The 56,039-nt window shown below is 63.4% G+C and carries 56 protein-coding genes; 17 read left to right on the forward strand and 39 right to left on the reverse strand.

Going from position 1 to position 56,039, the window contains the following annotated elements; translation table 11 throughout:
- Positions 1-23 precede the first annotated feature (23 nt).
- The 5 genes from X751_RS143910 to tesB form a co-directional block, all read right to left on the reverse strand.
- Positions 24-704, reverse strand: a complete 681-nt coding sequence (locus X751_RS143910) for an outer membrane lipoprotein carrier protein LolA (protein ID WP_023670496.1) — start codon at positions 702-704, stop codon at positions 24-26.
- A gap of 138 nt (positions 705-842) precedes the next feature.
- A complete protein-coding gene (locus tag X751_RS143905) occupies positions 843-3,512 on the reverse strand; it encodes a DNA translocase FtsK (RefSeq protein ID WP_023670497.1) in 2,670 nt (889 codons plus the stop codon).
- A 346-nt stretch (positions 3,513-3,858) separates the two neighbouring features.
- Positions 3,859-5,289: an ammonium transporter gene (locus tag X751_RS143900; protein WP_023670498.1), complete on the reverse strand. Its 1,431-nt coding sequence runs from the start codon at positions 5,287-5,289 to the stop codon at positions 3,859-3,861.
- 31 nt (positions 5,290-5,320) lie between these two features.
- On the reverse strand, positions 5,321-5,659 hold the full coding sequence (locus X751_RS143895; protein ID WP_023670499.1) for a P-II family nitrogen regulator: 339 nt from the start codon (positions 5,657-5,659) through the stop codon (positions 5,321-5,323).
- Between the two features lie 218 nt (positions 5,660-5,877).
- The gene (gene tesB / locus X751_RS143890) at positions 5,878-6,753 is read right to left on the reverse strand and encodes an acyl-CoA thioesterase II (protein WP_023687727.1); all 876 of its coding nucleotides are present in this window, start codon (positions 6,751-6,753) and stop codon (positions 5,878-5,880) included.
- A 112-nt stretch (positions 6,754-6,865) separates the two neighbouring features.
- Between tesB and X751_RS143885 the strand changes: the two genes are divergently transcribed.
- Positions 6,866-8,122, forward strand: coding sequence for a ubiquinone biosynthesis hydroxylase (locus X751_RS143885; protein WP_023726060.1), 1,257 nt, complete (start codon positions 6,866-6,868; stop codon positions 8,120-8,122).
- Positions 8,123-8,144: 22 nt separating this feature from the next.
- On the opposite strand, the gene plsY is transcribed toward X751_RS143885, so the two are convergent.
- Both plsY and X751_RS143875 read right to left on the reverse strand, forming a co-directional pair.
- On the reverse strand, positions 8,145-8,783 hold the full coding sequence (gene plsY / locus X751_RS143880; RefSeq protein ID WP_023670502.1) for a glycerol-3-phosphate 1-O-acyltransferase PlsY: 639 nt from the start codon (positions 8,781-8,783) through the stop codon (positions 8,145-8,147).
- A 16-nt stretch (positions 8,784-8,799) separates the two neighbouring features.
- Entirely contained in the window at positions 8,800-9,330 is a 531-nt protein-coding gene (locus X751_RS143875) for a hypothetical protein (protein ID WP_023698376.1), read from the reverse strand.
- 402 nt (positions 9,331-9,732) lie between these two features.
- On the opposite strand from X751_RS143875, the gene X751_RS143870 reads away from it, so the two are divergent.
- The 9 genes from X751_RS143870 to X751_RS143830 all read left to right on the forward strand — a co-directional run bounded on the left by X751_RS143870 (position 9,733) and on the right by X751_RS143830 (position 21,047).
- Positions 9,733-10,704: a substrate-binding domain-containing protein gene (locus X751_RS143870; RefSeq protein ID WP_050587426.1), complete on the forward strand. Its 972-nt coding sequence runs from the start codon at positions 9,733-9,735 to the stop codon at positions 10,702-10,704.
- Between the two features lie 70 nt (positions 10,705-10,774).
- On the forward strand, positions 10,775-12,301 hold the full coding sequence (locus tag X751_RS143865) for a sugar ABC transporter ATP-binding protein (RefSeq protein WP_023745398.1): 1,527 nt from the start codon (positions 10,775-10,777) through the stop codon (positions 12,299-12,301).
- 17 nt (positions 12,302-12,318) lie between these two features.
- Complete coding sequence (locus X751_RS143860) at positions 12,319-13,305, forward strand: ABC transporter permease (RefSeq protein WP_031204466.1); 987 nt, start codon at positions 12,319-12,321, stop codon at positions 13,303-13,305.
- Position 13,306: 1 nt separating this feature from the next.
- Positions 13,307-14,287: a sugar-binding transcriptional regulator gene (locus X751_RS143855; protein WP_023736785.1), complete on the forward strand. Its 981-nt coding sequence runs from the start codon at positions 13,307-13,309 to the stop codon at positions 14,285-14,287.
- A complete protein-coding gene (locus X751_RS143850; RefSeq protein WP_023745400.1) occupies positions 14,277-15,272 on the forward strand; it encodes an aldo/keto reductase in 996 nt (331 codons plus the stop codon). The genes X751_RS143855 and X751_RS143850 overlap by 11 nt, the downstream gene beginning before the upstream one ends.
- A gap of 77 nt (positions 15,273-15,349) precedes the next feature.
- On the forward strand, positions 15,350-17,158 hold the full coding sequence (locus X751_RS143845; RefSeq protein WP_023745401.1) for a glycerol-3-phosphate dehydrogenase/oxidase: 1,809 nt from the start codon (positions 15,350-15,352) through the stop codon (positions 17,156-17,158).
- Positions 17,070-17,912 carry a class I fructose-bisphosphate aldolase gene (locus X751_RS143840; RefSeq protein WP_023687718.1) on the forward strand — a complete coding sequence of 281 codons (843 nt, stop codon included), beginning with the start codon at positions 17,070-17,072 and terminating at the stop codon, positions 17,910-17,912. The genes X751_RS143845 and X751_RS143840 overlap by 89 nt, the downstream gene beginning before the upstream one ends.
- Entirely contained in the window at positions 17,905-19,443 is a 1,539-nt protein-coding gene (locus X751_RS143835; RefSeq protein ID WP_023745402.1) for an FGGY-family carbohydrate kinase, read from the forward strand. Before X751_RS143840 ends, X751_RS143835 begins: the two co-directional genes overlap by 8 nt.
- Positions 19,440-21,047, forward strand: coding sequence for a GMC family oxidoreductase N-terminal domain-containing protein (locus X751_RS143830; protein WP_023745403.1), 1,608 nt, complete (start codon positions 19,440-19,442; stop codon positions 21,045-21,047). Before X751_RS143835 ends, X751_RS143830 begins: the two co-directional genes overlap by 4 nt.
- Positions 21,048-21,059: 12 nt before the next feature.
- Here X751_RS143830 and X751_RS143825 read toward each other — a convergent pair whose 3' ends face one another.
- Both X751_RS143825 and X751_RS143820 read right to left on the reverse strand, forming a co-directional pair.
- The gene (locus X751_RS143825; protein ID WP_023698373.1) at positions 21,060-21,416 is read right to left on the reverse strand and encodes a YciI family protein; all 357 of its coding nucleotides are present in this window, start codon (positions 21,414-21,416) and stop codon (positions 21,060-21,062) included.
- The gene (locus X751_RS143820; RefSeq protein ID WP_023698372.1) at positions 21,413-21,628 is read right to left on the reverse strand and encodes a hypothetical protein; all 216 of its coding nucleotides are present in this window, start codon (positions 21,626-21,628) and stop codon (positions 21,413-21,415) included. Before X751_RS143820 ends, X751_RS143825 begins: the two co-directional genes overlap by 4 nt.
- 219 nt (positions 21,629-21,847) lie before the next feature.
- On the opposite strand from X751_RS143820, the gene X751_RS143815 reads away from it, so the two are divergent.
- A complete protein-coding gene (locus tag X751_RS143815; RefSeq protein WP_023745404.1) occupies positions 21,848-22,273 on the forward strand; it encodes an OsmC family protein in 426 nt (141 codons plus the stop codon).
- A gap of 209 nt (positions 22,274-22,482) precedes the next feature.
- On the opposite strand, the gene X751_RS143810 is transcribed toward X751_RS143815, so the two are convergent.
- From X751_RS143810 to X751_RS143785, 6 genes are all read right to left on the reverse strand, one after another.
- Positions 22,483-23,112, reverse strand: coding sequence for a YceH family protein (locus X751_RS143810; protein ID WP_023745405.1), 630 nt, complete (start codon positions 23,110-23,112; stop codon positions 22,483-22,485).
- A gap of 241 nt (positions 23,113-23,353) precedes the next feature.
- Entirely contained in the window at positions 23,354-24,133 is a 780-nt protein-coding gene (locus X751_RS143805) for a succinate dehydrogenase iron-sulfur subunit (RefSeq protein ID WP_023670510.1), read from the reverse strand.
- A 40-nt stretch (positions 24,134-24,173) separates the two neighbouring features.
- Positions 24,174-26,003, reverse strand: coding sequence for a succinate dehydrogenase flavoprotein subunit (gene sdhA, locus X751_RS143800; RefSeq protein ID WP_023745406.1), 1,830 nt, complete (start codon positions 26,001-26,003; stop codon positions 24,174-24,176).
- A gap of 1 nt (position 26,004) precedes the next feature.
- Entirely contained in the window at positions 26,005-26,403 is a 399-nt protein-coding gene (gene sdhD / locus X751_RS143795; RefSeq protein WP_023670512.1) for a succinate dehydrogenase, hydrophobic membrane anchor protein, read from the reverse strand.
- Positions 26,403-26,822 carry a succinate dehydrogenase, cytochrome b556 subunit gene (gene sdhC, locus X751_RS143790; protein WP_023683884.1) on the reverse strand — a complete coding sequence of 140 codons (420 nt, stop codon included), beginning with the start codon at positions 26,820-26,822 and terminating at the stop codon, positions 26,403-26,405. The genes sdhD and sdhC overlap by 1 nt, the downstream gene beginning before the upstream one ends.
- Before the next feature lie 240 nt (positions 26,823-27,062).
- Positions 27,063-27,533: a hypothetical protein gene (locus X751_RS143785; protein ID WP_023745407.1), complete on the reverse strand. Its 471-nt coding sequence runs from the start codon at positions 27,531-27,533 to the stop codon at positions 27,063-27,065.
- A 253-nt stretch (positions 27,534-27,786) separates the two neighbouring features.
- Here X751_RS143785 and X751_RS143780 point away from each other — a divergent pair, with 253 nt between their 5' ends.
- Complete coding sequence (locus X751_RS143780) at positions 27,787-28,158, forward strand: hypothetical protein (RefSeq protein WP_023687709.1); 372 nt, start codon at positions 27,787-27,789, stop codon at positions 28,156-28,158.
- Positions 28,159-28,195: 37 nt separating this feature from the next.
- On the opposite strand, the gene X751_RS143775 is transcribed toward X751_RS143780, so the two are convergent.
- Positions 28,196-29,392, reverse strand: a complete 1,197-nt coding sequence (locus X751_RS143775) for a GGDEF domain-containing protein (protein WP_023698369.1) — start codon at positions 29,390-29,392, stop codon at positions 28,196-28,198.
- Positions 29,393-29,554: 162 nt separating this feature from the next.
- On the opposite strand from X751_RS143775, the gene X751_RS143770 reads away from it, so the two are divergent.
- Positions 29,555-29,866 carry a hypothetical protein gene (locus X751_RS143770; RefSeq protein WP_023745408.1) on the forward strand — a complete coding sequence of 104 codons (312 nt, stop codon included), beginning with the start codon at positions 29,555-29,557 and terminating at the stop codon, positions 29,864-29,866.
- 107 nt (positions 29,867-29,973) lie between these two features.
- Here the strand turns inward: X751_RS143770 and leuC are convergent, their stop codons facing one another.
- The 8 genes from leuC to rplS form a co-directional block, all read right to left on the reverse strand.
- Positions 29,974-31,383, reverse strand: a complete 1,410-nt coding sequence (gene leuC / locus X751_RS143765) for a 3-isopropylmalate dehydratase large subunit (RefSeq protein WP_023698368.1) — start codon at positions 31,381-31,383, stop codon at positions 29,974-29,976.
- Between the two features lie 72 nt (positions 31,384-31,455).
- On the reverse strand, positions 31,456-31,668 hold the full coding sequence (locus tag X751_RS1000000167540; protein WP_198022458.1) for a hypothetical protein: 213 nt from the start codon (positions 31,666-31,668) through the stop codon (positions 31,456-31,458).
- Entirely contained in the window at positions 31,665-32,300 is a 636-nt protein-coding gene (locus X751_RS143760; protein WP_023745409.1) for a class I SAM-dependent methyltransferase, read from the reverse strand. The genes X751_RS1000000167540 and X751_RS143760 overlap by 4 nt, the downstream gene beginning before the upstream one ends.
- Before the next feature lie 58 nt (positions 32,301-32,358).
- Complete coding sequence (locus X751_RS143755) at positions 32,359-33,174, reverse strand: amino acid ABC transporter permease (RefSeq protein ID WP_023745410.1); 816 nt, start codon at positions 33,172-33,174, stop codon at positions 32,359-32,361.
- 169 nt (positions 33,175-33,343) lie between these two features.
- Complete coding sequence (locus tag X751_RS143750) at positions 33,344-34,144, reverse strand: transporter substrate-binding domain-containing protein (RefSeq protein WP_023745411.1); 801 nt, start codon at positions 34,142-34,144, stop codon at positions 33,344-33,346.
- A gap of 236 nt (positions 34,145-34,380) precedes the next feature.
- Entirely contained in the window at positions 34,381-34,878 is a 498-nt protein-coding gene (locus X751_RS143745; RefSeq protein ID WP_023683877.1) for a MarR family transcriptional regulator, read from the reverse strand.
- Positions 34,875-35,303, reverse strand: a complete 429-nt coding sequence (locus tag X751_RS143740) for an organic hydroperoxide resistance protein (protein WP_023670524.1) — start codon at positions 35,301-35,303, stop codon at positions 34,875-34,877. The genes X751_RS143745 and X751_RS143740 overlap by 4 nt, the downstream gene beginning before the upstream one ends.
- Before the next feature lie 153 nt (positions 35,304-35,456).
- Positions 35,457-36,017, reverse strand: a complete 561-nt coding sequence (rplS, locus tag X751_RS143735; RefSeq protein ID WP_023687704.1) for a 50S ribosomal protein L19 — start codon at positions 36,015-36,017, stop codon at positions 35,457-35,459.
- 324 nt (positions 36,018-36,341) lie between these two features.
- Here rplS and X751_RS143730 point away from each other — a divergent pair, with 324 nt between their 5' ends.
- Entirely contained in the window at positions 36,342-37,094 is a 753-nt protein-coding gene (locus X751_RS143730; protein WP_023745412.1) for a sulfite exporter TauE/SafE family protein, read from the forward strand.
- On the opposite strand, the gene trmD is transcribed toward X751_RS143730, so the two are convergent.
- Both trmD and rimM read right to left on the reverse strand, forming a co-directional pair.
- The gene (gene trmD / locus X751_RS143725) at positions 37,076-37,774 is read right to left on the reverse strand and encodes a tRNA (guanosine(37)-N1)-methyltransferase TrmD (protein WP_023745413.1); all 699 of its coding nucleotides are present in this window, start codon (positions 37,772-37,774) and stop codon (positions 37,076-37,078) included. The genes X751_RS143730 and trmD overlap by 19 nt on opposite strands.
- Positions 37,771-38,370, reverse strand: coding sequence for a ribosome maturation factor RimM (gene rimM / locus X751_RS143720; RefSeq protein ID WP_023745414.1), 600 nt, complete (start codon positions 38,368-38,370; stop codon positions 37,771-37,773). The genes trmD and rimM overlap by 4 nt, the downstream gene beginning before the upstream one ends.
- A 118-nt stretch (positions 38,371-38,488) precedes the next feature.
- Between rimM and X751_RS143715 the strand changes: the two genes are divergently transcribed.
- Both X751_RS143715 and X751_RS143710 read left to right on the forward strand, forming a co-directional pair.
- Entirely contained in the window at positions 38,489-39,427 is a 939-nt protein-coding gene (locus X751_RS143715; RefSeq protein ID WP_023670529.1) for a tyrosine recombinase XerC, read from the forward strand.
- Positions 39,428-39,500: 73 nt separating this feature from the next.
- Complete coding sequence (locus X751_RS143710) at positions 39,501-40,565, forward strand: TraB/GumN family protein (protein ID WP_023745415.1); 1,065 nt, start codon at positions 39,501-39,503, stop codon at positions 40,563-40,565.
- Between the two features lie 845 nt (positions 40,566-41,410).
- Here the strand turns inward: X751_RS143710 and lpdA are convergent.
- The 12 genes from lpdA to mdh all read right to left on the reverse strand — a co-directional run bounded on the left by lpdA (position 41,411) and on the right by mdh (position 53,959).
- Positions 41,411-42,817 carry a dihydrolipoyl dehydrogenase gene (lpdA, locus tag X751_RS143705; RefSeq protein WP_023745416.1) on the reverse strand — a complete coding sequence of 469 codons (1,407 nt, stop codon included), beginning with the start codon at positions 42,815-42,817 and terminating at the stop codon, positions 41,411-41,413.
- 23 nt (positions 42,818-42,840) lie between these two features.
- The gene (locus tag X751_RS143700) at positions 42,841-43,596 is read right to left on the reverse strand and encodes an SDR family oxidoreductase (RefSeq protein ID WP_023706734.1); all 756 of its coding nucleotides are present in this window, start codon (positions 43,594-43,596) and stop codon (positions 42,841-42,843) included.
- Positions 43,593-44,099 (reverse strand): hypothetical protein, encoded by a 507-nt coding sequence (locus tag X751_RS143695; RefSeq protein ID WP_023745417.1) that lies wholly within the window; start codon positions 44,097-44,099, stop codon positions 43,593-43,595. The genes X751_RS143700 and X751_RS143695 overlap by 4 nt, the downstream gene beginning before the upstream one ends.
- Positions 44,096-44,833, reverse strand: a complete 738-nt coding sequence (locus X751_RS143690; protein ID WP_031195599.1) for a DUF4241 domain-containing protein — start codon at positions 44,831-44,833, stop codon at positions 44,096-44,098. The genes X751_RS143695 and X751_RS143690 overlap by 4 nt, the downstream gene beginning before the upstream one ends.
- A 16-nt stretch (positions 44,834-44,849) precedes the next feature.
- Positions 44,850-46,142, reverse strand: coding sequence for a 2-oxoglutarate dehydrogenase complex dihydrolipoyllysine-residue succinyltransferase (gene odhB / locus X751_RS143685; RefSeq protein WP_023745418.1), 1,293 nt, complete (start codon positions 46,140-46,142; stop codon positions 44,850-44,852).
- A 47-nt stretch (positions 46,143-46,189) separates the two neighbouring features.
- The gene (locus tag X751_RS143680) at positions 46,190-49,177 is read right to left on the reverse strand and encodes a 2-oxoglutarate dehydrogenase E1 component (protein ID WP_023706737.1); all 2,988 of its coding nucleotides are present in this window, start codon (positions 49,175-49,177) and stop codon (positions 46,190-46,192) included.
- Between the two features lie 203 nt (positions 49,178-49,380).
- Entirely contained in the window at positions 49,381-50,286 is a 906-nt protein-coding gene (sucD, locus tag X751_RS143675; RefSeq protein WP_023745419.1) for a succinate--CoA ligase subunit alpha, read from the reverse strand.
- Between the two features lie 12 nt (positions 50,287-50,298).
- Complete coding sequence (locus X751_RS143670) at positions 50,299-50,790, reverse strand: DUF1579 family protein (protein WP_023745420.1); 492 nt, start codon at positions 50,788-50,790, stop codon at positions 50,299-50,301.
- A 3-nt stretch (positions 50,791-50,793) separates the two neighbouring features.
- Positions 50,794-51,165, reverse strand: a complete 372-nt coding sequence (locus X751_RS143665; protein ID WP_023694516.1) for a cupin domain-containing protein — start codon at positions 51,163-51,165, stop codon at positions 50,794-50,796.
- 33 nt (positions 51,166-51,198) lie between these two features.
- Positions 51,199-51,759, reverse strand: a complete 561-nt coding sequence (locus X751_RS1000000167060; RefSeq protein ID WP_156936397.1) for a hypothetical protein — start codon at positions 51,757-51,759, stop codon at positions 51,199-51,201.
- 4 nt (positions 51,760-51,763) lie between these two features.
- Positions 51,764-52,957, reverse strand: coding sequence for an ADP-forming succinate--CoA ligase subunit beta (sucC, locus tag X751_RS143660; RefSeq protein ID WP_023745421.1), 1,194 nt, complete (start codon positions 52,955-52,957; stop codon positions 51,764-51,766).
- Between the two features lie 33 nt (positions 52,958-52,990).
- Positions 52,991-53,959: a malate dehydrogenase gene (gene mdh / locus X751_RS143655; protein WP_023670541.1), complete on the reverse strand. Its 969-nt coding sequence runs from the start codon at positions 53,957-53,959 to the stop codon at positions 52,991-52,993.
- A 370-nt stretch (positions 53,960-54,329) separates the two neighbouring features.
- Here mdh and X751_RS1000000168030 point away from each other — a divergent pair, with 370 nt between their 5' ends.
- Entirely contained in the window at positions 54,330-54,554 is a 225-nt protein-coding gene (locus X751_RS1000000168030; protein ID WP_245265803.1) for a GNAT family N-acetyltransferase, read from the forward strand.
- A 271-nt stretch (positions 54,555-54,825) separates the two neighbouring features.
- Here the strand turns inward: X751_RS1000000168030 and zapE are convergent, their stop codons facing one another.
- Complete coding sequence (zapE, locus tag X751_RS143650) at positions 54,826-56,010, reverse strand: cell division protein ZapE (RefSeq protein WP_023745422.1); 1,185 nt, start codon at positions 56,008-56,010, stop codon at positions 54,826-54,828.
- Positions 56,011-56,039: the final 29 nt, after the last annotated feature.

Genomic DNA, 56,039 nt, shown 5'->3' on the forward strand with positions numbered 1-56,039 from the left:
TTGGCAGGCCGGCCTCACCGCATCTAGCGCTGGTTGGTGTTCAGCTCGCGGTTCGCCGCATAGTCGATGGCAAAGGTGTCCGCAGGGAAGCTGACGCCTTCCTTGGTGTTGTAGATCATCACCGTGGTGTCCTTGCCCTGCGCGTCGGTGATGGTCCACTGGCGCAGATCATAGGATTTCGGATCGAACATCATAGTGATCTTCGAATTGCCGAACACCGACTTGTCGGCAAGCTGGATGGTGGTGAGGTCGCTCTCTTCCTTGATCGATTTCACGCGGCCCCCCGAGAGGTCGATCTTGGTGTCGAGCAACAGCTTCAGCGGCGTCTTCGACAACGGATAGAGATCGGACGTTTTCAGCCGCTTGTTGAGGATGACCACCGACTTGCCGTCGGAAATCACCCGGAAATTCGACTTGCCGTCATAGTTGAAGCGAATCTTGCCTGGCCGCTCAAGGAAGAACTTGCCGCCGGTCTGCTGGTTGTTGGGGCCGAACTGGACGAACTCGCCGCTCATCGATTTGACCGAGGAGAAATGGTCGGCGATCTTTTGCGCCGTCGGCGGCACCGCCGCCTGCGCCGAGGCCAGGAGCTGGAACCCCGGCACGACGTTGATGGCCGCGGCGCCGGCAAGCATCAGGCCAAGGCCGAGCAACTGGCGACGGTTTGGAGCGAAATCGCTGATCGCGGAAAGATCGTTTTTCATGCCGGTCACTCTCGTGTGGTGTGTGTCTCGTTGCAGTCCGTGGACCCCCAGTTAGACTTAAGTTTGGCGGGCCGGACAGCGCTCAGTCGCTGTAACGCGCCAAAAGGTTCAAGGTTGCCGCCGGGCCGTATCGGCTGATCAGAACTTGTCGTCCTCGGTCGGCACCAGGATTTCGCGTTTGCCGGCATGGTTGGCCGGGCCGACAATGCCTTCCTTCTCCATCTTCTCGATGATCGAGGCGGCGCGGTTGTAGCCGATGCCGAGCCGGCGCTGGATATAGCTGGTCGACGCCTTGCCGTCGCGCAGCACGACCGAGACCGCCTGGTCGTAGGGATCGTCGGAATCCTCGAAATTGCTGTTGCCGCCACCGCCAGCGCCGCCCTTGCCCGACGGCTCGTCATCGTCCTCGCCGTCATCCTCGGTGATGGCGTCGAGATATTCGGGCACGCCCTGCAGCTTCAGATGGGCGACGATCTTCTCGACCTCGTCGTCGGCGACGAACGGGCCGTGCACGCGCTGGATGCGGCCGCCTCCGGCCATGTACAGCATGTCGCCCATGCCGAGCAGCTGCTCGGCGCCCTGCTCGCCCAGAATGGTGCGGCTGTCGATCTTCGACGTCACCTGGAAGGAGATACGGGTCGGGAAATTGGCCTTGATGGTGCCGGTGATGACGTCGACCGACGGACGCTGCGTCGCCATGATGACATGGATGCCGGCCGCGCGCGCCATTTGTGCCAGGCGCTGCACCGCGCCTTCGATGTCCTTGCCGGCGACCATCATCAAATCGGCCATCTCGTCGATGATGACCACTATGTAGGGCATTGGCTCGAGATCGAGGTTCTCGGTCTCGTAGATCGCCTCGCCGGTCTGGCGGTCGAAGCCGGTCTGCACGGTGCGCGAGATTTTTTCGCCCTTCTTTTCAGCCAACTGCACGCGCGCGTTGAAGCCGTCGATGTTGCGCACGCCGACCTTGGACATCTTGCGGTAGCGGTCCTCCATCTCGCGCACGGTCCATTTCAACGCCACCACCGCCTTCTTCGGGTCGGTGACCACCGGCGTCAGAAGGTGCGGGATGCCGTCATAGACCGAAAGTTCCAGCATCTTCGGGTCGATCATGATCAGCCGGCAGTCCTGCGGCGTCAGCTTGTAGAGCAGCGACAGGATCATGGTGTTGATGGCGACGGACTTGCCGGAGCCGGTGGTGCCGGCGACCAGCACATGCGGCATCTTGGCGATGTCGACGATCACCGCCTCGCCATTGATGGTCTTGCCCAGCGCCAGCGCCAGCTTGGACTTGGTCGTCTCGAAATCGCGGCTGGCCAGGATCTCCCGGAGATAGACGGTCTCGCGCTTGGCATTCGGCAATTCGATGCCGATGGCGTTGCGGCCGGGCACCACGGCGACGCGGCAGGCAATGGCGCTCATCGAGCGGGCGATGTCGTCGGACAGGCCGATGACGCGCGACGATTTGATGCCGGGCGCCGGTTCCAGTTCATAGAGCGTGACCACCGGGCCGGGCCGTACCGCGATAATCTCGCCCTTGACGCCGAAATCCTCCAGAACGCCTTCGAGCAGGCGCGCATTCTGCTCCAGCGCGTCCTTGGACAGGCTGGCGTCGCGCACCACGTTCTTCGGCTCCGACAGGAAATGCAGCGACGGCATTTCGAATGTTTCCGAGCCGATCAGCGAGGTCTGCGCCTCGCGCTGGACGCGCGCGCCGGGAGCGGGACGCGGCGCAGGTGCGGCGACGCGGGTCGCCGCATCTGACCGGAAGTTTTGCACCTTGGCGTTCGGCGCGGCACGGCGCTGGACCGGCTCGTCGTCGAGTTCGACCTCCTCGTCGCCATTGTCGAAACCGGCATCGAGGACGTCGTCATCGTCCGGATCGACGGAAACGCTGCGGTCATTGACCATGGCGGCGAAGAATTCCGGCTCGACGCGGGCGCGGCCATCCGGGCTCATCCGCGCTTCGGCGAATTCCGCCGATTCGACCCGTTCGGCGGCGCGGCGCCATGCGGTGGAGCGCTGCTCCATCTCCGGCTCGAACTCGTCGCGCTCCTGCTGGCGGCGCACAGCCCGGCGATGCATCCAGGCGCGGAAAGACAGCCACCAGTGGGTAACGGCGCCGAGCGCCAGTATCCCCTCGTCGCCCTCGTCCTCGTCTTCGTCGAAGAGCAGATCGTCCTCTCGGGGATCGGGCTCCGCGGTGCGCTCCATGACGGCAAAGCCGTTCTTGCGCGCAATCAGCGCCGAGCCATAGGCAAACAGCCACAGCGCCGGCGCAATGAGCACCATGGCAATGATGCTGGCAACGATGCCGGTCGGGTAGCCGCCAATGACCACGCCCGGAATATTGAGCACCATGTCGCCGAACACACCGCCGAGGCCGGTCGGCAACGGCCACGTCTTGGGCGGCACCACGCAGCCGGCCATCGCCGCCGCGAGCAGCGCGAAGCCGAACCACGCAAGGCCGCGCTTCGGCAGCCTGTCGACGCCGCGCGCCGAAAACAGGAGAAAGCCCCAGATCACCGCCGGCACCAGGGCGGCGACCGCGGCAAGGCCGAAGAACTGCATGGCGAGGTCGGAGAATACCGCGCCCGCATAACCCATGGCGTTGGTGACGATGTTGGCGGTGGCGTGCGAGAAGCTGGGATCGGCGACGTTCCAGGTCGCCAGCGCCGCGACGCCAAAGGCGACCAGCGCAAACAGGCCGGCGCCGACCAGCCGCCCGACCTGGCGCCGCGCGAATGCCTGGATGCCGTGCCCCGTATCGGTCAGCGCGAGCGGTGCTGAAGCCCCTGAACGCATGCTTCGTTCCCCGTCTGTCATGGACTGGCCGGGCGCATGACGCACTCCGGCAGATTCGGATGTCAGACTATCGGGGGGAAGGTTAAGGCCGCATTAACTATACGCACCCAGAGCCACGGATCTTGCTCACTCCACTGTAGGCAGTCTCAACAGTTCAGAACCAATCCGGTCGACGTCTCCCCGCCGGCGGCCATCACTAGAACGTGATTGCGCAGGGACCGAGGCCTGCCAGCACGGTTGCCAAAAAGAGAGGCCCGGAATGACCCGGGCCTCAAAGCGTGAACTCCTTTCGGGAGCGTCACGACGGGATGGGAGAATGCGGGGCGGCCGAGCCGCCCCGCAAGGCTTACGAGTGGTAGGCCGCTTCGCCATGCGAAGTCAGGTCGAGGCCTTCGCGCTCGGCGTCGGCTGTCGGACGCAGACCGATGATCAAGTCGACGACCTTGTAGAGGATTGCGCTGCCGATGCCCGACCACAGCAGGGTTACCAGGACGCCTTTGCCCTGCGCCAGGAGCTGCGTGGCCGTGCCGGCATAGCCGGCGGCGAAGTCGGCCGTCGAATAGTCGACGATGCCGGCGCCGCCGAGGGCGGGATTGACCAGAATGCCAGTGCCTAGCGCACCGATGATGCCACCGACGCAGTGGACGCCGAAGACATCGAGGCTGTCATCATAGTCGAACGTGTTCTTCACCACCGAGACGAAGAAGTAGCAGACGAAGGTGGCAACGATGCCAAGCACGATAGCGCCCATCGGGCCGGCAAAACCTGCAGCCGGCGTAATCGCGACGAGGCCGGTGACCGCGCCCGAAACAGCGCCGAGCATGGAGGCTTTGCCGCGCAGCAGCGATTCAAGCACGATCCAGGCCACTGCCGCCGCCGCCGTGGCGACGAAGGTGTTGATCATCGCCAGCACCGCATAGGCGTTCGCTTCGAGGTTCGAACCGGCGTTGAAGCCGAACCAGCCGACCCACAGCAATGAAGCGCCGACCATGGTCAGCGTCATCGAGTGCGGCGCCATGATGTCCTTCTTGTAGCCGATGCGCTTGCCGATCATCAGCGCGCCGACGAGACCGGCAATGCCCGCATTGATGTGAACGACCGTGCCGCCGGCGAAGTCGATGGCGCCGAAGCTGAAGATCAGGCCGGACGGGTCGGCATAGGCGCTCGGGCCGCCCCAGAACCAGACCATGTGCGCGATCGGGAAGTAGATTAACGTCACCCATAGGATAACGAAAAGGATCAAGGCGGAGAATTTGACGCGTTCGGCGAATGCGCCGACGATCAGGGCGGGCGTGATGCAGGCGAAGGTCATCTGGAAGACGACGAACACCAGTTCAGGAATGGCGACGCCCTTGCTGAAGGTTTCCGAAAGCGTTGATACGTTGACGCCGGAGAGAAACATCTTCGAAAGGCCGCCGACGAAGGCGTTGCCCGGGGTGAAGGCGAGGCTGTAGCCGTAGAAGACCCAGATGATCATGACCACGCTGGTGATGGTGAAGACCTGCATCAGCACCGACAGCATGTTCTTGGTACGAACCAGGCCGCCGTAGAAAAGCGCAAGGCCGGGAATGGTCATCAACAGCACCAGCACGGTGGAAATCATCATCCACGTGGTGTCGCCCTTGTCGACGGTAAAAGCCGGCGCTGCTGGCGCTGCCGCCGCGACGGCGGGAGCCGCCTCCTGCGCGAAGGCAGCAACCGTGCCCAATGCTCCGAGCGCTAAGGAGCCCAGCAGCGCGGAGCGCGCCACTGACTTCAAGGTGGAAGGTATATTCATTGAACTCTCCATTGGAATACGTGTTCGCCGCTCAAAGTGCGTCGGTGTCTGTTTCGCCGGTACGGATGCGCACCGCCTGATCGATGCCGAAGACGAAGATCTTGCCGTCGCCGATCTGGCCGGTCTTGGCCGCCGCCGTGATGGCTTCGACGGCCTTGTCGACCAGGTCTGTGCTAACCGCGACTTCGATCTTGATTTTCGGCAGGAAACTGACCGCGTATTCCGCCCCGCGATAGATTTCCGTGTGTCCCTTCTGACGCCCGTAGCCTTTGACTTCGGTGACGGTCAGGCCCTGGATGCCGACGGCGGTGAGCGCTTCGCGCACCTCGTCGAGCTTGAACGGCTTGATGATTGCCATCACGATTTTCATAAGGTTTCACCCTTTGCTGTTGCGGTCCCCCGCGTTTGCACACCTTCACCGATCCCAAAAAGCCCGGAGAGTGCCCAACAGGATTCAAGCTCCGTGCCAGTTGCGGAAGCAGGGTGTTAACTCATTGTAAATAAACGGATCGCTCGAGTCCCGGCGCCACGGTGCGCACTGTCAACGGACAGTCACTGATTAAAAAGTAGGCAATTTTTCGAAAATGCCTATTCCGCAGGCGGCCGCTTCAGCCGGATCAGGCCTTCCTGGGCAACCGAGGCGATCAGGGTGCCGTCGCGGGCAAACAGCGAGCCGCGGGTGAAGCCGCGCGACCCCTGCGTCGACGGGCTGTCCTGCGTGTACAGGATCCAGTCATCGAGCGGATGGCTGCGATGGAACCACATCGCATGGTCGAGGCTCGCCGCCTGGATGTCGCGGTCGAAAATGGCGCGGCCGTGCGCAAAGGTCGAGGTGTCGAGCAGCGTCATGTCGGAGAGGTAAGCAAGCACCGCCGCCTGGATGCCGCGGTCGGCCGGCACCGGGCCGGTGGTGCGGATCCAGATGTTCTGCTGCGGCTCCAGCTTTTCGCGGCTGGTGTAATGCTTCAGCATCACCGGCTTCATCTCGATCGGCCGGTCACGCTCCCAGTAGCGCTTGATGCCGTCCGGCACCGCCTCGCCGAACTTGCCCAGCAATTCGCGCTGCGACAACAGGCTGTCGGGCGGCGGCACGTCGCGCGGCATCGGCAGCTGATGCTCAAGGCCAACCTCGTCCTGCTGGAACGAGGCTTCCAGCGAAAAGATCGCCTGGCCGTGCTGGATCGCCACCACGCGCCGCGTGGTGAAGGAGCCGCCATCGCGGATGCGGTCGACCTCGTAGACGATCGGCACCTTGGTGTCGCCGGGCCGCATGAAATAGCCGTGCAGCGAATGCACGTGGCGCTCGGGCTCGACGGTGCGCTGCGCGGCGACCAGCGCCTGGGCGATGGTCTGGCCGCCGAAAACGCGCTGCCAGTCGAGCTTGGGGCTGCGACCACGGTACAGATTGTGTTCCAGCTGCTCGAGGTCGAGAATGCTGAGAAGCTCGTCCATGGCCGCCGTCATGCTTCGTGACCTCGCCGTAAGATGCTATGGCGGTTTCCGACAGGAATGGCGGGCAGTCAAGGCCGGAATGCCCCAGTGGGCGGGGATGGTCGAGACTTCGAAAGGAATTGACATGGCGAACCGCAACCCGGACGCAAAAACCCCGCTCGACGTGCTGGTCGCTGGCGCCGGCTATGTCGGCCTCGCCGCCGCCGTGTCGCTGAAACAGGCGCGGCCGGGCCTCGCCGTGGCGGTCGTTGATGCTGCCCCCGCCGGCGTCTGGCAGAAGGACCGCCGCGCCTCGGCGATCGCCGCCGCCGCCTGCCGCATGCTCGACCAGCTCGGCGTCTGGCAGGAAATCGTCGGGCAATCGCAGGCGATCACCGAGATGATCGTCACCGATTCGCGCACCGCCGATCCGGTGCGTCCGGTGTTTCTCACCTTCGATGGCGAGGTCGCGCCGGGCGAACCGTTCGCCCACATGGTCGCCAACAAGGACCTGAACAGCGCCTTGCGCCGCCGCGCGCAAAAGCTCGGCATCGACATCATCGAAGGTGTCGCGGTCGCATCGTTCGACGGCAATGGCGCCGGCATCACCGTGCATCTGGCCGACGGCGCGGCGATTGAGGCGCGGCTGCTGGTCGCCGCCGACGGCGTCAATTCCAAATTGCGCGACATGGCCGGCATCAAGACGGTGAAATGGGAATATGGCCAGTCCGGCATCGTCTGCACGGTGGCGCATGAGCGCCCGCACAATGGCCGCGCCGAAGAGCATTTTCTGCCGGCCGGCCCGTTTGCAACGCTGCCGCTCAAGCCGACCGAGGACGGCACCAACCGTTCGTCGCTGGTCTGGGTCGAACGTTCCGAGGATGCCGAAAAGCTGGTCTCGGGCGACGACCTCGTCTTCGAGCAGGAGCTTGAATTGCGCTTCGGCCTGAAGCTCGGCGAAATCCGCGTCACCGACAAGCCGCGCGCCTGGCCGCTCGGCCTGACCATCGCGCGCGCCTTTGTCGCCCCGCGCATCGCGCTTGCCGGCGACGCCGCGCACGGCATCCACCCGATCGCCGGCCAGGGCCTCAATCTCGGCTTCAAGGATGTGGCGGCCCTTGCTGAAGTGGTGGTCGAGGCCGATCGCTTGGGACAGGATATCGGCGCGCTCGACGTGCTCGAGCGCTACCAGCAATGGCGCCGCTTCGACACGGTGCAGATGGGCGTCACCACAGATGTGCTGAACCGGCTGTTTTCCAACGACATCGGCCCGCTGCGCCAGCTCCGCGACATAGGCCTCGGCCTTGTCGAACGGATGCCCAGGCTGAAGGAGTTCTTCATCCGCCAGGCGTCGGGGTTGTCCAACGGCACACCACGGCTGCTCAAGGGTGAGGCGATTTAGGCCGGGAATGAGTGCCGCTTTGTCATAGACGCGGCTCGGCTCCTGACATCAGCCGCGCAATGTTGGCGCGGTGGCGCACGATCACGTAGATGCCGCCGGCGATGACCAGCAACCGGTAGGGCAATGGTTGTTCCATGCCGCCGACGAGGGCGATCGCGGTGAGCGCCGCCAGCATCGAACTCAGGGACACAATTCGGGAAACTGCCAACACCACGGCAAATGCCGTCGCCGCGCCTAGACCCACAGGCCAGGACATCGCCAACAAAACACCCAACCCCGTCGCAGCCGATTTGCCGCCGGTGAAATTCAGCCAGATCGAACGGCTATGCCCAAGCAAAACAGCGAGTCCGGCCAGGCATACAACCCAAGGAGCCCAAACGGGCATATCAGATATTGCCGACGGCGGCGTTGCGGAAGACCAGAAACAAAACCAACGGGCAAAGATGACCGCTGCCGCCCCTTTCAGCACGTCCACCAGAAGCACCACCAATGCTGGCCATTTCCCGAGTGTGCGCAATACATTTGTCGCACCGGTGGACTTGGAGCCGTGCTCCCGGATATCGATGCCCTTAAGCAGTTTCCCCGCCAGGTAGCCGGCAGGCGTAGAGCCGATAAGGTAAGCGGCAGCCGATCCTACCACGCTCGCTATCCAGAATGACATGCGCCCGGGCTGTTTCTCAGTTGACCTCAAACCCCAGCTTCTGCCGCAGTCGCAGCATGCGTTGGTCGGCGACCTTGAAACTCTGCTCGCCGCTCTTGGCAACACGATCCAGCATCTGCAGCAGGTCTTCGCGCTCATGCGGATCGAGGCGCTCGCGCAGGAAGGGCGCCAGCTTGTCGATGACGATCGTCGTGTCGTCGATCTGCGCCGCGGCCCATTTGGCGTAGACGACGGCTTCATCGGTCTTCTTCTGGTTGTCCGCAATCTGCGAGATCACCTCGCGGATAACCGTTTCGCGCTTCGGCAGGATCGGACCATGCTCCGCCGCGATTGCCATGATCAGCGTTGCTGCCGCCACCACCGGATCGTCGATCGCCGTCAGCGGCGACAGCGCCGCCTGCTTGCGCAGCTTCTTGCGCCTTATGTTGCCCTGGACGCGGCCGACGACGTCGGCGACCTCGCGCGCGGCTTCGTTCATAGCCTTCATGCGATACCACCAGAACGCCCCGGCTCCCAGCACGCCGAGAATAGCAATCAGGAAAGGCATGTCGAATTCCCCCGAAAATTGCGGCGACGATAGGAGAACTCCGGCGTTGCTTCAACACGCAAGAATTGTATCTGATGAGAAAACAGAGCTGGCCCCCTAATCATCCAGACGCCGAGATCGGACGTCCTGTGTTCAGGTCGCTCGTCACGGGCGCTAATGATGCAACCGCTTGGCGATAACGCCGACTTCGCATCCACCCCACTCCACCTGCAAGATATTTCACATACTGATATTTCGTTCGCCATCATTGACATGCCACAAATCCCGCCGTATTCAACCCCGCCAGAGATTTCATCTTATGAAATTTCTTGCAAAGCTGATGCGACGAGGCTTTCATCGTCGGGGAACCCGGAGGAGAGAATGAACAGGATTGGGCTGGTGGGCGCGCTGAGCGCCGCCGTGATGACGTTGACCCTGGCGATGCCAGCGTCGGCAGAGAGCAAGTTTCAGTGCAAGCCGGATGAGACCTACGTAATGAACGTCATGGTCTCCGCGCATCCCTATTGGGTGCCGGTCTATCAGGGCTTCAAGCAGGCGGCTGCGGCGATGGGCTGCAAGACAGTGTTTTCGGGCACGCCGGACTATGACATCGCCAAGCAGATCGCTTCCTTCGAACAGGATCTGATCAAGAAGCCGGCCGGCGTGCTGCTTCACCCGATGCAGGCCGATCCGTTCATCGAGCCGATCAACCGCGCCATCGAGAACGGCACCACCGTCGTCACCTTCGCCGCCGACTCGCCAAAATCCAAGCGCGTCTCCTACATCACCTCGGACAATCTGGCGGAAGCCAAGTTTGCCGCCGAGGAGATCGTCAAGCAGGTCGGCGACGATGCCGAATATGGCGTGCTTGAGAACCCCGGCCAGAGCAACCACGATCTGCGCGTCACCGCCTTCATCGACTATCTCGCCAAGAACTATCCGAAGATGAAGCTGGTCGGACGCCAGGCCTCCAATCAGGACGCCAATGTCGCCAACAAGGCGGTGGCCTCGATGCTGCAAGCCAACCCGAACCTCAAGGCGCTTTGGATTCCGGAAGCCGGTTCGGCCGAAGGCGCGGTCGCGGCCGTTCTCGAAGCCAAGGCCAAGGTGCTGATCATGCACGCCGACATCACCCCGGCGACGCTGGAGCAGATCAAGGCCGGCAACATCCACATGGCGCTGAGCCCGAACCAGGGCATGCAGGGTTATCTCGGCTTCGTCGCCACCTTCATGGCGGCGCATCCGGAGCTGATCGACCCGTTCAACGACTACAAGACGTCGGGCCACAACCCGATGAGCATCCCCTTCGCCGATAACGGCTTTGCCGTCATCACCAAGGAGAATGCCGACTCGTTCGACCTGAACAAGTACATGCAGGGCCGCGATCCCAGCTAATCGCGTCCATCAGGCAATCGCGCCATCCGGCGCGGTTGCCTTATCCCTCCCTGAGCAGGTGAGCACACAAGTGGAAATCCCGGCCCTCCTCAAAATATCCGGCCTCAGCAAATCGTTCGGCCCTGTCCGTGCGTTGCGCGATGTCGGGTTCGAGCTGCGCGCCGGCGAAATTCACGCCATTGCCGGCGAGAACGGCGCCGGCAAGTCGACGTTGATGAAGGTGATCGACGGCATACTGCCGCCCGACAGCGGCGACATCCAGATCGACGGCCGCTCCGTTTCGGTCCCCTCGCCGCTGGCGGCGCAAAAGCTCGGCATCGGCTTCGTGCATCAGGAGATCGCGCTCTGCCCCGATGTCTCGGTGGCGGAAAACATCTTCATGTCGATCACCAACGCCAGCAAGGCTTTGCTGATGAATTACCGTGACCTCGAGAAACGCGCGACAGCCATCCTGGCGCGACTTGGCAACCTCGATCCGACCGCGATGGCGCGGAGCCTGTCGATCTCCCAGCAGCAGCTGGTCGAAATCGCCAAGGCGCTGACGCTCGATTGCCGCATCCTCATCTTCGACGAGCCGACGGCAGCGCTGACCGAGCGCGAGGCCAAGAAACTGTTCGAGATCATCCACCAGCTTGCCGGCGAAGGCATCGGCGTCATCTACATCTCGCACCGCATGGCCGAAATCTTCGAATACTGCGATCGCGTCACGGTGCTGCGCGACGGCCGGTACATCACCACGCTCGACATATCGGCGACGACGCCCGAACAGGTGGTGGCGTCCATGGTCGGCCGCGTCATCGACAGCCTCTATCCCGAGAAGCTGCGCGACGACGAGCGGTCTGAGGAGATCCTGCTCGAGGTTAACAAGCTCTCGGAAGCAACCACCTTCCGCGACATCAGCTTCCAGTTGCGCAAGGGCGAAATCCTCGGCATTGGCGGCCTGATCGGCGCCGGTCGCAGCGAGATCGTTCGGGGTATCTGCCGGCTGGAGGGTCAGGTGACCGGCAATGTCAGCCTGCATGGCAAGCCGCTGTCGCTGACCCATTATGGCGACAGCATCGCCGCCGGCATCGTCTACCTCTCCGAGGACCGCAAGGGTGACGGGCTGTTCCTCGACATGTCGATCGCCGCCAACATCTCGGCGCTGGCGGTGGATCGGATCTCGACGCGCTTCGGCCTCATCAACGACCGCCGCGAGAAGCAGCGGGCGGAAACCATCGGCAGGCAGCTGTCGCTGAAATGCGGCCATGTCGGCCAGCCGGTTTCGACGCTCTCGGGTGGCAACCAGCAGAAGGTGGCGATCGCCAAGATGCTGTCGGTCGACCCGAAAGTGATCTTCCTCGACGAGCCGACGCGCGGCGTCGATGTCGGCGCCAAGGCCGAAATCCACCGGATCCTGCGCAAGCTGGCGCGCGACGGCGTCGGCATCGTGGTCATCTCGTCGGAACTGCCGGAACTGATCGGTGTCTGCGACCGGGTGCTGATCATACGCGAGGGACGCATCACCGGCGAGGTCACCGGCGCGGAAATGACCGAAGAAAACATCATGGTCCTGGCATCGCTTGCCGATGACGGCCGGCAACGGAGCGCCGCATGAGCATCGTGGGGGAAAGCATGGACAGCGTGACGCCGCCGGCCCGCATCGGGTTCGGTGAAAGGCTCGGCGGCCTGATCAGGATGCGCGAGACCGGCCTGATCCTCATCATCGCCGTGCTGTTTATCATTATGTCGTTCGCATCGCCCTATTTCCTGACCTGGGACAATATGCGGGCGATGGCGATGGCCTTCGCGGTCGAAGGCATTGTCGTGGTCGGCATGACGATCCTGCTGATCTCCGGCGGCATCGACCTCTCGGTCGGCTCGGTCACCGCACTCGCCATGGTCATTGCCGGCCTGCTCTTCCTCGGCGGCGTCGACCCCTGGCTGGCATCATTGATTGCAATAGCGGCCTGTGCAGGCATCGGCGCCTTCATGGGCTTCTTCGTCACCCGAGTGGGACTGCACCACTTCATCGTCTCGCTGGCGGTAATGGTGATCGCGCGCGGGCTCTGCTTGCTTGGCACCGGCGGCCGGCCGCTCGGGCTCTACACACTGCCGCCCGAGTTCAAATTCATCGGCCAGGGCGCCATTGGCGGCATTCCGGTCGTCATCATCATCTTCATCGTCTTCGTCATCCTGTCCGACTTCATGCTGCGCCGCACGACGATGTTCCGCAAAGTCTTCTACACCGGCAGCAATGAGAAGGCGGCCGCCTATTCCGGCATCCGTACCAAGAAGGTCGTGTTCCTGACGACGACGCTCTGCTCGACCCTGTGCGGCTTTGCCGGCGTGATCTACATGGCCCGTTTCGGCTCGGCCCAGCCGACCTTCGGCTCCGGCATGGAACTAAACGTCATCGCCGCCGCGGTGATCGGCGGCGCCAGCCTGACCGGCGGCTCCGGCACCATTCTCGGCGCCATCCTCGGCACCATCCTGCTCTCCGTCGTTTCAAGCTCGCTCGCTCTGCTCGACGTGTCCGTCTATTGGCAGGACATCATCCGCGGGTCCATTCTGCTGACGGCGGTCACCGCCGATTACTACTTCAACAAGCCGCGGGGCTGAGATGGCGGACGGCAGGGAAGATTTCGAGGCGATCCGGCAGATCCACACCGTTCTGGTGCTGCACTTCGTCGACGGCATGAAGCAGAACGACATTGCGGCGGCGCTCAACCTTTCGGCGTCGAAAGTCAATCGGCTGATCGCGCAAGGGCGCAAGCTCGGCATGCTGAGGATCGCGGTCGAGAGCCCGTTCCAGCGCCTCGTCGACATCGAAAAGCAGCTGATCGAGGTCGCGCAACTGGCAGCCGCGATCGTGACGCCGACCGTGGCCGGCAGTCCCGACAGCACGCTGCAGCAGGTGGGGCGCGCGGCGGCCAACCAGTTGCTCGAGACTTTGCGCGACGGCGACGTCATCGCCATTACCGGCGGCAAGGCGATCAGCGCGCTGGTCGAAAACCTGCAGCCCGAGCGCGCCTTCGACGTCACCGTCGTGCCGCTGACCGGCGGCGTCCAGGGCAAGCACTATACCGACGTCAACCATCTGGCGACGCGGCTGGCCGAACGCCTCGGCGGCACCAGCATGCTCTTGCATGCGCCGCTCTTTGCCGAAAGCCGCGAGCAGCGCGATCTCCTGCTGGACATGGCCTCGGTGCGCGAAATCTTCGATCTGGCGCGCAAGGCGGCGATCGCGCTGGTCGGCGTCGGCTCGATCCAGACGCCGGGGTCGAGCTATTACGACCTCCACCCGGGCCTCGATCCCGACCGCGAAAAACTCGCCGCCAGCGGCGCAGTCGGCGAGTTCCTTGCGCATCTGATCCGCGACGACGGCACGCTGGCCGACTATCCGCCCAACGACCGCCTGGTGGCGCTGGCGCCTTCGGAGCTCGGTCGTTGCCGGTCGGTGATGGGCGTCGCTAGCGGCGCCGAAAAGGTCTGGCCGATCCGCGCAGCGCTTCGCGGCAACTATCTCAAATCACTGGTCGTCGACGAAGAGACGGCCAATGCAGTCCTGAGCAATGCGGGGAGCATACGCAATGTCGCCTGAAATGTTGACGCGCACCATTGGCGCGTCGGGAATATCCGCCTCCGCAATCGGCCTTGGCACCTGGGCCATTGGCGGCTGGATGTGGGGCGGCACCGACGAGGCGCAGTCGATCGACACCATCCGCGCCTCGATCGACGAAGGCGTTTCGCTGATCGACACCGCGCCGGCCTACGGCAAGGGGCTGTCCGAGGAAATCGTCGGCAAGGCGATAAAGGGTCGCCGTGACAAGGTCGTCCTTGCCACCAAGCTTGGGCTGGTCTGGCATACCAAGAAGGGCAACCACTTCTTCGACTATGACGGCGCGCCGGTGCATCGCTATCTCGGTGCCGACTCTGTCGTCTACGAAGTCGAGCAGAGCCTGCGCCGCCTCGGCACCGACCATATCGACCACTACATCACCCACTGGCAGGATCCGACCACGCCGGTCACTGAAACGATGGAAGCGCTCGACCGCCTCAAGACCCAGGGCAAGATCCGCTCCATCGGCGCCAGCAATGTCAGCGTCGCCGATGTGAAGGCCTATCTCGCGGCCGGCCAACTCGATGCGGTCCAGCAGGAATACAGCATGGTTGCGCGTGACATGGAACAGGATCTCTTGCCCTTCTGCGCCGGGAACAACGTGTCGGTGCTCAGCTATTCCTCCCTGGCGCTCGGTCTGCTCTCGAGCAAGATCGGTCCCGACCGCGTCTTTACCGGCGACGACCAGCGCAAGGACAATCCGCGCTTCTCGCTCGCCAACCGCCGCAAGGTGGCAGCGCTGATGGAAGCGATCAGGCCGAGTGCCGAGGCGCACGGCGCCAGCGAGGCGCAGGTGGTCATCGCCTGGACGCTGCAGCAGCCCGGCATCACCTTCTCACTCTGCGGCGCGCGCAGCCCGCAGCAAGCCAGGGAAAACGCGCAGGCCGGCCGCATCAAATTGTCGGGACAGGAGATCAACCAGATCAGTGAGGCCGCCAGCCGCCATCTGACCAATCTCGACGCCTGACCGCCACCAGTAACCCGAACCAAGTTGAGCTGCCGTCCACCGGACGGCAGAACGGCCCAACCTTGCCCGGCAAAGCCATGCCTGATCAGAGAACCGTCATCCTCGACACGATCCGCCGCAACGGCGCGTTCGATGTCGTCGTCATGGGCGGCGGCATAAACGGCATCGGCGTTTTCCGCGAACTGGCGCTGCAGGGTCTCCGAGTTCTGCTGGTCGAACGCAACGATTTCTGTTCGGGCTGCAGTGCGGCACCCTCGCGCATGATCCATGGCGGCCTGCGCTATCTCGAGAATGGCGAGTTCGGCCTGGTGCAGGAATCGTTGCGCGAACGCGACGCGCTGCTGGCCAATGCGCCGCATATGGTGCGGCCGCTGCCGACGACAATTCCGATCCGCTCCGTCTTCTCCGGGCTGATGAACGGCGCGGCAGGCTTTCTCGGCTTTTCGGAAACGCCTTCCAGCCGCGGCGCGCTGGCGATCAAGGCAGGCCTCGCGCTCTACGACTGGACGACGCGCAAGCGCCGGGTGCTGCCGCGCCACAGTTTCCGTGGCGCCAGGGCGACCTTCGCGCAATGGCCGGCGCTCGATCCCAAACTGCGCTTTTCCGCTACCTATTACGACGCCTGGATCAGCTACCCCGAACGGCTCGGCATCGAATTGCTGCTCGATACCGCACGCCTGGCGCCCGACAGCCTCGCGCTCAATCGCGCCGAGATCGCGCGCGCGGGCTCCTCCTTCGAGCTCACCGATACGGTGGGTGGTGAAGGCTTCACCGTGACCGCCAAGGCGATCGTCAATGCGACCGGCGCATGGCTGGATTCGGCGATCGCCCGGCTCGACGCCTCCGAAAAGCCCGCGGCGCCCCTGGTCGAGGGCACCAAGGGCTCGCACCTCATCCTCGACAACGAGCCGCTGTACCAGGCGCTCAGTGGCCACATGATTTTCTTCGAGAATGCCGACGGCCGCGTCTGCATCATGTTTCCCTATCTCGGCAAGGTGCTGGTCGGCTCGACGGACATCCGCGTCAGCGAGGCCGGGCGCGTGCGCTGCGAACCGGCCGAGACCGACTACATATTGGCGGCGGCGCGGTTGGTATTCCCGTCCATTCCGGTCCATGCCGCCGACGTCGTCTTCACCTATAGCGGCATCCGGCCACTGCCGAAGAGCGACCATGCCTTCACCGGCCGAATATCGCGCGGCCATTCCGTACACCGCATTGCCGGCGACATCCCGCAATTCTGCATGATCGGCGGCAAGTGGACGACCTTCCGCGCCTTCGCCGAACAGGCGGCCGATGACGTGCTGGCCGAGCTTGGCCGCGAGCGCATCCGCGGCACGCTGGCGCTACCGATCGGCGGCGGCCTTGGATTCCCCACGGCCCCGGCATCGTTGGCGGCCGAGCTGGCGGGTGAGTTCGCGATCAGCGCCAACCGCGCCGCCTATCTCGCCGATCGCTACGGCAACGGCGCGCGCGCCATCATCCTGTTCTGCCTCGGGCGTCCCGACGATATCAGGCTCGATGACAGGACCGAGACCACGGCGGCCGAGATCGTCTATCTCGCCCGGCATGAGTTCGTGACCTGCCTCTCGGATGTTGTCTTGCGCCGCACGTCGCTTGCCATTGCCGGCGACATCTCGATGGTATCAATCGAAGGGATCGCCGATGCGCTGGCCGCCGAGCGCGGCTGGAGCGATCCGCACCGCGACGAGGAGATAAAAAGTCTCATCGCCGAACTCGACACCTATCACGGCGTCTCGCAAGAGATGCTCGACCAACGCACGATACCAGGAGCAGAACATGAAAGTCAGCACCAAGGCCCGGATGAACCGGATGTTCACCAACGGCAATTGCCTCGACGTGGCGCTCGATCACGGCGTCTGCAATGAACCGGGGTTTCTCGTTGGCCTGGAGGACATGGCGAAGGTCATCGACACACTGATCGCGGCAGGGCCCGACGCGTTGCAGCTGACCTATGGCCAGGCCGACCTCTTGCAGTCGCGGAAAGACAAGGACAAGCCGGCGCTGGTCATGCGCATCGACATGGGCAACCCCTACAATGCCCAGCGCCACCGGGTGATGTGGTCGATGCTGCAGAATTATGACGAGCCGATCATCGGCGCGCTGGAGATGGATGCGGCCTGCGTCGTCGTCAATCTGTTCATGCTGCCCGACGAGCCGGAACTGTTTCGCCAATGCGTCGAAAACATCGCCAAGGTCCGCGCCGCCTGCCAGCGATACGGCATGCCCTTGATGATCGAGCCGCTGGTTATGCTGCCCAACGATATCAGAGGCGGCTATCAGGTCGACGGCGATGCGGAAAAGATCGTGACGCTGGTGCGGCTCGCCGCCGAAATGGGCGCCGACATCATCAAGGCCGACCCCACCGAGCACGCGGAAGATTTCCACCGCGTCGTCGAGGCGGCACGCGTGCCGGTGCTGGTGCGTGGCGGCGGCAAGGACGATCTCAAGACGGTGCTGGCAAAATCGTCAGCCCTGCTCAGACAAGGCGCCAAGGGGCTGGTCTATGGCCGCAACATCTATCAGCATGCCAATCCGAAGGCGGTAGTGAGTGCGTTGATGGCGATGATCCACAACGACGCCGGCGGCGAAGAGGCTTGGGACATCTACAACAATGGCTGATCAAGCCGCCTATCTGCTCGGCCTCGACGCCGGCAACACCATCATCAAGGCGGTGCTGTTCGATCATACCGGGCGGCAGCTCGCCATGCATGCGGTCGCCGGCCGTTCGCACACGCCGCAGCCGGGCTATGTCGAGCGCGACCTCGGCGGCATGTGGGCCGCTGCGCGCGACGCCATACGCGCCTGCATTGCGCAGGCCGGCATCGATGCCCGCGAGATCGCCGCCGTCGGCTGCGCCGGCCATGGCAACGGCCTTTATCTGGTCGACCGTGCCGGCGAACCGCTGATCGGCATCCAGTCGCTCGACACGCGCGCCGCCGGCATGGCGTCGACGCTGGCGGCGCGCAATGCCGAAGCGCTGCACGCGATCTGCCTGCAAAAGCCGTGGCCGGCGCAGACGCCGACCTTGCTGGCCTGGGTCAAGCAGCATGCGCCCGACCTTTATGCCGCAACCGGCACGGCGATGCTGTGCAAGGATTTCATCACTTTCCGCTTGACGGGCGAGCGTGTCAGCGATGTCTCCGACATGTCCGGCTGCGGCCTCGTCCGCATGCCCGAAGGCGTCTATGATTCCGAGCTTCTCGCGCTCTACGGCATTGAGGATGCGCAGGCCAAACTGCCTCGATTGCTCGACAGCGCCGACATCGCCGGCGCGGTCACCGCGCAAGCGGCTGAAGAGACCGGACTGGCGGAAGGCATGCCGGTCATCGCAGGCTATTTCGACGTCGTCGCCAGCGCCATGGGGGCGGGCGTCGTGCGCCCCGGCGAAGCCTCTGTTATCGCCGGCACCTGGTCGGTCAATCAGGTCTTCTCCACTACGCCGGTTGGCGACCCAGATGTTTTCATGGCGGCGCGCTTCGGCCCCAGCCGTTTCGTCAATATCGAATCCAGCGCTACATCGGCCGCCAATCTCGAATGGTATGTGCGCGAATTCGTCGAGCGCGGTGCCCATCATGACGATCCGTTCGGCCACTGCAACGCGGCTGTCGGCGCGGTGACGCCGGCCTGGGACGATCCGATTTTCCACCCGTTTCTCTACGGCTCCGGGCAAGGGGCGGAGTTTCGCGCCGGCTTCTACGGCCTCGCCGGCTGGCACGGGGAAGGCCATTTGTTGCGCGCATTGTTCGAGGGCGTGATGTTCGAGCACCGGCGCCACATCGAAGTCTTGAAAAAAGCCGGCGTCGGCTTCGAAAGAGCCGTGCTATCCGGCGGCGGCTCGCGCAGCGAGCACTGGCCGCAAATCTTCGCCGACGGGCTTGGGGTGCCGATCACCGTGCCTGAGGCGCGCGAGACCGGCGCGCTTGGCGCGGCAATCGGCGCCGGGGTCGCGGCCGGCCTGTTCGCCGACTATGAGGCCGGCGTCGACGCCATGACCCGGTCAAGCGCCGCCTATCGTCCGAACCCGGCCATGCAGGACCATTACAACAGGCGTTATCGCGCCTATTGCGGCCTTGCCGATACGCTGCGATCGTTCTGGGCCGAACAGGCGGCAGAACCGAGTAGAACACCGCCGAGTAAACCACCGCAATGACCCAACGGCTCGATGGCGACTACGACTACATCATCGTCGGCGCAGGCACGGCGGGCTGCGTGCTGGCCAATCGGCTGAGCGAAAACCCGGCGACGCGCGTGCTGCTGCTTGAGGCCGGCGGCAGCGACAATTATCACTGGGTGCATATCCCGGTCGGCTATCTCTATTGCATCGGCAATCCGCGCACCGACTGGATGATGAAGACTGCCCCCGAAGCCGGCCTGAACGGCCGCTCGCTGGTCTATCCCCGCGGCAAGGTGCTGGGCGGCTGCACCTCGGTCAACGGCATGATCTACATGCGCGGCCAGGCGGCGGACTACGATGGCTGGCGGCAGATGGGCAATGTCGGCTGGGGCTGGGACGATGTGCTGCCCTACTTCCTCAAATCCGAGGACCATCATGGCGGCAAGACCAAGCTGCATGGCTCCGGCGGCGAATGGAAAGTGGCGCGGCAACGGCTGTCCTGGCCGATCCTGAACACGGTGCAGGAGGCGGCCAAGGAATTCGGCATCATGCCGCGCGAGGATTTCAATGACGGCGACAATGAGGGGTCCGGCTTCTTCGAAGTCAACCAGAGCAAGGGCGTACGCTGGAACACAGCCAAGGCATTCTTGCGCCCGGCGCTGCGACGGCCCAACCTTCGGCTGGTCGTCAACGCGCATGTCGAGACAGTGCTGCTCGAGGGCAAGCGTGCTATCGGCGTCCGCTACCGCGCCGGCGGCCAAGCCATAGAGGCAAAGGCCAGGAGCGAGGTGCTGCTGACCGCCGGTTCGATCAACACGCCGAAACTGCTGGAGCTTTCCGGGGTCGGCGAGCCGGATCGCCTCGCCGCGCTCGGCATCGATGTGGTTCACGCCAGCCCCGATGTCGGCGAGAACCTTCAGGACCATCTGCAGATCCGCACTGCCTACAAAGTGTCGTCGGCGCTGACGCTCAACACGCTAGCCAACAGCCTGAGCGGCAAGGCGAAGATCGCGCTGCAATATGCCTTTGGCCGCTCGGGACCGATGTCGATGGCGCCGAGCCAGTTCGGCATGTTCTCGAAATCCGATCCGTCGATGGCGACGCCGGACCTGGAGTACCACGTCCAGCCCTTGTCTACCGACCGGCTGGGCGACCCGCTGCACCCGTTCCCGGCAATCACCATGTCGGTCTGCAATCTGCGGCCCGAGAGCGTCGGCTCGGTGCACGCTACGACGCGCGAGCTGGCCGTGCAGCCGGAGATCCGGCTGAACTACCTCTCTACGGCGCGCGACCGCGAGATCGCGCTGCGTTCGGTGCGCCAGGCGCGCAGCATCATGACCGCCAAGGCTCTTGCCGGCTTCCATCCGGAAGAAATCCTGCCTGGTCTCGCCCACCAGTCGGACGAGGACCTGCTGCACCAGATCGGCTCGATCGCGACGACCATCTTCCACCCGGTCGGCACCTGTAGGATGGGTGTCGACGGCCGCGCCGTCGTCAGCCCGGACCTGCGCGTGACCGGTATCGAGGGGCTGCGGATCATCGACGCGTCGATCATGCCGCGCATCGTCTCCGGCAACACCGCCTCGCCAGTGGTGATGATCGCCGAGAAGGCGGCGGATATGATCCGCCGGCCTGCATGACGTCGCCGCCGCCTATGACCCCGGCACGTCGTAGATCGCCCTGACTTCGACGGTGCCGATTTCAGCCAGCGGAATTTTGCCGGCGATCTCCAGCGCCTTGTCGAGAGTGTCGGCTTCGATCATGACGAAACCAAGCAACTGCTCCTTGGTTTCGGCAAACGGACCGTCAGTGATCAGCCGCTTGCCTTGGCGCCGCCGCACCGTCTTCGACGTCTTCACCGATTGCAGCGCCTGCGCGATGATCAGCTTGCCTTGCTGGTCCAATGACCGGTCATAGGCCATCGAATCGGCGTCGAGCTTGGCCAGACGCTCAGGCGTCATGGCATGGAGGTCCTTTTCCTCGCCGTAGACCAGACAGACATATTTCATTTCCAGCTCCCTTGCTGTGACGAACCATAGGTGATCACGGCGCCGGCGGCATCCTTGCCGGCAGCAGCGTGGTCGAGCACGCAGACCGCAATGCCGATCACGGCGACCGCAGCAAGCAGCCGGCCGAAGCCGGAAGGTCGCGAGCACTCGATCTCGTGTAGACGCGCGCTTTTGTCGGCGTCGTTCCAATGGGCAGAAAACAGATTGTTCATCTTGGATCTCCATCCGCCACGAGAATCCGTGGACGCTCGCAGGACGGCCGGCGCCGATGCAAGTCGACATTTTTGCACGCACATTTTTCAGAAAAGATTTGCAGGGCTCGCCGGCGTCGCATCCGGCCGAAACAGCGCGGTGGTCTTCCCCTGCCGCCGCGCTATAGTTGGAGGGAACGCCGCGTGGCCGGCGCTGTCGCTGTAATCAAGGAGAATCTTATGGACCGCACCGCAAACGCCGTCTGGAAAGGCAATCTGAAGGAGGGCACGGGCACGCTCGACAGCCAGAGCGGCACCTTGAAGGGCACGCCCTATTCGTTCAAGGCTCGCTTCGAGGACGAGAGCGGCAAATCCGGCACCAATCCCGAAGAGTTGATCGCGGCGGCACACGCCGGCTGCTACGCCATGCAGCTGTCGCATTTCCTGGCCGAGAACGGCACGCCCGCCACCGAGCTCGACGCCAAGACGGTGGTGACGCTGGTGCCCGGCACCGGCATCACCGGCAGCGCCATCACCCTGATCGGCAAGGTACCGGGCATTGATGCGGCGAAGTTCAAGGAACTGGCCGAGAAGGCCAAGGCGGAGTGCCCGGTTTCGAAGGCGCTGGGGGCCATCGCAGTGTCGCTCGACGCGAAGCTGGGGTGATCCGCCGATTTTGCCCGGGGTAGCGATTCTTCGCGCCCCCCTCTGCCCTGCCGGGCATCTCCCGGGGAGATTGGAAGCTCGGTAGCTGGCACTCTTCTTTCGACGTTCGTGATTGGCGAAGGCCGGCGTGACATCTGATCTCCCCACTTGAGGGGGAGATGGCCGGCAGGCCAGAGGGGGGTGCTGTCCCGCCGACGTCTCGGATACTATTAGGCGCCCAGCGCATCAAGCCGGGCGCGAAGGGCTGCGACTTCCTGCTCCAGAGCCTCCAATCTTGCTTCCAGGTCGGAAGCAGGCAAGGCCGGCGCACTCCGCTGCATCGATAACGCCGCGACGTCCACCGGTCCTGCGAGCAGATGCACAAAACGGTCCTCGCGCTGCCCCGGCCCGCGCGGTATTTCCTGGACGAGCGGCGGTCGGCGGCCGATCAGCATGTCGAGTTCAGCGCGCAGGTCTTCGATCGACGAGAACCGCGCCATGCGCTCAGCTCGCGCCAGCAACTCATGCGCCGTCTGCGGCCCGCGCAGCAAAAGCAGGCCGATCACCGCAGTCTGCGGCCTCGTCAGCGAGAAGCGCTGCGCCATCTGATGCTCATAGCGCTCGACGCGCGAGCCGAACATCTGACGCACCAGCCCCTTCTGCTCGAGCAGCTTCAGCGTCCGATGCACCTCTGTCGGCTCGAGCGCCATCACAGGCTCGCGCGCCGTCTTCTGGTTGGCGGCTACAAGTGCTGCATTCAGCGTCAGCGGATAGACATCCGGCGTCAGCTCCTTCTTCTCGATCAGGCAGCCGAGCACACGGGCTTCGACCGGATTAAGGATTGGAAGCTCTTCGCTCATTGGCTTGAGTATCCTTTCTAGCGCCGGCGAGACAGCGCCCCCCTCTCTGTCCTACCGGATATCTCCCCACGCGGGGGGAGATCGGCAGCTTCGCCGACAGCGCGCCATCCTTCAACCTTGGAGATTGGCGAAAGCCGCGATGACGGCCAATCTCCCCACCCGTGGGGGAGATGTCCGGCAGGACAGAGGGGGGCGCGAAGGATCGCAGCGTCCGAGATTGCCGCGAGCGAACTCGCCTCAACTAAACCCGCCGCTCCACCATCATCTTTTTGATTTCGGCAATCGCCTTGGCCGGGTTGAGCCCCTTCGGGCAGGTCTGGGCGCAGTTCATGATGGTGTGGCAGCGGTAGAGCCGGAATGGGTCTTCGAGATCGTCGAGCCGTTCGCCCGTGGCTTCGTCGCGGCTGTCGATCAGCCAGCGATAGGCCTGCAGCAGCGTCGCCGGGCCGAGATAGCGGTCGCCGTTCCACCAATAGCTCGGGCACGAGGTCGAGCAGCAGGCGCATAGGATGCACTCGTAGAGCCCGTCGAGCTTTTCGCGGTCCTCATGGCTCTGCAGCCATTCCTTGGCTGGCTCTGGCGACACTGTCTTCAGCCATGGCTGGATCGAGGCGTGCTGGGCGTAGAAATTGGTGAGGTCGGGCACCAGATCCTTGACCACCTGCATATGCGGCAGCGGGTAGACTTTGACGGCGCCGGAAATGTCGTCGCAGCCCTTGGTGCAGGCCAGCGTGTTGGAGCCATCGATGTTCATGGCGCAGGAGCCGCAAATGCCTTCGCGGCAGGAGCGGCGCAACGCCAGCGTCGGGTCGATCTTGTTCTTGATCCAGAGCAGCGCATCGAGCACCATCGGCCCGCAATCGTCCATGTCGACGAAATAGGTGTCGATGCGCGGGTTCTCGTCATCGTCGGGCGACCAGCGGTAGATGCGGTATTCCCGCAGGTTGGTGGCGCCCTCCGGCTTCGGCCAGGTCTTGCCCGGCTGCACCTTGGAGTTCTTGGGAAGCGTGAGTTCGACCATTACCTCTGGTCCTTTCGGATGACGGGCTTCGGCACCATGGTCAGTACACCCTGGCCTTCGGCGCGATCTTGGCAAGGCTGATGCCGCCGTCCTTTTCCGCCACCAGCGGCTCGGTGTGCACGGGACGATAGCTGAGGCTCACCTGGCCGTCCTCGCTTAGCCGAGCCAGCGTATGCTTGCGCCAGACAATGTCGTCGCGGGCCGAAAAATCTTCGCGCGCATGCGCGCCGCGGCTCTCCTTGCGCGCCTCGGCGCCGTAGACCGTGGTGATGGCGTTGGCCATCAGATTTTCCAGCTCCAGCGTCTCGACCAGGTCGGAATTCCAGATCATCGAGCGGTCGGAGACTTTCAGGTCCTTGAGCTCGGTCCATATCTGCGAAATGCGCTTGCAGCCGTTTTCGAGCGACTCCTGTGTGCGGAACACGGCGGCGTCTTCCTGCATCGCCTTCTGCATCTTCTCACGCAGAACGGCGGTTGGCGTCGAGCCATTAGCGTGGCGCAGCCGGTCGAAGCGGTCCATGATCTTTTCGACCGAGGCTTCGTTTGGCGAAGGGATCGCCGAATTGCGGTCGATGACCTGGCCGGCGCGGATTGCGGCGGCGCGGCCGAACACCACCAGATCGATCAGCGAGTTCGAGCCCAGCCGGTTGGCGCCGTGCACGGAGGCACAGCCGGCCTCGCCGACCGCCATCAGCCCGGGTGACACCCGGTCAGGATTCTCGACCGTCGGGTTAAGCACCTCGCCCCAGTAATTGGTCGGCACGCCGCCCATATTGTAGTGCACCGTCGGCAGCACCGGGATCGGCTCCTTGGTCAGGTCGACGCCGGCGAAAATCCTGGCCGATTCCGAAATGCCCGGCAGCCGCTCATGCAGCACGGCCGGATCGAGATGGTCGAGATGCAGGAAAATATGGTCCTTGTTCTTGCCGACCCCGCGGCCTTCGCGGATCTCCAGCGTCATGCAACGCGAGACGACGTCGCGCGAGGCCAGGTCCTTGGCCGACGGCGCGTAGCGCTCCATGAAGCGCTCGCCCTCGGAATTGACGAGATAGCCGCCCTCGCCGCGCGCGCCTTCGGTGATCAGGCAGCCGGCGCCGTAGATGCCGGTCGGATGAAACTGCACGAACTCCATATCCTGCAGCGGGAAGCCGGCCCGTGCCGCCATGCCGCCGCCGTCGCCTGTACAGGTGTGCGCCGACGTCGCCGAGAAATAGGCGCGGCCATATCCGCCGGTCGCCAGCACCACCATCTTGGCGGAGAAGCGATGGATGGTGCCGTCGTCGAGGTTCCAGGCGACGACGCCGGTGCAGGTGCCGTCCGGTTCCATGATCAGGTCGAGCGCAAAATATTCGATGAAGAACTGTGCATTGTTCTTCAGCGACTGGCCGTAGAGCGTGTGCAGGATGGCGTGACCGGTGCGGTCGGCGGCAGCACAGGTGCGCTGCACCGGCGGGCCGTCGCCATAATTCATCATGTGTCCGCCGAACGGCCGCTGGTAGATCTTGCCCTCTTCGGTGCGCGAGAACGGCACGCCGTAATGCTCGAGCTCGTAGACCGCCGCCGGTGCCTCGCGCACCAGATATTCCATGGCGTCGACGTCGCCCAGCCAGTCCGACCCCTTGACGGTGTCGTACATGTGCCACTGCCAGGAGTCCGGACCCATGTTGGACAGCGACGCGGCAATGCCGCCTTGTGCCGCCACCGTGTGCGAGCGGGTCGGGAACACTTTGGTGATGCAGGCCGTGCGCAGGCCCTGCTCGGCCATGCCGAGCGTGGCGCGCAGGCCGGCGCCGCCGGCGCCGACGACCACCACGTCGAACTTGTGGTCGACAAAGGTATAGCCGGTGGCCGATTTCGCGTCCTTGGCCAAATCAGCCTCCGAATGCCAGTTTGAGCAGGGCGAAGATCGAGGCGACGCCGACCGCTATGGTGAAAAACGTGCTGAGTGCGATCAGCGCCAGCTTCATGCCTTCGGCATGCACGTAATCCTCGATAATGACCTGCATGCCGACACGCATATGGGTGAGACCGGAAACGAGCACCAGCACCAACACCAGCGCCACGAACGGACTGGCGAGCGCCGCCCGCACCTCGGCGAAGCCGGCGCCATTGAGCGCGATCAGGAACCCGACGAAGAACAGTATCAGCGGGATGTTGGCAATGGCCGTCAGCCGCTGTCGCCAGAAATGCCCGGTGCCTTCGCGGGCCGAGCCCAGACCGCGGACCTTGGCCAGCGGCGTGCGCATATCGTTGTTGTTCGTGCCGCTCATCACAAGGTTCCCCGCGCCATGTAGCCGGCGACCCAGATCAGCAGCGTGAGCAGGATGGAACCGGCGAGCGTCGCCCAGGCGATCTTCGATGCCGTGTGTTTCTCCAGCCCGGCGCCGGTGTCCCAGACGAGATGGCGCACGCCGCCCAGCATGTGGTGCATCAGCGCCCAGGTGTAGCCGAACAGGATGAGCCGGCCGAGCCAGGTGCCGAAGGCCCAGTTGATCCAATCGAAAGCGCCTTGCGAACTCGCCGCCGCCATCAGCCACGCGGCGACCAGCAGCGTGCCGAAATACAGCGCCCCGCCAGTGATGCGGTGAATGATCGACATCGTCATGGTGATCGGTGGGCGGTAAATCGTCAGGTGCGGCGAGAGCGGCCGTTCACGTCTGGCGGTTCGGGTGGCTGGTGATTTGCTCATGGCTGCCCCAGTTCGATGTCCGGAGCCGCGGTGGAAAGCGGCACTTACCGCCTCGATATATGACTTCAGACAGCCGGTTTCTAATGCTCTTTTTGCACCGCGTCAAAGCCGGAAAATCGTTTTGAAAACGTCATTTAGTCTGACAAAAGGCTGCTGTTTCGCTTCAATCGATTTGGCCACCGTCGAAAGCCGGCGCACCGTTCGCTGCAGTGCGGCATTTCCTTTGCAATCGACGCCAGGCTATCGTTTGCAGGTCTGTGGTGTCGAGCCCCTCTTCATCACCAGCGCCTCGCGCGCGTCGATCACGATTGCGTCATGCGACGCGGCTTCCTGGTAGCGGCTGGACTGGTTGGCGGGTGATGCGGCAAACTCCTCGGTCGTGCCATCGGGCCTGACAACGCGCAACGCCGTGCCGAGGTTCTGGATGGTGATCACACCGCCATTGCCGCATCTGTAAGTCGCCGTGCCGACAGCAGACCGCGGGGCCGTAAGGTCGGTGACAATCTTGGCTGGCGGTGCGGCAGGTGCTGCAGGAGCCGTTGCGGAAGCCGGGGACGCCACAGGTGGGGCGGACTGCTGAGCCGGCGCGGGCGCGACAGTGGGTGGTACGGTATTCACCGCCGTCGGCGCGCCGTTCTGCGGCACGCAGGCTGCGGCAGTCAGCAAGGGGATCGACAACAGCGTCACCCGAAACGTGCGGCGTAACGCCATATGCTGTCCTCCTGCGCGGCTAACTAGCCGCGATGTTCCACCAAGATCAAGCTCACCCGACATCAGCGTAGTTGTGTGCGTCGCGGCCGATGGTGCGGGCAAGCATGGCCGAATGATGACGCCCGGGTTTTCCATCCCGTCGGATATTAACCATGTTTGGCGAGAGATCGCCGCCGGATGCGCCTGCCCTCTTAACAAAGGTTAAGAAAAGGTTAATTTCCGATCCGATCGGGTCCACAGCAGAGAGGACACCATGCTTTCGAATTCAGGAAGAGCGCGCCTTGCGGCGCTTGTGCTGGCGACAGCCAGTCTCGGCTTCGCCGCCCCGGCAATGGCCTGGTCGCGCCATCATGACCGCGTCTATGCCGATTCCCTGGGCAATCTCGTCATCGACAGCGCCGCCGGCTACAAGCGCATCATTGTCGGCCAAGGCAGGCTGGCCAAGAAATTGTCCGACTACACCAGCGCCGGGCAGCCGGAAGCGGAACCGGAAGTCCTTTATGAAGACGAGGCGGATCACATCTCCAGGCGTGGCTGCTACCAGCCGCCGGTGTTCGTGAAGGGCCGCTCCTATATGTACGGCCTCTCCGATGGCGAAATGCCCAACCTCAGCCCTTGCCGCTGATGCTCCGGCACGGCCGAGAGGCCGTTTAAGCGAGACGCTAACCGACGCTGCCTGTATCCGGGATGAACACCGTTTCCGCCCGCTCATAGGACAATCGCACGCTGTCGCGGCCGTTCTTCTTGGCCTTGTAGAGCGCTTCGTCGGCGCGCCGCATCAGCGGCTCCAGCCCTTCGTCGCCGGTGCGCGCCGCGACGCCGAAGCTCGCGGTCACCCTGGTGCCCGGCGGCAACCCGTCGACACTGCCGGCCGAATAGTGCGTGCGCACGGCTTCGGCAAACAGCCGCGCCGTGGCAAGATCGCTCAGCGACAGAAGCACAGCGAACTCCTCGCCGCCGATGCGGCCGGCAACCGCACGCGTGCCGGCGGCCGCGCGAAGCTTGGCGGCGAAGTCGGCGATCACCTGGTCGCCCGCGGCATGTCCGTATTTGTCGTTGAGCGCCTTGAAGTGATCGAGATCGGCCAGCACCAGCGCGACCGGCACCTTGGTAACAGCGCAATGCTGCAGCACCAGCAAGGCGCGCTCCTCGAAACCCCTGCGGTTGAGCAGGCCAGACAGCGGATCGGTGTGCGTCTCGGTCTTCAGCGCCTTCATCACGTCGAGCGCAGCTGCCGAGAACAGGCAGAGCGCGATCAGCAACGACAGCAGCGCGTGCGTCAAAAGCGCCGTCGTCCAGTAGGACGAGCCATAAAACCCGTCATAGCTGGTGAACGGCCCGTGCGAGATGACGACGAGCAGCGTGCGGCCGATGAAGTTCAGCCCGGACAGCAGCGACAATACGAACAGGATTTTTTCCGTCGGGCCGTTCTTGCGCACGGCGCGCAGCTCGGCGGCGACCAGCAGGCTGAGGCCGCCAAAGCCGAAATTGATCGACAGGATGCGCCAAGTCAAGTCCGGCTGGACGAACAGGAACCAGCAGAATGCCACCATCCCGCCACCCGCCAGAATGCCGATCGCGATATAGGGCACGCGCCTGCCGTAGCGTGAGATGATCGCACCGACGAGGCAACAGGCGGCGAGCGTGAAGCAGAGGTTGGAGACCAGCTTGGTCAGCACCATGCCGCCGGGCAGCGTGAAATACTGCAGCAGGAAGCCGGGCGCGGACACGCAATAGCTCGTGCCGAGCACAGCCAGATAGGGCCGGTGGCGCTGATAGAACCACAGCACGAGGAACGCCGCGCCGAGCGCCAGCGCGATCGTCGGATTGAGCAGCGCTATGAACAGGCCGGTGTCCAAAGGACGGTGACTTCCCGCTTGACGTCAGGGAAGACCTTAGAGCGCAAGCCCCAACAAGCGGTTAAGCCGGGACGAATATGCAAGTCGCCACTGATGAAGCTGCTGCACGGAACCGGGACCTGAGGCAGGCGTTTCGTGACAGCAAACAAGGAGAAGTTATTCATGGCCGACACGATCACGCTGACCGACCACGAAGCAATTCGCTCATGGGCCGCAGGGCGCGCCGGATTTCCGGCGATCGTCGATGTGTCGCCCGAGACCGGAACGCAGCCGTTGCTGAGGCTCGTCTTCGGCCAGCACGCCTATCAGGACCAGGATCAGCCTGAACGCCCGGTCAACGCAGGCGGCTACGAGCTGGTCGAATGGGACGAGTGGTTCAAGATCTTCGACGAGCGCGAACTGGCGCTGGTGGTCGCGGCCGACGAACCCGGCAGCCGGGACGAATTTCATGAAATCATCCGCCGTGCCGGCTAGGGCATATACTCCAAGGGTCTTAGAGCGGCGCGCTTTAAACAAAACCCCGAACGGTTTTGCCGTTCGGGGTTTTGCATACGCTCAGATCAGGCTTGAACCAGTCTGCGCTATTTCCAGTCGCGGATGTCGACGAAATGGCCGGCGATCGCCGCCGCCGCCGCCATGGCCGGCGATACCAGATGGGTGCGGCCCTTGAAGCCCTGCCGGCCTTCGAAATTGCGGTTCGAGGTCGAGGCGCAGCGCTCATGCGGCTTCAGCCGGTCGTCGTTCATGGCCAGGCACATCGAGCAGCCCGGCTCGCGCCAGTCGAAACCGGCGGCAATGAAGATCTTGTCGAGACCCTCGGCCTCCGCCTGTTCCTTGACCAGACCGGAGCCCGGCACGATCATCGCATCGACATGCGCACTCACCGTCTTGCCTTCGACCACCTTGGCCACCGCACGCAGATCCTCGATGCGGCCATTGGTGCAGGAGCCGATGAAGACGCGGTCGAGCGTGATGTCGGTGATCTTCGTGCCCGGCGTCAGCCCCATATAGTCGAGCGCGCGGATCTTTGACGTCCGCTTGTTCTCGTCCGTGATCTCTTCCGGATCGGGAACGACGCCCTGCACCGAAACGACGTCCTCGGGCGAGGAACCCCAGGAGACGATCGGCGGCAGCTTGGCCGCGTCGAGCACGATCACCTTGTCGAAATGCGCGCCCTCGTCGGACTGCAGCGTCTTCCAGTATTCGAGCGCGGCGTCCCACGACGCGCCCTTCGGCGCGCGCGGCTTGCCCTTGACATAGGCGAAGGTGGTTTCGTCGGCCGCGATCAGGCCGGCGCGCGCGCCGCCCTCGATCGACATGTTGCAGATCGTCATGCGGCCTTCCATCGACAGCGCGCGGATCGCCTCACCGGCATATTCGATGACATAGCCGGTGCCGCCGGCGGTGCCGATCTCGCCGATGATGGCGAGGATAATGTCCTTGGCGGTGACGCCTTCCGGCAACTGGCCATCGACACGCACCAGCATGTTCTTGGCCTTGCGCTGGATCAGCGTCTGGGTCGCCAGCACATGCTCGACCTCGGAGGTGCCGATGCCATGTGCCAATGCGCCGAAGGCGCCATGCGTCGAGGTGTGGCTGTCGCCGCAGACGATGGTCATGCCAGGCAGCGTGAAGCCCTGCTCCGGCCCGATGATGTGGACGATGCCCTGGCGGATATCGTTTTCGGAGTAATATTCGACGCCGAAATCCCTAGCGTTCTTGGCCAAGGCCTCGACCTGGATGCGGCTTTCCTCGTTCTTGATGCCGAACTTGCGCTCGGGCGAGGTCGAGACATTGTGATCGACCACGGCCAGCGTCTTTTCCGGATGCCGGACTTTTCTGCCGGTCATGCGCAGACCTTCGAAGGCCTGCGGGCTGGTCACTTCATGGACGAGATGGCGGTCGATGTAGAGCAGACAGGTGCCATCATCCTGGCGGTCGACGACATGGTCGTCGAAAATCTTGTCGTAGAGGGTGCGCGGTGCGCTCATGTGCGTAAATCCGTCGATTTGCAAAAAGGGGAAGGGCAGACGCGCCGAAGCCTTCGGCCCAGCGAAAGCGGCTTAGCTAAGTCGGCTGGTGAGCGCGCCGGAAATGCGCGAAGAGAAACGCGACGGCAGGCGTTTTCTGTCCTGCAGCACGAAACCCTTATAGGCCGGATCGCCAAAAAGCTCTTCCATGGCGTGGCTCATACCAATGTTTTGGCTTTTCGGCAATTGCGGCGTGTTTTCCCTTCTCCCCTTGTTGTGGGAGAAGGCGAAGAGGGCGGCGCTCAAACCACCTCGAATACGAAAGTCTTCACCAGCGCGTCCGCCTCGGCGATCGCATAGCAGCGGAACCATGGGCTTTGCTCGACCGGCTGCCATTTCCCGGCCCGTTCCAACCCGTCGAACACGGCCTGGAAGCCACCGCTGTCGAACACCTGGTCGCGCACGGTGAAGATAGCGTGGCCGCCTTTCCTGGTGATGCGGACAAGCTCGTGCAGGCCGGACGCCGGCGCATGGCTGATGGTGAACACGCCAGTCGAGAAGAAGGCGCGGAAATGCCCGTCTGGCCAGGGCAGCGGCCCGCCGAGCATTGCCTGCTTCAGATCGCCATAGGCATTGCGGCTGCCGGCGATCTTCAGCATGTCGTCGGAGAGGTCGAGCCCGGCAATGTCGTGATAACCCAGCGCCTTCAATGACGGGCCCGACAGGCCGGTGCCGCAGCCGGCGTCGAGCAGCGGGCCTTCACCCACCTTCACATGGCGCGCCACCCAGGCGGTGATCAGGAACGGCAGCAGATAGCCGAGCGAAGCGGTCTCGCCGTCATAGGTCGCGGCCCAGTCTGCATAGGCCTTGGCCAGCCCTTCCGGCGTGTCGGCCGAATAGACGGTACCCAGCGCCGCATTGGCCTTGTCGATCGTCATCGCCTGCATCCTCCGGAATCCTGTCCTCCGCGATCGTAGCCGTGCCCGCGTCGGACTTCTATTCCTGCTGCGCCCGCCGCAGTCGTTGCTCCAGCCCCCGCAGCGCCAGCGACAGGCTGACGGTGAGGATGAGATAGATATAGGCGACGATCGTATAGGTCTCGAAGAAGCGGAACGAGCCGGCGGCGTAGATCTTGCCCATCTGCGTGATGTCGGCGACGCCGAGCACCGAGACCAGCGAGGAATCCTTGACCATGGCGACGAAGTCATTGCCGAGCGGCGGCAGGATGGTGCGGATCGCCTGTGGGAAGACGATCAGCCGGAAGCGCTGCGTGCGCGTCAGCCCGAGCGCCTTGGCAGCCTCGATCTGGCCTTTCTCGACCGACTGGATGCCCGCGCGAAAAACCTCGGAGATGAAGGCGGAATAACCGATGGTCAGCGCCATGATTGCACGCCACAACAGCGACACGTCGCGCACCAAAAGCTCGCCGAGATAGCCGGCGTTTTGCAGCGGCGCGGTCAGCGCATTCCACGCAGCCACGAAGGCCGGCGCGCCGGCGAAGGCGATCCAGAACAACAGCACCAGGATCGGCACGCCGCGGATGATTTCGACATAGAAACGAGCGATCTGCCTGAGCCAACGCGACCCCGACAACCCCATCAGCGCAACGCCGAGCCCGGTGGCGGAAGCCAGCGCGAAGGCGACCACGGTGACAAGAATGGTGATGCCGATGCCTTTGGCGACGGTGGCAAAAACCTGGGCGTAGAGATCGCTGGCGGCAATGGAGAGCGCAGCGACGACGGCGAGCGCGATCGCGGCGGCAAGCCACCAGGGGAAATCGGATTTGAGAGTCGAAGCGGGGGGCGTGGCCATCAGGGCGCTTCACCCTCCCCCTTGTGGGGAGGGTCGGCGAACAAGCTTTGCATCGCAAAGCTGGTGAGCCGGGGTGGGGGTCGTGACAAAGCGCCGGCGCTGGCACCCCCACCCCGCTCCGCTTCGCGGATCGACCCTCCCCACAAGGGGGAGGGTAAGGAGTCGGACATCACTGCCCCATCTTGTAGTCGAGAAACCACTTCTTGTTCAGCGCCTCGATCGTGCCGTCGGCCTTCAGCGCCGCGATCGCCGCGTTGACCGGCTTCACCAGATCCGAGCCCTTCGGGAAGATGAAGCCAAAATCCTCGGTGCCGAGCGGGCCGCCGATCAGCTTGAGCTTGCCGCCGGAGGCATCGACATAGCCTTTGCCGGCGGTGCCGTCGGTCAGGACGACATCGACGTCGCCGGATTTCAGTGCCTGCACCGAAGCGCCGAAGGTCTCGAACTGCTTGATGCGCGGGTTCTGCTCATTGCCGTCGAGCACGCTGTAGACGGCGGTGTAGAACGGCGTCGTTCCGGCCTGCGCGCCGATCAACCCGTCCTTGAAGGCGGCGAAGGTCTTGGCGTCGGTGAAGCGGCTTTCATCGGCGCGCACCAGCATGAACTGCTCCGAACGCATATAGGGGTCGGAGAAATCGACCTTCTCCTTTCGGTCGTCCTTGATGGTGATGCCGGTCATGCCAATGTTGTACTGGTTGTCGGAAACCGCCTGGATCATCGCGTCCCAGGAGGTGTTCTGGTACTCCACCTTGAAGTTCAGCCGCTTGGCGATTTCGTCCATCGCGTCATACTCCCAGCCGATCTGCTTGCCGGTCTTGGCGTCGATGAACTGCAGCGGCGGATAGGCGTTTTCCGTCACCACCACGACCTTCTTGCCGCCGAGATCGGGCAGCGCATCGGCCGCCCATGCAGCGACGGGCACGAGGAAACAGGCCGCGAGGGCGGCCAGCAGCAGCTTCGATTTGGTCATGACACGCTCCAGGATGAGAAGCCCGCTTGCAGCCGGGCTCGCATGAAAATCCAGGCGCGACTTTAGCCGTCCGCAGACGGCTTGCAAGCCGGTCCGGTGCTCAGCGTCCGGTGAAAGCGGATTCCAATGCCTTCAACCAACGCGGTTTTAGAACGCCCCGTGGTCGGAATTATTCCGTGATTGCGCCGCCGGCAAACCAGGCCCCTCCTGGACACGGGAACCCGTCAGATGACGGATCAGGATGGTGACGTAGCCTCACGCAGCTTGGCGACAAATCCGGTCAAGGTCCGGTGCAGCGACTTCAGCTCCTCGACTTCCAGCGGCATGGCGCAGGCAAGGCCTGCGGATACGTCCTTGATGCGGGCGCGCAGCGCCTGGCCCTTGGCAGTCGGTTCGACCAGCACGCGGCGCTCGTCGGCCGGATCGCGACGGCGGGTGACGAGACCAGCCGCTTCCATCCGCTTGAGCAGAGGCGTCAATGTCGCCGAATCCAGCCCCAGCGCCTCGCCGAGTTCGCCGACCGTGCTCGGCGCATGCTGCCACAGCGCCAGCATCGCCAGATATTGCGGATAGGTCAGGCCGAGCGGGTCAAGCAGCGGCCGATAGAGCTTGGTCATCAGCCCGCTCGCCGAATAGAGCGCGAAGCAGAGCTGCTGGTCGAGGCGCGGAACGGCGATCCTCCCGGCGGTGTCCGCCGGGACTTCGCTGGCCCTGGTTTCGGTCTTCGTCGTCATGCTGCCTTTGCCGGAAGCGCCACGGTCGAAAGCGCCACCTCGACATTGCCTTTGATCGCATTGGAATAGGGGCAAATCTGATGCGCGGCCGATACAAGCGCTTCCGCCGCCGCCTGATCAAGGCCTTTGGTCTCGGCGGCCAGTGCGACACCAAGTTTGAAGCCTTCACCATTGGGAAGCAGGCTGACGGTGGCGCTCACCGCCGCATCGTCCAGCGGCAGCTTCTGCTTGCGCGCGACGAAGCGGATGGCGCTTTCGAAGCAGGCGGCATAGCCGACCGCGAACAGCTGCTCGGGATTGGTGGCGCCACCCTGTCCGCCGAGCTCCTTCGGCAAAGCGAGGTCGACCTTCAGCAGGCCGTCGCTGGTCTCGCCGTGGCCGGCGCGGCCGCCGGTGACGCGAGCCTGTGTGGTGTAGAGTGCCATGTCAGTTCTCCATTTTATTTGTACACTATCATTTAGTGTACAAGATAATTCGAGTCAACAGCCATGGCCAAACTCTCGGCCGGCAATCGTTCACAGTCTGGTGAAACGAAAAAAGGCGGCCGAAGCCGCCTTTTCAAAATCCTTGGACCAGGTTTATTCGGCCGGGGTCGCTTCCGCCGCCTTTGCAGCCTCGTCGGCGGCCTTGGCGGCTTCGTCGACGGCCTTCTTCTCGGCAGCTTCCTTGGCGGCCGTCTCGGCGGCCAGCGCCTGGGCAGCGGCAACCTTCTCGGCTTCGATGCGGGCCTTTTCGGCGTTCAGCGCGTCGCGCTCCTCATCGTTCAGCTTGCGGGCGCGCACGCCGGTATTTTCCGAAATACGGGCCGATTTGCCGCGACGGTCGCGCAAATAATAGAGCTTGGCGCGGCGCACCTTGCCGCGGCGCACGATCTCGACGCCCTCGACCATCGGCGAATAGACCGGGAACACGCGCTCGACGCCTTCGCCGTAGGAGATCTTGCGGACGGTGAAATTTTCCTGGAAGCCGGCGCCGGCGCGGGCGATGACGACGCCCTCATAGGCCTGGACGCGGGTGCGGGTGCCTTCGGTCACGCGGACCTGGACGCGCACGGTGTCGCCGGGCTGGAATTCGGGAAGCTTGCGCTTGGCTTCGATCTTGGCGGCCTGTTCGGCCTCGAGCTGACGGATGATATCCATCTCAATAGTCCACTTCTTGTTCTTCCGACAGTCAGAGCGTCCGACACTCGCCTGGCAGTTCCATTGACCGCTCGGCTATGCCCTTTGTCCCCGAGACATCTTGTCTTCGAAACATTGGGCAGGGGCGACTACACCGTCATTGTTGACGGTCCGGGAGATTTTCTCGCCAGTACGGGCGGGCACATACAGCTATTTCACTGACTTGTCACGCCTTGGCCCTTTCTTTTTTGGTCGCATGCCACCACGCAATCGTCCAGTGCAGGGTTGCGTCGGCCCTTCAAGCTTTCTAATCCGGGAGCAGCACACTTGTCCGGCGGCCTCACAATGTCTGTTTTCGACGCAGTCCTGCTCTTCCTCGCGGGTTTTCTGTCAGGCGCCGTCAACGCGGTTGCCGGCGGCGGCACCTTCATAACCTTCGGCGCCATGACGCTGGCCGGCCTGCCGCCGATCGTCGCCAACGCCACGTCCTCGGTAACGCAGTTTCCCGGTTACATCACCTCGACGCTGGCTTACTGGACCGACATCAAGCATTTCTGGCGCGGCGCGCTGCTGCTTTGCCTGATCTCGGCTTTGGGCGCGCTGGCTGGTGCGCTCATCCTGCTGGCGCTCTCAAATCCGTCGTTCCGCGCGCTGGTGCCGTGGCTGCTGCTGGCGGCAACCGCCTTGTTCGCCGCCGGGCCGTGGCTCAAACCAACGCCGAAGCCTGGGCATGAAGCCACGGTCGGCTCTCTGACCGGTTCGCTGGCGCAGTTCGCCACCGCCATCTATGGCGGCTTCTTCGGCGCCGGCATGGGCGTCATGATGCTGGCGACGCTCGGCCTGACGCAATCCGGCGACTATCACCGGCTGAACGCGCTGAAGAACATGCTGGCCGTGGTCATCGCCGCCGTTGCCATACTGGTCTTCGTTTCCGGCGGCGTCGTCGCCTGGCCTCAGGCAATCGTCATGATCCCCGGCGGCGCGCTCGGCGGCTATGCCGGCGTCTGGATCGCCAAGCGCGTGCCGCAAAACGCAGTACGCGGCTTCGTCATCGCCGTCGGCCTGTTTCTCGCCGTCTACTACTTTGCCAAGGGCTGAGCGGCGAGCAAATCAGGCCGCCGCTCCTTCGTCAGCCTCTCGGACTCTGCGCGGCGCCAGGCGGCGATCTTCTTGTGATTGCCGGAAACCAGCACGTCGGGGATCGGCCTGCCTTCGAACTCCTGCGGTCGCGTGTAATGCGGATGTTCGAGCAGACCGTTCTCAAAACTTTCTTCCTCGCCTGATACCGCATTGCCCATCACACCGGGCAACAGCCGGACCACGGCATCGAGCAGCACCAGGGCTGCCGGCTCGCCACCGGAGAGGATGAAATCGCCGATCGAGACTTCCTCCAGCCCACGCGCCTCGATCAATCGCTGGTCTACACCCTCGAAGCGGCCGCAGACGATGACGGCGCCCGGCCCGGCGGCCAGCTCGCGCACCCGCGCCTGCGTCAACGGCTTGCCGCGCGGGCTCATCAGCAATTTTGGCCGCGGATCGCCGGACGGCGAGGTGTGGTCGATCGCCTTGGCCAGCACATCGGCGCGCATCACCATGCCGGCGCCACCGCCGGCCGGCGTGTCGTCGACGGTGTGATGGCGATCGCTGGCGAAGTGGCGGATCTGGATAGCTTCCAGCGACCATGTCCCGACTTCGAGCGCCCGTCCGGCCAGCGACAGGCCTAGCCCGCCCGGAAACATCTCGGGATAGAGCGTCAGCACCGAAGCCTTGAACGTCACCGGTTGCCCCCGGCGTCGCGTGGCCCGCGCGGCCGGCCCTTCGCGTCGAAGTCTTCTTCGCGCGGCGCCTCGCCATCCTCGTCCTCGACCAGCCCGGCCGCCGCCGGATCGACACGGACAAAACCTTCGGCAACCACCACCTGCGGCACGGCGGCCTGCGTGAACGGGATCAGCACGCCTTTGCGCCCGCCAAGCGTGACATCGAGAATGTCGCCGCCGCCGAAATTGTGTACCGCGACCACCTTGCCGACAACCGCATCCGTGTCGTCGCGGACTTCCAGCCCGACGAGATCGGCGTGGTAGAACTCGTCCTCTTCGCCATCGTCCGGCAGCATCGAGCGGTCGACGAACAGCTCCGTGCCGGCCAGCGCCTCGGCGGCGTTGCGGTCGGCAATGCCCTTGAAACGCACCACGACGACAGTGTTTGCCGGCCTTATGTCGATGATCTGGAAGGCGCGGCCGTCCCTGGCATAGAGCGGGCCATAATCCGCCAGCGCCAGCGGCTCGCCGGTGAAGGTTTTCACCCGCAATTCGCCCTTGATGCCGTGGGCGGCGCCGATCACGGCCATTTGCACGGGGTTCTGGGGCTTCGACATGGCTGATATCCTTTGCCCTGCTCTAACGCCCTACCGGCGTCATTTCAATGATCGCCCGTGGCCATTTCAATGACAGGTTCTTCACCGCTTCCTAACCCGGCTGCCTGACAATGGCGGCATGCAGGAATTTCTCATCCCGGCAAAACCCGACCTCCAGGCAGCGCGCGAAAGCTGGCTGAAGATGCTGGCGCGCGAGCGTCGGCTGTCACCGGCGACTGTCGAGGCCTACGAGCGCGACACGCGCCAGTTCCTGCATTTCCTGACCGGACATTGCGGCGGCTCGCCCGGCATTTCCGACATCGCAACCTTACGCCCGGCCGATCTGCGCGGCTTTCTTGCCGCGCGGCGCAACGCTGGCGCTGGCGCCCGCACGCTCGGCCGGGGTCTTGCCGGCATCCGTTCGCTGCTGCGTTTCCTCGAACGGCGCGGCCTCGCCAACGCCGCGGGTGCAGCAGCTTTGCGCGCGCCGCGCCAGCCGAAATCGCTGCCCAAGCCGCTGACCGCCAGCGATGCCAAACATGTCGTGTCGGTGGAAGGCCAGCTGGCTGAAGAGCCCTGGATCGCCGCCCGCAACGCCGCCGTGCTGACGCTGCTTTATGGATCGGGCCTGCGCATTTCCGAAGCGCTGGGCCTCAGCGCCGCCGACCTGGCATCGGAAGCCGACACCGTGCTGCGCGTCACCGGCAAGGGTGGCAAGACACGGCTGGTGCCGGTGCTGCCGGTGGCGCTCAGGGCAATCGCCGAATACCGAAAACTGTGTCCCTACCATCTCGATCCCAAGGGCCTGCTGTTTCGCGGCGCCCGCGGCGGGCCGCTCAACCCGGCCATCGTCCAGCGCGACATGGCCAGGCTGCGCTCGGCGCTGAACCTGCCCGACACCGCGACGCCGCACGCGTTGCGCCATTCCTTCGCCACCCATCTGCTCGGGCGCGGCGGCGACCTGCGCACCATCCAGGAACTGCTCGGCCACGCCAGCCTGTCAACGACGCAGGTCTATACCGGCGTCGACACCGCAAGACTGCTCGAGATTTACGAATCCGCCCATCCCCGCGCGTGACACTGTATAAGTCCAGGACAATTTCCCCACGCCGGTTAACCGTTTCGCCGCTTTTCAGTCCTAGAACCGCACCATGAAACGCGCCCTTGCCATCGCCGACCGCGCCGCCCTTGTGTCGCTGAAGCTGCTCGTCGCGCTCAACGCCCTGTTTTTCCTGTCTTTCCTCATCGTGCTGCTGCTTGCCATGGGCAGGGCGCATGCCGAAGCCCCGGCCTGCGCCGGCGCCGATCTGCTGTCGGCCCTGCAGAAGGAAGACCCCGCCACCTATTCCAGGATCGAGACGGAAGCAGCAGCGACGCTGAACGGCAAGGGCTTGTTGTGGAAGCTGGAGAAATCAGGCGAAAAGCCATCCTTCCTGTTCGGCACCATGCACATGACCGACCCGCGCGTGACCACTCTGCCGCCGGCAGCCAGGAAAGCCTATGACGCCGCCGGCACCATCATCATCGAGACCACCGACGTGCTCGACAAGCAGAAGATGATCGAGGCCATGCTCAAGGAACCCGAGCTGATGATGTTCACCGACAACACGACGTTGTCGTCGCTGTTGTCGCCGGAGGATGCGGCAGTGGTGAACAAAGGGCTCGATGCGCGCGGCATTCCGCCGGCGAGCGTCTCCAAGATGAAGCCGTGGCTGCTGTCGGCCATGGTCGCGCTGCCGGTCTGTGAGGTCGCCCGTCAGGCAGGCGGCGCACCGGTTCTCGACGTCAAGCTGGCGCAGGACGCCAAGGCCTTGGGGAAGCCGGTGGAAGGGTTGGAGACCGCTGCCAGCCAGCTGCGCGCCATGGCCTCGCTGCCGATTGCGTTCCACATCAAAGGGCTGGTCGAGACCCTGAAGCTCGGCGACAAGATAAACGACATCAACGAAACCATGATCGTGCTTTACCAGCGCGGCGACACCGGCACCTTCTGGCCGCTGTTGCGTTCGATCTCGCCCGACGAAGACGACGACGCAGGTTACGCCGAATTCGACCGGACGATGATCACCGGCCGCAACAAGGTCATGGCCGACCATGCCGCACCGATCCTGGCCAAGGGCAATGCCTTCATGGCCGTCGGCGCCATGCATCTTCCCGGCCCCGAAGGCCTGGTCGAGGATTTTCGCAAGGCCGGCTATACCGTCACCGCCGTCGACTGAGCAGCGCCTGTCTTGAATACCGAATCACGTAAGCCCGGCTCTGTGCGGTGCGCAACTGATTCGCAAAGCGGAGGCGGTTGGCCCTATTTTTGGCGGAAAAGGCCAGCTAAGCTCGTTCTACCTCGTTCGTGATTGATTTTGCGGGGGAAATACAGGCCAACAAGCGGTTGCGAATCAGAATTTTCCTGCGTTCGTCAATTTGAAGGCCTAGTATGAACCCGTTCAACGGTTGCGCGTTGAGGGGTGTTGATTGATGCTTTTCATCCACGGAGGACACTTTTATGGCGAACCCTAACGATCCAGCGCCCAGGTCGGGTGGTGGCAGCGGCTGGCTGATTGCGCTGGTCGTCGTCATCCTTGCGATTGTCGCGTACTATGTTTTCGGCAGAAGCGGCGAACATCCTGCGCCCGCAGAGCCGCCGGCAGCCAGCACACCGGCGCCCGCACCTGCACCGGCTGAGCCGATGAAGCCCGCCGAACCGGCTCCCGCACCAGCCCCTGCGCCCGCACCGGCTCCTGCGCCAGCCCCGGCGCCCGCGCCTGCTCCGGCGCCGAGCCCGTAATCTGGCCAACTGATCTGGCATCTTGATTCCAGCCAAGAACGGCCCGCTGAAAAGCGGGCCGTTTTGTTTGGGGCACCTATCGGCGAGCGTCGCGATTCTTCACCGCCCCTCTGTGCTGCCGGACATCTCTCCTCAAGGGGGAGATCGGCTGTCTCACGAACAGCCCAGGTTAGAAACGTGAGAAACTTGAAGGCTCGCGACGCGGCGGTGAAATCCAATCTCCCCCCTTGAGGGGGAGATGGCCGGCAGGCCAGAGGGGGGTGCTGTCCCTCCAGCGTTTCCTTAAATATGGATCGGCTTGAAGAACGTCGCCAGCGCTGCTTCCTTCACCGCTTCCGACATTGTCGGATGCGCGTGGCAGGTGCGGGCGAGGTCTTCGGATGAGCCGCCGAATTCCATCAGCACCGCCGCCTCATGAATCATCTCGCCGGCGCCGAAGGCGATAATGTGGACGCCGAGCACGCGGTCGCTGGCTTTGTCGGCGAGGATCTTCACGAAGCCGTCTGTGTGCAGCATGGCGCGCGCGCGGCCGTTGGCGGTGAACGGGAATTTGCCGGTTTTGTATTCGATGCCGGCCTTCCTCAGCTCTTCCTCTGTCTTGCCGACCGAAGCGATTTCCGGACTGGTGTAGACGACGCTCGGGATGACGTCGTAGTTCACATGGCCGGCCTGGCCGGCAATGGTCTCGGCCACCGCCACGCCTTCGTCCTCGGCTTTGTGCGCCAGCATCGGTCCGGCGATGACATCGCCGATGGCGTAGATGCCGGCGACGTTTGTCCTGAGATGGCTGTCGATCTTGACCCGGCCGCGCTCGTCGACCTCGACGCCGGCTTCCTTCAGTCCAAGGCTATCCGAATATGCGCGGCGTCCGGTCGAGATCAGCACCGCGTCGGCCTCGATGGTCTCGGCCGCACCACCCCTGACCGGTTCGAACGTAACGGCGGCGCCCTTTTTGGCCTTGGTCACCCCTGTCACCTTGGTGCCGAGCTTGAACTCGAAACCCTGCTTGGAAAGCAGGCGCTGGTACTGCTTGGAGACCTCGCCGTCCATGCCGCCCAGGATGGTGTCGAGGAATTCGACCACGGTGACCTTGGCGCCGAGCCGTGCCCAGACCGAGCCGAGCTCCAGACCGATGACCCCACCGCCGACCACCACCAGATGTCCCGGCACTTTCTCCAGCGACAGCGCGCCGGTCGACGACACGATCACCTTCTCGTCGATGTCGACCTTGACGCCGGGAATGCCGGCGACATCGGAGCCCGTGGCGATAACGATGTTTTTCGTCTCGATCTCCTCGACCTTGCCATCCTCAGCCGACACCGACACCTTGCCGGCCGCGACCACCTTCCCGGTGCCGCGGAAACTATCGATCTTGTTTTTCTTGAACAGGAAGGCGACGCCATTGACGTTGGCCGAAACGGTCGCGTCCTTGTGCGCCATCATCTTCTTCAGATTGAGTTTCGGCGCCGGTATCTCGACACCCAGCGCATCGAAGGAATGGCCGGCCTCGGCGAACATCTCCGAGGCATAAAGCAGCGCCTTGGATGGGATGCAGCCGATGTTCAGGCAGGTGCCGCCGAAAGTGGCGTTCTTCTCGACCACCGCGACCTTGAGCCCGAGTTGTGCCGCCTTGATGGCACAGACATAGCCGCCCGGTCCCGACCCGATGATAACGACATCATAAGCCATGTTCGTTTCCCTTAGCTTGGGGCTCAGCGGCCGCCGCTTACATTCAGGATTGCGCCCGTCGTGTAGGACGCTTCATCCGACAAAAGATAGAGAACGGCATGCGCGACTTCATCCGCCGTGCCGGCTCGTTTCATCGGCAGCATGTCGCGGAACCGCTCGACCCGGTCCGGCTGGCCGCCCGAAGCGTGGATCTCGGTGTCGATGATGCCCGGCCGTATCGCATTGACCCGCACGCCTTCGGTCGCGACTTCGCGCGCCAGTCCGAGCGTGAAGGTGTCGATCGCCGCCTTGGACGCGGCATAGTCGACATATTCGCCTGGCGACCCGTGTAGCGACGCAGCCGACGAGATGTTGACGATGGCGCCGCCCTGGCCGCCATGCTTGCTCGACATGCGCCGCACCGCTTCGCGGGCGCACAGAAACGAGCCGATGACATTGATGCGCATCATGCGCTCCAGCCGCGCCAGGCTCATCTCGTCGACACGCGCCTTGACGTCGACGATTCCGGCATTGTTGACCAGGGCGTCGAGCCGGCCATAGGCGCCATCGACGGCTTCGAACACGGCGACGATGTCAGCCTCGACGCCGACATCGCCCTTGACCGCTATCGCTTCACCGCCACCGACCTCGATCTCGGCGACCAGCGCCTGGGCCGCGGCCTCGTTTGCGGCATAGTTGACCGCGACGCGGTAGCCGGCCTTCGCCGCAAGCCGGCAAGTGGCCGCACCAATGCCGCGGCTGCCGCCGGTGACCAGAAGCACTTTTTGCGATGCACTCATTCCTGGCAGCCCTTCAGCAGAAACACATCCCACGGCAGTTTCGAGAAGCCTTTCGGACCGAAGGCGGACGACATCTGCAACGATGGACCCAGATCGGGGAAGATCAGGCTCTGCGGCGCGTCCGTGCTTTCGGCCGCCAGCAGCGCAATATTGCCCTTGTCGTCGGCGCTGTAGACCACGCCCTGCCAGACCGTGCAGCCAGCAAGCTCGTCGCCGGTGACGTCGCCGGTCGGGCATTTGTACATCAGCGAGCCATGCGGTCGCGAAACACCGGAGGTCCACATCACAATGCCGTCGAGCACGATGCCCTTGTCGAGCACCATCTTGAAGGTATTGGTGACGGTGACCGCATCCGTCGTCGGCCGGAAATCAATGCCGGCCTCGCTTTCGGCATCGCCATAGACAGCAAGCGCCAGCGGGCAGGCGGCATGCGCCTCGTAACCCGCTGCGAGAACAGCCAGCCCGGCCATAAATCCGATCATTGGCGAAGCGATGTTTGTCATGAATTGCTCTGGCTGCTCTCGCGGCCGTCGGCGTTTTCGAGCACCTCGAAATCGGTCATCAAGACCAGCGGCTCGCCGGCCGCATCCAGTCCCCAGAAGGAATAATAGTTCCCATCACCGAAGCCAGTGTCGAACATGGCTATATTAAGCGGATTTCCATCAACCGGATTATCCATACGGAACTTGTCGAACGAGCATGCAACGTCAGCAAGATAGCTGTCGAGTTCCTCCTGGTCGGACATCAGCGTCAGAACCGACTTGTCCATGAACGAAGCAACATTATCATCGACAATAAATCCAGACTTCCAGGACGATGTGCCGACGTCGCGGACGAAGGCAGCCAACTCCCACCGCACCGGCAAGCCAGTGCCAAACCGCAATACCGCTGCAGCAACACGGCCTTGCGCCTCAAGCAACGTGACTGGATAGCATCCCGGCCTGACCTTACGGCTAAACACAGGCCGTTCCAGCCCGGTAATCAGTGGATCGCAAGCGATGATTTCGCCGGTCGGTAGCTCAAGCTCACCGATCGCGGTGACGATGATCTTCCGCTCCGCCATTTCGGCTTCGCTGAGAGCGAAGACACCGAGATTGCTGCTCGCCGGCGCCGAATCCCATTCAGTCGATGTCGCCGGCGGAGAGATGGCGGCGGAAGCCGCCGGCCGGGAACGCCTCAATACGCTACCCGCTACTCGACCCAGCTTGAACCCAAACCGCGCCAGCCAGCCGCTCATGACGGATCAGCTCCGATCACAAATCAAGCACCAGCCGTTCCGGATCTTCCAGGCTGTCCTTGACGCGGACCAGGAAGGTCACCGCTTCCTTGCCGTCGACGATGCGGTGATCGTAGCTGAGCGCCAGGTACATCATCGGCCGAATCACGATCTGGCCGCCGACCACGACGGGCCGGTCCTGGATCTTGTGCATGCCAAGAATGCCCGACTGCGGCGCATTGAGGATCGGCGTCGACATCAGCGAACCGTAGACGCCACCGTTGGAAATCGTGAACGTGCCGCCTTGCATGTCGGCGACCGACAGCTTGCCGTCGCGTGCGGCGATGCCCAGCCGGCCGATATCCTTCTCGATTTCGGCAATCGACATCTGGTCGGCGTCGCGCACCACCGGCACGACGAGGCCCTTTTCGGTGCCGACGGCGACGCCGATATGGGCATAGTTCTTGAAGATGATGTCGGTGCCGTCGATCTCGGCATTGACCGAGGGGATCTCCTTCAAGGCGTGGGTGACGGCCTTGGTGAAGAAGCCCATGAAGCCGAGCTTCACGCCGTGCTTCTTCTCGAAGATGTCCTTGTATTTGGTCCGCAGCGCCATGACCGCCGACATGTCGACCTCGTTGAAGGTGGTCAGCATCGCTGCGGTCGACTGCGCTTCCTTCAGCCGGCGCGCAATGGTCTGGCGCAGCTTGGTCATGCGCACGCGTTCTTCGCGCGAAGCATCGTCGCCGGAAGACGGCGCCCTGACCGCGACCGGAGCCGGGGCGGCCTTCGGAATTTCGGCCGGCTGCGACGGCGCGCCCTTGGAAATCGCGTCGAGCACATCGCCCTTCAGCACCTGGCCGCGCTTGCCCGAGCCAGAAACCTGGTCGACCGACAGATTGTTCTCGGCGATCAGCTTTGCGGCAGCTGGCGCCGGCGGCATGGTGCGCGGCTCGACCGGCCCGGCATCGCCGGCAATCTTGGCGGTCTCGGCCGCGGCCTGCTTGGTCGTATGTGCCGCGTCGGGGCTCGACGCCTGCGACACAGCTTGCGGCTTGGTCTCCTGCTTGGACGCCGGGGCGGCGGCAGCGCCTCCAGCCGAGATCGAACCGAGCAGCGCGCCGACGCCAACGGTCTCGCCTTCCTTGGCGGTGATCTCGCCCAGCGTGCCGGCGGCGGCGGCAGGCACCTCCACCGTCACCTTGTCGGTTTCGAGCTCGACCAGCGGCTCGTCGACGGCAATGGCATCGCCGACCTTCTTGAACCACTTGCCGATGGTCGCCTCGGTGACGGATTCGCCGAGAGTGGGAACGCGGATTTCGGTAGCCATTGTGCTGTCCGTTTCTTCTCTGTCTGTTCTATTCGCCGGGTTTTGTTCTATTCGCCGAGCGCGTCTTCGAGCAGGGCAGCGAGCTGTGCCAAATGCTTCGACATCAGACCGGTCGCCGGCGATGCCGCCGCCGGACGTCCGGTATAGCGCACCCGCTGATGCTTGGCGTCGATATGAGCCAGCACCCATTCCAGATACGGATCGATGAACGACCAGGCGCCCATATTCTTGGGTTCCTCCTGGCACCACACCATCTCCGCATTGCGGAAGCGCGACAGCTCGGTGATCAGCGCCTTGGCCGGGAACGGGTAGAGCTGTTCGACGCGCAAGAGATAGATGTCGTTGATGCCGCGCTTCTCGCGTTCCTCGTACAGGTCGTAATAGACCTTGCCCGAGCACAGCACGACGCGGCGGATCTTGGAATCCTTGGTGAGCTTGATCGCCTGGTTCTGCAACAGCTGGGCATCGTCCCACAACAGCCGATGGAACGAGCTTTCGCCCGAAATTTCCGGCAGCGTCGACACTGCCCGCTTGTGGCGCAGCAGCGACTTCGGCGTCATCAGGATCAGCGGCTTGCGGAAGTCCCGCTTCAGCTGCCGGCGCAATATGTGGAAGTAGTTGGCCGGCGTGGTGCAGTTGGCGACTTGCATATTGTCTTCGGCGCAAAGCTGCAGGAAGCGCTCGAGCCGGGCCGAAGAATGCTCCGGACCCTGGCCCTCATAGCCGTGCGGCAACAGGCAGACCAGGCCCGACATGCGCAGCCACTTGCGCTCGCCCGACGAGATGAACTGGTCGAACACCACCTGGGCGCCGTTGGCGAAATCGCCGAACTGCGCTTCCCAGAGCGTCAGCGCCTTCGGCTCGGCCAGGCTGTAGCCATATTCGAAGCCAAGCACCGCCTCTTCCGACAGCATCGAGTTGATGACTTCGTACCCGGCCTGTGCCGCCGACAGATTGTTGAGCGGGATGTAGCGGGTCTCGTCCTTCTGGTCGTAGAGCACGGAATGGCGCTGCGAGAAGGTGCCGCGTTCGGAATCCTGGCCGGAGAGCCGGATCGGATTGCCGTCGAGCAAGATGGCGCCGAAGGCCAGCGCCTCGGCCGTCGACCAGTCGATGCCTTCGCCGGAGTCGATCGCCTGGCGGCGGTTTTCGAGGAAGCGGATGATGGTCTTGTGCGCCTCGAAACCCTTCGGCACCTCGGTCAGTTTCTTGCCGATGTCCTTCAGCACCTTGACCGGCACCGCGGTTTTCCCGCGGCGCTGTTCGTCCTGGTTGTCGGCGGTGCGCAGACCAGACCAGGCGCCGTCCAGCCAGTCGGCCTTGTTGGGCTTGTAGTGCTGGCCGACTTCCCATTCGGATTCCAGATGGGCGCGCCAGTCGGCCTTCATCTTGTCGAGTTCGGCCTGGCTGATATGGCCCTCGGCGATCAGCCGCTCGCCATAGATCTGCACCGTCGTCTTGTGGTTGCGGATGTTGGCGTACATGATCGGCTGGGTGAAAGCCGGCTCGTCGCCCTCATTGTGGCCGAAGCGGCGATAGCAGAACATGTCCACCACCACCGGCTTGTGGAACTTCATGCGGAATTCGATCGCCACCTTGGTGGCGTGCACCACCGCTTCCGGGTCGTCGCCATTGACGTGGAAGATCGGGGCCTCGATCATCTTGGCGACGTCGGACGGATAGGGCGACGAGCGCGAGAAGCGCGGATTGGTGGTGAAGCCGATCTGGTTGTTGATGATGAAATGCAGCGTGCCGGCGACGCGGTGGCCGCGCAGGCCCGATAGGCCGAGGATTTCGGCAATCACACCCTGGCCGGCAAAGGCGGCATCGCCATGCAGAAGCAGCGGCAGCACCTTGGCGCGCTCTTCCAGCGGCACGATCTCCTCGCGGCTGCGGCCGAACAGATAGTCCTGCTTGGCGCGCGCCTTGCCCATCACAACCGGATCGACGATTTCCAGATGCGAGGGATTGGCGGTCAGCGACAGATGAACCTTGTTGCCGTCGAATTCGCGGTCCGACGAGGCGCCGAGATGGTACTTGACGTCGCCCGAGCCCTCGACCTCGTCGGGAGCGGCCGAGCCGCCCTTGAATTCGTGGAAGATGGCGCGATGCGGTTTGGCCATCACCTGGGACAGCACGTTCAGCCGGCCGCGATGCGCCATGCCGAGCACGATCTCCTTCATGCCGAGCTGGCCGCCGCGCTTGATGATCTGCTCCAGCGCCGGGATCAGCCCTTCGCTGCCATCGAGGCCGAAGCGCTTGGTACCCTTGTACTTGACATCGATGAACTGCTCGAAGCCTTCGGCCTCGACCAGCTTCTGCAGGATCGCTTTTTTTCCCGTAGCGGTGAAGGAAATCTCCTTGTCGGCACCCTCGATGCGCGCCTGGATCCAGGCCTTCTCTTCGGGATCGGAAATGTGCATGAACTCGACACCGAGCGTCGAGCAATAGGTGCGGGTCAGGATCTCCAGCATCTGCCGGATGGTGCCGAATTCGAGGCCGAGCACATTGTCGAGGAAGATCGGCCGGTCGTAGTCGGCTGCGGTAAAACCGTAATTTTCCGGCGACAGCTCGTTATAGTCCTCAAGCGGCTTGGCGATGCCGAGCGGGTCGAGATTGGCATGCAGATGGCCGCGCATGCGGAAGGCGCGGATCATCATGATGGCGCGCACCGAATCGCGCGTCGCCTGATGCACGTCGGCATCCGACAGCACGACGCCATTGGTGACCGCCTTGTCCTTGACCTTCTTTTCCAGATGCTTCTCGACGATGCCCCAATTGCCGTCGAGCGCCGACACCAGTTCGCCATTGGCCTGCAGCGGCCAGGAGGGCTTTGCCCAGGAAGCGCCCTTGGCGTTCTTGCGCACATCGCCGGCGTCGTCCTTCAGCCCGGCGAAAAAATCCTGCCATTCGGGGTTTACCGACTCTGGATCATCCTCATAGGACGCGTACAGCGCGTCGATATAGTCGGCATTGCCGCCATAGAGGAAAGAGGTGAGCGAAAATTGGTCGTTGGCCTGATCTTGTCTTGCCATTTTTGTCCGCGNATTGCCGCCATAGAGGAAAGAGGTGAGCGAAAATTGGTCGTTGGCCTGATCTTGTCTTGCCATTTTTGTCCGCGGAGCCTGGCTCCGTCTCCTTTTCAAAAGCGAATAGTGAGTAGCGAATAGCGAGTAGGGATTTTTCCCGGGTCGCGCCGTTACTCTCTTTTCCCTATTCGCTATTCACTACTCGCTACTCACTTGGCCTTGATCGCCTCGACCAGCGTCGTGCCCAGACGCGCCGGCGATGGCGATACTTTAATGCCGGCCGATTCCATCGCCGCGATCTTGTCTTCCGCGCCGCCCTTGCCGCCGGAGATGACCGCGCCCGCATGGCCCATGGTGCGGCCGGCCGGCGCGGTGCGCCCGGCGATGAAGCCCGCCATCGGTTTCCTGCGGCCGCGCTTGGCCTCGTCCTTGAGGAACTGCGCGGCGTCTTCCTCGGCCGAACCGCCGATCTCACCGATCATGATGATCGACTTGGTCTCGTCGTCGGCGAGGAACATTTCGAGCATGTCGATGAATTCGGTGCCTTTGACGGGGTCGCCGCCGATGCCGACGGCAGTGGTCTGGCCGAGGCCGACATTGGTGGTCTGGAACACTGCCTCATAGGTAAGCGTTCCCGAGCGCGAAACAACGCCGACCGAGCCCTTGCGGAAGATGTTGCCGGGCATGATACCGATCTTGCATTCGTCGGGGGTGAGCACGCCGGGGCAGTTCGGGCCGATCAGCCGCGAGGTCGAGCGGTCGAGCCGCGCCTTGACCCTGACCATGTCCATCACCGGAATGCCTTCGGTGATGCAGACGATCAGCGGGATCTCGGCTTCGATGGCTTCGAGGATGGCTTCGGCGGCGCCCGCCGGCGGCACATAGACCACCGAGGCATTGGCGCCGGTCTTTTCCTTGCCCTCGGCAACGGAAGCGAAGATCGGCAGGTTTTCGCCCTTGGCGCCGGTCCAGGTCTCGCCACCCTTCTTGGGATGGATACCGCCCACCATCCTGGTGCCGTGATAGGCCAGCGCCTGTTCGGTGTGGAACGTGCCGGTCTTGCCGGTCAGGCCCTGCACCAGCACCTTGGTGTTCTTGTCGATGAGAATGGACATCGGAGCCCTTTTCTAAAAACCGTTGATCGAGGAAGGCGAGACGCGCCGGTAGACGCCGCTCACCATGTCTTGCCAGCTGTCGCTGCCGGCAGGTTTGAAATGCAATCGCATGCGGTAGGTATCGGCATTGTCGAAAATATATGTGACCCGCGCGGAACCGCGCGGCGACGACCGATCAAGAGTGAGCTCGCTGCCGTTCCATGCGCCTGTGGCCGGCGAGGCCGGCACAAAGCCCATGGAATCGAACTGGTGCATGGTGACGAGGCTGTTTTGCTGATCGAAGCCGAACACTGAGTGCGAGCCGAACGAGACCGTGCCGTCGCGGCGCTGGCGATAGCGCTGCACCACGAACAGGCCGCCGAACTGTGCCTCCGCCAGCACTTCCGATGTCGCCGGTCCACCATCGGCCCATTGTGTTTCCGCCACCTCTTCCTCGCCGCGCCACGCGCCGACCAGCGCCTGCAGGCGCTGGTGATCGGCCGAGAGCGAGGAGAACGCGTTCATGGGTCAGAGCCGCTTCAGGTCGGAGACGGTGAGGTCGCTCTTGGCATTGCCGGTGTTGAGCGTCGTTGCCGGCTCGAACATCAGCACGACCGGCTCGGCGGTCAGCGACCGCGGCCGGTGCTCGACGCCCTTCGGCACGACAATGAAATCGCCCTCGCCGAGCTCGACCGGGCCGTCGCGAAAATCGATGGCGATCTTGCCCCGCAGCACGAGAAAAGCCTCGTCCTCATGCTCGTGCGCATGCCAGTCGAAGGTCTCGCCGAACTTGGCGACCTTGGCCTGGCTGTCATTGACGTCGCCGGCAATATGCGGATCGAAGACCTTCTTGATCTTCGCGTCCGCCGCCTCGACGAGGTTTATCTTGCGCGGAGGCACGGGATCATTCCTCCTTGAAACTTGCGATGCGGATCATTCTGACGTGCCCTGATGATGCGGAGAATTCGTCCCAAAACGGAAAACCCCAGTCAGCTTACCATCTAGCGGTTGGTCGCTTATAGTTCCGACAAAACGGCACTTTCCATCGTCTTTGCCAGAAGTCTTGCACTCTTTGCTTACAAAGAGCCGTACCAGTGTTTGTTCCGGTAGATCATCAAAAATCTGTTCTTTTGGTATTTCGATCAAACCCTGCAATCGGACATAATTATCAAGGTCGGATATCCGAGTCGTAGTTCCAAAAACCTCGCAAACATCCATCACAGGATAATTTCCATCTGTTCTCGCAGATTTTAAGGTCACAAAAGGCTTGGAGAGGTTTCCGGGTCGGTCGCGATTATAAGTCTTTATGCCAAAATCGTTCGAACTGATCGAAAACCCATTCTCCAGAGCCAATTGCTCGCTTCTCATCAAATCGCCGTCAGACGCGATGCAAATTTTCTCATAGAGTACGACTGCATCCGAAATCTCTTCTGCCTGCGACGGAACGGCCAGACAGCCGAACCCGATTGCACACAGAAGGCGGCTGGGTTGCATCCGCTCAGCCCTTCACCGCCGCCACGATCTTCTTGGCTGCGTCATCGAGATCATCGGCCGACACCACGTTCAGGCCGCTGTCGTTGATGATCTTCTTGCCGAGCTCGGCATTGGTGCCTTCAAGACGCACCACCAACGGCACTTCCAGGCCGACTTCCTTGACCGCGGCAATCACGCCCTCGGCGATGATGTCGCACTTCATGATGCCGCCGAAGATGTTGATCAAAATGCCTTTGACCGCCGGATCCCGGGTGATGATCTTGAACGCCGCCGTCACCTTCTCCTTCGACGCGCCACCGCCGACATCGAGGAAGTTGGCGGGTTCGGCGCCATAGAGCTTGATGATGTCCATCGTCGCCATGGCAAGGCCGGCGCCGTTGACCATGCAGCCGATATTGCCGTCGAGCGCGACATAGGCGAGGTCGTATTTCGACGCCTCGATCTCCTTCTCGTCCTCTTCGGTGGTGTCGCGCAATTCCATCAGTTCGGGGTGGCGAAACAGCGCGTTGTTGTCGAACGACACCTTGGCGTCCAGCACGCGCAGGCGGCCGTTTTTCATCACGATCAGCGGGTTGACCTCGAGCAGGCTCATGTCCTTCTCGACAAAGGCCTTGTAGAGGATCGGGAACAGCGTGCCGGCATCCTTGGCGGCATCGCCGTTTAGTCCCAGCGCTTCCACCAATATGTCGACGTCGATGGTCGTCACGCCGGCCAGCGGATCGATGGCGCGGGTGATGATCTTGTCCGGTGTGTCGTGGGCGACGCCTTCAATGTCCATGCCCCCCTCGGTCGAGACGACGAAAGCGATGCGGCCGACCGAGCGGTCGACCAGGATCGACAGATAAAGCTCGCGCTCGATGTCGGCGCCGTCCTCGATATAAAGACGGTTGACCTGCTTGCCGGCGGGGCCGGTCTGCTTGGTCACCAGCGTGTGGCCGAGCATCTCATTGGCGTTGGCAACGACTTCGGCAACCGACTTAGCCAGCCGCACGCCGCCCTTTGCGTCGGGCGACAGTTCCTTGAACTTCCCCTTGCCGCGGCCACCGGCGTGGATCTGGCTCTTCACCACATAGAGCGGGCCGGGCAGCGCTTGTGCCGCGGCTTCCGCCTCGCTTGCCTTGAACACCGGCACGCCTTCGGCCACCGGCGCACCAAACGACTTCAGCAGCGCCTTGCCTTGATATTCATGGATGTTCATCTGGATGGTCTCCGGATCGGCTGCTTTGGGGGATTACTTCGAGGCGAGGTGCGGGGCGATTTTGACGCAAGCCTCGGTCAGGCCCTGCACTGTCGCCACCGAAGCGTCGAACATCTTCTGCTCGGCCTTGTTGAGGTCGATCTCGATGATGCGCTCGACGCCGCCGGCGCCGATGACAACGGGAACGCCGACATAGGTGCCCTTGACGCCATACTGGCCCGAGAGATGCGCCGCGCAAGGCAGCACGCGCTTCTTGTCCTTGAGGTAGGATTCGGCCATCGAGATCGCCGAGGCGGCTGGCGCGTAGAAGGCCGAGCCGGTCTTGAGCAGACCGACGATCTCGGCGCCGCCGTCGCGGGTGCGCTGGACGATCTGGTCGAGCTTTTCCTTCGAGGTCCAGCCCATCTTGATGAGATCGGGCAACGGAATGCCTGACACAGTGGAGTAGCGGATCATCGGCACCATGGAATCGCCGTGGCCGCCGAGCACGAAGGCGGTAACGTCCTCGACCGAGACCTTGAATTCCTCGGCGAGGAAATAGCGGAAGCGCGCGCTGTCGAGCACGCCGGCCATGCCGACGACATGGGTCTTGGGCAGGCCGGAAAACTTCTGCAGCGCCCAGACCATGGCGTCGAGCGGGTTGGTGATGCAGATGACGAAGGCCTTGGGTGCATATTTCTTCAGCCCGGCGCCGACCTGTTCCATGACCTTGAGGTTGATGCCCAGCAGATCGTCGCGGCTCATGCCTGGCTTGCGCGGCACGCCCGCGGTGACGATGCAAACGTCGGCGCCCTCGATGCCGGCATAATCATTGACGCCGGTCAGCCGGGAATCAAAACCGTCGACCGGCGACGACTGCGCGATATCGAGCCCCTTGCCTTGCGGAATGCCCTCGGCAATATCGAACAGCACCACGTCGCCGAGGTCCTTGAGGCCGATCATGTGAGCGAGCGTGCCGCCGATCATGCCGGAGCCGATGAGCGCTATCTTGTTGCGTGCCATGTGAGGAAATTTTCCCTTTGTCTGTGACGACGCCCAAAATCCCTGGCGATCTGTTGACGGCGTCGAGGAAGAGGCCGGAATGCTATGGTCTCAGCTAGATTTCGCCGCATCCAGTAGCCCCGGTGCAAAATATATTCAATCGATTATTTTCGAGTGAATGATTTCAATCGGTTAGAAACATTGGGACTTACGTAAACGTCAAAGTTTATAGGCCAGCTTGGGAGATTTTACACAATGAGCGTGGAAATCAGAAGACTATATCCAGGCGATGACGCCCTTGTGAAGCGCATCGCCGAGGACGTGTTCGACGAGCCGGTCCGGGCAGACAGGCTTGCTGCCTACCTCGCCTCATCATCACATGATCGTGGCATTGGCCGGCGGCGTCGTCGACCAATGCCCCACAATCATCCACCGCCATCCCGACAAGGTCAACGGACTCTACATCGACGAAGTCGGCGTCTCACCCGCCTACCAGCGCCAAGGCATCGCGCGAAAAATGCTCGACGCGATGTTCGCGCTCGGCCGCGAGCAAAGGTTGCGGCGAAGCCTGTGTTGGAACCGAGCCGGACAATGTTCCATCGCGCGGGCTTTATGAAAAACGCAGGGAGGAGCATGGGCAGGCGGAGGCGTTTGTAATGTATGCGTATGACCTTTAGGCGTCGGCGGGACAGCGCCCCCCTCTGCCTTGCCAGGCATCTCCCCCACGAGGGGGGAGATCGGACGTCACGCGACCTTTCGCCAATCTCCAATGGCCGCAGGAATGAGCGGAGCGCCGAAACCGCCAATCTCCCCCCGTGTGTGGGGGAGATGTCCGGCAGGACAGAGGGGGGCGCGACGGATCACTACATAATGACCTCTTCGAACCCTCAGACCTGCACTTCCGCCTTCGCCTTTTGCCGTTCCGCCCAGTCCTCCAGCCAGTCGCGGCTTTGCATCTCGATCAGCCGCGAGGCCGTGCGCTCGAATTCGAACACCTCGTTGCCGCGCCTGGCCGTATAGAGCTCAGGCGGCGAGGCGTCGGCGCTTACCACCAGCCGCGTGTGATGATCGTAGAGCGTGTCTATCAGGAGGATGAAGCGCTTGGCCTCGTTGCGCTTGCCTTCGCCCAGCACCGGCACGTGATCGATGAAGACGGTCGAGAAGCGGCCGGCAATGGCCAGAAAATCGCGCGCGCCGAGCGGCTTTTCGCAGAGGTCGGCGAAGGAAAACCGCGCCGCATTGCCGGCAGCAGCCGGTATTCTCACCTGCCGCCCCTTGAGCGTCAGCGCGGTCTCGGCCGTTGCCGCCCCGTGCGTCATCGCCTGCCAGGCTTCGTCGAGCATACGATCGGCTTCGGCATCCGCCGGCGTGACATAGACAGGCGTGCGGGCGAGCTTTTCCAGCCTGTAGTCCTTGTCGGCATCAAGCGTCAGCACATGGGCGTGGCGCTCGAGAATGCTGATGAAGGGCAGGAAGAGCTGGCGGTTCAGCCCGTCGCGATAAAGGTCCTGCGGCGCGACATTCGAGGTGGCGACCAGAACCACGCCATTGGCGAACAGCGCCGAAAACAGCCGCGACAGGACCATCGCATCGGCAATGTCGGTGACCGAAAACTCATCGAAGCACAGCACCCAGGCCTGTTCGGCAAGCTGAAGCGCGACCGGCGGGATCGGGTCGTCCTCCTTGACGTCGCCGTTCTTGCGCGCCTGCCGGTGCTTCTGGATGCGGTCCTGCACATCGGCCATGAAGTCGTTGAAATGAACGCGGCGCTTGCGCCTGACCGGCAACAGCTCGAAGAACATATCCATCAGCATGGTCTTGCCGCGACCGACGCCGCCATGAATGTAGAGGCCCTTCACGACCTCGCGCGTCTCGCGCTTGCGGGCAAACAGCCAACCGAGCGCGCTCGACTTGTGCGCCAGCCGCTTGACCGAGATCTCGTCGGTCAGCCGGTCGAGCGCGGCGGCGATGCGCTCCTGCGCAGGATCGCGCTCGATGGCGCCGGTTGCGACCAGATGGTCGTAGCGCTGCCTGACGGTCGCATGGGTCTGGAGGCCGTCACGCAGATGCATCGGTCACGTCGCTGTCTAGGGATAGGCAG

The sequence above is a fragment of the Mesorhizobium sp. LNJC394B00 genome, assembly GCF_000502555.1.
In the GTDB taxonomy this organism is placed as follows: domain Bacteria; phylum Pseudomonadota; class Alphaproteobacteria; order Rhizobiales; family Rhizobiaceae; genus Mesorhizobium.

Excerpts from the sequence above, each read along its gene's own strand:
- X751_RS143785 (WP_023745407.1), bottom strand. The coding sequence starts at position 27,533 with ATGGCGTTACGCCGCACGTTTCGGGTGACGCTGTTGTCGATCCCCTTG.
- X751_RS143900 (WP_023670498.1), bottom strand. The coding sequence starts at position 5,289 with ATGAATATACCTTCCACCTTGAAGTCAGTGGCGCGCTCCGCGCTGCTG.
- X751_RS143715 (WP_023670529.1), top strand. The coding sequence starts at position 38,489 with ATGCAGGAATTTCTCATCCCGGCAAAACCCGACCTCCAGGCAGCGCGC.
- X751_RS143885 (WP_023726060.1), top strand. The coding sequence starts at position 6,866 with ATGGCGAACCGCAACCCGGACGCAAAAACCCCGCTCGACGTGCTGGTC.
- X751_RS143710 (WP_023745415.1), top strand. The coding sequence starts at position 39,501 with ATGAAACGCGCCCTTGCCATCGCCGACCGCGCCGCCCTTGTGTCGCTG.
- X751_RS143700 (WP_023706734.1), bottom strand. The coding sequence starts at position 43,596 with ATGAGTGCATCGCAAAAAGTGCTTCTGGTCACCGGCGGCAGCCGCGGC.
- mdh (WP_023670541.1), bottom strand. The coding sequence starts at position 53,959 with ATGGCACGCAACAAGATAGCGCTCATCGGCTCCGGCATGATCGGCGGC.
- X751_RS143730 (WP_023745412.1), top strand. The coding sequence starts at position 36,342 with ATGTCTGTTTTCGACGCAGTCCTGCTCTTCCTCGCGGGTTTTCTGTCA.
- X751_RS143860 (WP_031204466.1), top strand. The coding sequence starts at position 12,319 with ATGGACAGCGTGACGCCGCCGGCCCGCATCGGGTTCGGTGAAAGGCTC.
- sdhD (WP_023670512.1), bottom strand. The coding sequence starts at position 26,403 with ATGAGCGGCACGAACAACAACGATATGCGCACGCCGCTGGCCAAGGTC.
- X751_RS143670 (WP_023745420.1), bottom strand. The coding sequence starts at position 50,790 with ATGAACGCGTTCTCCTCGCTCTCGGCCGATCACCAGCGCCTGCAGGCG.
- X751_RS143760 (WP_023745409.1), bottom strand. The coding sequence starts at position 32,300 with ATGACGATCGACAAGGCCAATGCGGCGCTGGGTACCGTCTATTCGGCC.
- X751_RS143690 (WP_031195599.1), bottom strand. The coding sequence starts at position 44,833 with ATGAGCGGCTGGCTGGCGCGGTTTGGGTTCAAGCTGGGTCGAGTAGCG.
- X751_RS143810 (WP_023745405.1), bottom strand. The coding sequence starts at position 23,112 with ATGAGCGAAGAGCTTCCAATCCTTAATCCGGTCGAAGCCCGTGTGCTC.
- X751_RS143820 (WP_023698372.1), bottom strand. The coding sequence starts at position 21,628 with ATGAACAATCTGTTTTCTGCCCATTGGAACGACGCCGACAAAAGCGCG.
- rplS (WP_023687704.1), bottom strand. The coding sequence starts at position 36,017 with ATGGATATCATCCGTCAGCTCGAGGCCGAACAGGCCGCCAAGATCGAA.
- X751_RS143845 (WP_023745401.1), top strand. The coding sequence starts at position 15,350 with ATGCCTGATCAGAGAACCGTCATCCTCGACACGATCCGCCGCAACGGC.
- X751_RS143855 (WP_023736785.1), top strand. The coding sequence starts at position 13,307 with ATGGCGGACGGCAGGGAAGATTTCGAGGCGATCCGGCAGATCCACACC.
- lpdA (WP_023745416.1), bottom strand. The coding sequence starts at position 42,817 with ATGGCTTATGATGTCGTTATCATCGGGTCGGGACCGGGCGGCTATGTC.
- zapE (WP_023745422.1), bottom strand. The coding sequence starts at position 56,010 with ATGCATCTGCGTGACGGCCTCCAGACCCATGCGACCGTCAGGCAGCGC.
- X751_RS143780 (WP_023687709.1), top strand. The coding sequence starts at position 27,787 with ATGCTTTCGAATTCAGGAAGAGCGCGCCTTGCGGCGCTTGTGCTGGCG.
- X751_RS143680 (WP_023706737.1), bottom strand. The coding sequence starts at position 49,177 with ATGGCAAGACAAGATCAGGCCAACGACCAATTTTCGCTCACCTCTTTC.
- X751_RS143740 (WP_023670524.1), bottom strand. The coding sequence starts at position 35,303 with ATGGCACTCTACACCACACAGGCTCGCGTCACCGGCGGCCGCGCCGGC.
- X751_RS143755 (WP_023745410.1), bottom strand. The coding sequence starts at position 33,174 with ATGGCCACGCCCCCCGCTTCGACTCTCAAATCCGATTTCCCCTGGTGG.
- X751_RS143905 (WP_023670497.1), bottom strand. The coding sequence starts at position 3,512 with ATGCGTTCAGGGGCTTCAGCACCGCTCGCGCTGACCGATACGGGGCAC.
- X751_RS143770 (WP_023745408.1), top strand. The coding sequence starts at position 29,555 with ATGGCCGACACGATCACGCTGACCGACCACGAAGCAATTCGCTCATGG.
- sucC (WP_023745421.1), bottom strand. The coding sequence starts at position 52,957 with ATGAACATCCATGAATATCAAGGCAAGGCGCTGCTGAAGTCGTTTGGT.
- odhB (WP_023745418.1), bottom strand. The coding sequence starts at position 46,142 with ATGGCTACCGAAATCCGCGTTCCCACTCTCGGCGAATCCGTCACCGAG.
- X751_RS143695 (WP_023745417.1), bottom strand. The coding sequence starts at position 44,099 with ATGACAAACATCGCTTCGCCAATGATCGGATTTATGGCCGGGCTGGCT.
- X751_RS143875 (WP_023698376.1), bottom strand. The coding sequence starts at position 9,330 with ATGCCTTTCCTGATTGCTATTCTCGGCGTGCTGGGAGCCGGGGCGTTC.
- X751_RS143870 (WP_050587426.1), top strand. The coding sequence starts at position 9,733 with ATGACGTTGACCCTGGCGATGCCAGCGTCGGCAGAGAGCAAGTTTCAG.
- leuC (WP_023698368.1), bottom strand. The coding sequence starts at position 31,383 with ATGAGCGCACCGCGCACCCTCTACGACAAGATTTTCGACGACCATGTC.
- X751_RS143850 (WP_023745400.1), top strand. The coding sequence starts at position 14,277 with ATGTCGCCTGAAATGTTGACGCGCACCATTGGCGCGTCGGGAATATCC.
- X751_RS143825 (WP_023698373.1), bottom strand. The coding sequence starts at position 21,416 with ATGAAATATGTCTGTCTGGTCTACGGCGAGGAAAAGGACCTCCATGCC.
- X751_RS143840 (WP_023687718.1), top strand. The coding sequence starts at position 17,070 with ATGAAAGTCAGCACCAAGGCCCGGATGAACCGGATGTTCACCAACGGC.
- plsY (WP_023670502.1), bottom strand. The coding sequence starts at position 8,783 with ATGTCATTCTGGATAGCGAGCGTGGTAGGATCGGCTGCCGCTTACCTT.
- X751_RS143815 (WP_023745404.1), top strand. The coding sequence starts at position 21,848 with ATGGACCGCACCGCAAACGCCGTCTGGAAAGGCAATCTGAAGGAGGGC.
- sucD (WP_023745419.1), bottom strand. The coding sequence starts at position 50,286 with ATGTCCATTCTCATCGACAAGAACACCAAGGTGCTGGTGCAGGGCCTG.
- X751_RS143895 (WP_023670499.1), bottom strand. The coding sequence starts at position 5,659 with ATGAAAATCGTGATGGCAATCATCAAGCCGTTCAAGCTCGACGAGGTG.
- sdhC (WP_023683884.1), bottom strand. The coding sequence starts at position 26,822 with ATGAGCAAATCACCAGCCACCCGAACCGCCAGACGTGAACGGCCGCTC.
- X751_RS143830 (WP_023745403.1), top strand. The coding sequence starts at position 19,440 with ATGACCCAACGGCTCGATGGCGACTACGACTACATCATCGTCGGCGCA.
- X751_RS143805 (WP_023670510.1), bottom strand. The coding sequence starts at position 24,133 with ATGGTCGAACTCACGCTTCCCAAGAACTCCAAGGTGCAGCCGGGCAAG.
- rimM (WP_023745414.1), bottom strand. The coding sequence starts at position 38,370 with ATGTCGAAGCCCCAGAACCCCGTGCAAATGGCCGTGATCGGCGCCGCC.
- X751_RS143910 (WP_023670496.1), bottom strand. The coding sequence starts at position 704 with ATGAAAAACGATCTTTCCGCGATCAGCGATTTCGCTCCAAACCGTCGC.
- X751_RS143745 (WP_023683877.1), bottom strand. The coding sequence starts at position 34,878 with ATGACGACGAAGACCGAAACCAGGGCCAGCGAAGTCCCGGCGGACACC.
- X751_RS1000000167060 (WP_156936397.1), bottom strand. The coding sequence starts at position 51,759 with ATGCAACCCAGCCGCCTTCTGTGTGCAATCGGGTTCGGCTGTCTGGCC.
- X751_RS143835 (WP_023745402.1), top strand. The coding sequence starts at position 17,905 with ATGGCTGATCAAGCCGCCTATCTGCTCGGCCTCGACGCCGGCAACACC.
- X751_RS143750 (WP_023745411.1), bottom strand. The coding sequence starts at position 34,144 with ATGACCAAATCGAAGCTGCTGCTGGCCGCCCTCGCGGCCTGTTTCCTC.
- tesB (WP_023687727.1), bottom strand. The coding sequence starts at position 6,753 with ATGACGGCGGCCATGGACGAGCTTCTCAGCATTCTCGACCTCGAGCAG.